Source organism: Agrobacterium sp. LY4 (assembly GCF_001526585.1).
In the GTDB taxonomy this organism is placed as follows: Bacteria; Pseudomonadota; Alphaproteobacteria; order Rhizobiales; family Rhizobiaceae; genus Agrobacterium; species Agrobacterium leguminum.
This window is the reverse complement of the sequence record NZ_ASYA01000023.1, coordinates 338647-396081: the sequence shown is the minus strand read 5'-3', so window position 1 is coordinate 396081 and position 57435 is coordinate 338647. Positions and strand designations below refer to the sequence as shown.

Sequence of the window (57435 nt, the reverse complement as noted above, 5' to 3'; positions counted from 1 at the left end):
TCCGTAGTAGCAGAAGACGATGCTGTACGTATCGCTCGCTTTCGCCACGAGAAACGCATTGTGAAAGCATTTGCCTGAGGTTGTCTTTATAGAATTGAATTCCAGAGGTATCGGCGAAATTTCCACGAGATCGGCTGGGTGAGGAAACTCGCGGAGCGGAAAATATTCGATAGCTTCGCCATCATAGTCGCTCTCTCGAACGACCAAGTATCTGTCTTTATTGAGCATATTATGTCCAGCAGTATGTGATGTCAGCGGTTAGCTATTACGGAAAGCTCTTAGCTAGATTTGCCGCGTTCGTATCGGAAATGGTGCAACTGGCACGCTGCTTGATCGGAGCAGAGTTCTGCGGGGGGGCGCCGATCACTATTTTGTCGGTGCTTCCGTTCTTCAGCCGGAGCACCTCGTAGCCATTGGCCTGGCCGAGCATATCGTAATCGTCACCGACCTTGCCGCCTAGCGCATCGATGATCTCCTGGTCAGAAGGATCGTCCGACAGCGTTACATGTCGTACAGCCCCGGTGGTGCTTACTATTTTCGCGATGATCGGCATGCAAACCCTCCTGGTTGCGCACCTGATATCCCACTACTCGTTGATTTTTTATTGATTTCGGCTTGTGCAATTTCCGCCCACAGCGAACGATATTGGTATCGATATGCGTTTTGGGAGAACGCGATGCCTGACAAGCCACTTAACTTCAATGTCTATGCCGGGATGGAGCTGCCATCCATTTCTCTTATTGATCGCGACGGCGAAGGTGACGCCCAAGCCTGGATCACCACGTCGGACGAGGTAACCAGAGCAAAGCTCGTCATCGCCACCCTGTTTGTGTGGTCTCGTATTTCTGGCGATTTATCCTTCCTCGATGATCGCAGCTACAAGTTAGGTCGTGATATCGTGTCCGATATTGCTTCAGAGCTCGCAGCTCGTCGGTCGTGATTGGGATGGGCACGCCGGCCTCCTGCAAGCTCAACGATTTCATTGATGATCTCCTCGGTGAGAGGCCGAATGCGTGTCGTCACGAACCCTAACATGCGTCGTCGCCTGTCGGATGATGTTCGTCCTTAACGAGCGGGCCGACGGCAGGCAGGAGGTCGCGCCAAACCTGCGGTGGGACCGGCAGCCGGTAGCACCGGCACGCGGTGAGCACGATCGGCCAATGGCCGAAACGGACCGCGGACAGAGCGTCGTAGTGCGGGTTGTTGACCGCCTCCTCGAGGACGAAATCGAGTGCGTCCTGTGAACCCGCGGTGACCGGAACGCCGATCAGCACGGCACCGTGATCGTCCCGGCCGAGGTAGAGGTTATCCTCGCTGTCGTCGTCCGGAAGCCAGGTCTGAAACGTGCAATGGGCGAGCGATTCGATCTTGAACTCGGCCAATTCGTCGAACACATCCTGTCTGCCCCGCGCAGCTGCCCATTGTGCAAGCATCGGGTATAGGACACTTCCCTCGGTCGAACTTTGACGGTATTCCTCGCTGCGTTCGGACGGATGATCGACAAGATCCCAATAGGAGCGACTGATCACCGGATAACGCCCATGCACGTTGAACGCGAAGATGCTGCGGCTCACCAGCTCTTCGGTCCATTGATCGATCGCGCCATGCGTGGCGGGGCGGCAGGCTAGAAGCGTGAAGGCAAGACCAATGTCGATCGCCTGCCAATCGCCGATCGGTGACAGCAATGCGCGATTGTTGCTGATTATCTGGATGAGTTGCATGCAAAGTCCGTCGATCCGCGCCAGCGTCGCGTTGTTGACCTTGGCGAGCATTGCCGGGAGCGTTCGGACATACTCCTCGTTGAGCACGACCGGACCTTTGGCTGGCGCGAGCTGCCACACCAGCCACAAGCCCCGCAGCGCCAAGCACCCGACAAGTTCGAACAGCTTCAGGTTTACATCGAGCGAGGCATGTGATCCGACTGCCGATGAAAGCGCGTGCCGGGCATTGGCATGTGGCAGGATCTTTTTCTCAAACAATTCGTCCCAGATTACGAAATGCAGCTCGAAGAGCTCGTTAATGACAAAGCCCGCTGCTTCAGCCGTTTTTCCCGAGCGTCCGATGTCGGCCTTGAGGAGATGCCAGACCTCAAGCTTGGCGCGTTCGCTGGCGCGATAGGGCGCCTCCACATTGTTTGCCTCGCGCGCCCAAACAAACATGATCCACAGGCAAATGTTGATCATCCGGGCCTGAGACAGCCGTGCCGCCGCGGTTGCGCCGGGTGTATCGGCCAACGCGCGCAGTAGTCGGCCGAAATGGTCGAGTGCGACATCGGGTTCCTCAACCATCGCGACACTCTTGCGCAAATGGCTTCGCAGTACGGGCGGCAGCAAGCCTTCGCGCAGGATACCGTCGAGGATGACGTCCGCTAATCGGTCGCCATTCCATTCTTCATAGCTGATGCGCTCGGTGGTGTTCCGGGTCATGTAGCCGGTCACTTCGGCTCGGACCTGCTCATCGATCGCGCCGCCGAACGTAAGGCAAATGGCGATCGGCAGCGCGGCATACTCGGGCGGAATACGGCTAGCGATGTAATGATCGAGAATTTCGTCGAGCGATGGCCTGAGACTTTGCGGCGAGGCCGTGTTCCACTCATTGCGGTCGAGGTCGCCAGATTTGACCGAGAACAGATGGACGCGGCGAACGCCATCACGTCCATTGCCGACTGCGGCGACGTCGACGCCATATTGGCGCGTTCCCCGCGCCGGACGTGAGTATATGGTAAACCCTAGCTCGGTAAGCAAATCGGGCAACACGGCGTCGAGTTCACCTCGTTCGCGCAAGGAAGCGAGATATTCACGAATGACAAGCTTCATGGTTCCGCGCCTCGCATGGCGCGGAATACCCGCAGTTTGTAGTCGAGATCGAACGGTTCGAGAATGTCGAGGTGCGGCGCCTCGATGCTGTGGCTGAAGCCGTGCAACTTGGTTTCGTTGCGCTGCTTCTTGCCGTCTGATCCTCCGAAGTAGCTGACGAGCGATTGCCATAAAGCATGACCGAACGGCTCACGAGTGACATGAAGACCGACTTTTGCTCTGCTTGCTTGTGTACCTGCCGCATCGACTCTTGCTGGCGGTGACCCTCGATAAGCCGCTCGCGTTCCGAGGGACGTAGCTCCTTGATCCGACCAGCCTTGCGCAGGCCTTCAATATAAGACTCGAGCCGAGTGAGCAGGTCTTTGATGATGGGCTGCACAGGATCGTTTTCATCTTTAGCGCGCTCGCCTAGCCAATCGGCCAATGCACCCGAGTAATTAATCAGCAAAGGGTCGAAGAGAAGCTCCACCAACACCTGGCGGCGATCCTCGGCGACGCCGGGAATGAGACCGAGCATCAACGAAGCAGCTGTTATCGGATGGATGAAAAGATAGCCGACCGCCCGGTGTGCGAGCACGATCTTATCGGCGTCCGTTCGCTTAAGGGTTATTGGATCGGCAGCAAGTATAATTGGCCCGTCGCCATGGTTATTGGCGACTAGCGATAGGGTCGCATGGCCAAGATTGTGATCTAGAGAAAGAAGCCAGTCGGCAATAACCTTCGCCAATCGATCGGGCGGAAGCGTGCGCAAAGAATAGGAAAAGCTGTCGAATACCTCGAGTGACGCCAGCTCCTCGTGCTTTGCTATCAAAGGCGAGACAAGAGCGAGGGCTTCATCGAGCCGGCCATACCTGATGAGCTTACCGCCAGCAGCATCGATATGATCGATGGTTGCACGACTACTAACCTCAACCTTGTGCATGACCGCTATCAAGCCGGCTAGAATATCTGGCGCGAGCTCTTCGCCGTGAAACATGAGTTCAAGCGAGAGCTGATGGATTGCCTGGTCGCCAACTCGCGGAATTGCAGCCTGGATTAACGAGACGGCTGACCCCTCCAGGTTTTGATGGGCACGTGCCAACTCGCAAATGGCGGTGAGGATATGACCAAGAGAGTTGTCGTCGGCAGCAGAGCTTGCCGCGACAAGCGCATTCGCGGCGCGGTCGCACATCTCCTTGCTCACGAGGGCTATGGTTCCGATGACTTTGGCCGCGGCCGAACGTGCCGGCGGGACCGTGCCTTGAAGATAGGCTATCGCTCTGGTGAGAGCGTCCTCACCGGCCTTCTCCGCCAGCGCCTGGAGGCCGAGGAAGATATAGGGCGCATCATCGGGGTCTTGCCCGTCGACTGCGGCAAGCGTTGTCTGCGCGCGATCGCCTTGCTCGGCCCATTTTCGAAAGGCGCCGTTTGGGCTGCCGGAGGCAAGGTCATCGCCAGCGCGTGCGACCAATGCCTTAACCGCGGTAAGCATCGCGGGCACCTCGGCCTGAAGGGCCGGAATGAGTTCGCAATAGACGTGCATGGCTACAAAGAAGTCATGTTGATTGATCGAAGAACTGGAAATCGTCCGCGCGGATTCAAGAACATCGATTGCACCCTTGTTGTGGAGCTTGATAAGCGTTGCTTCAAACGCCTTACCAACGTCACCGTCGTAATGACGCCTCATGCGCTCGACGAAGAGCTCTGGGAGCGTGCCGGCCGCGTGACGCTCGATGATTTCTTGCTCGTCTGTCATTGTCCCCCGTGTTGCGGACCGAAAACGCCGCCCCCTCAAGATAGCAAATGCGTAAACCTCTAACTTTGTATTCTCCATAGTCTTCTAAGGCGCGCTTTTTGAAAGAAGCGCGGCGTACAGTGACGTCGAAGATGCCCTGGCCGACATGCTATCGGCATGCCGATGACCTGGGATCATCAATTCCGCAGCGTTGTTCGGAGATAGCTTCACGATTATATTGATGTGAACATCACCGCAACTACGAGTCGGCCAAGTGGCGCCATTCAGATAGCGCCGCCAACATGGATCTGTGAAGCCGCATGCTTCTCAACGACCACTTCGGATGTCGGAGATGTCGGCCGATCGAGTTGGCTAGTCGTCTCCCCCGGCGGCCTCGCTGGCAGGCTTTTCGATCAGCTCAATAGCGACCGCGAGCCCGAACTGCTCAATGCGTTGTGCGGCAGCCTGGAGGCTAACCTTGCTGAAAAAGGGAAGGCCAACGGTTCCATCTGCATAGGGCTTCCGCATTACACCGTAAACGACCTTGAATTTACTTCGGTCGACGCGCTCCGTGCTTTTCGGTAGCTGCACTTCAAAGCCGTTTCCAAGACTCTTCACTTTTGATCGCAGCGTCTTGCGAAACTTCGCGTCGCTCACAAAGGCTTCCGCGCTGACCAGCCCTTGCATCCAGACATGACTGATTGGGCCGGAGGATTCTCCGTCCTTGAGGTGAATGAATTCGCCATTCTTGGAGAGAAAGTCGCATGGCTCAAGATTGCCGTATCGCACTCCTTGGGGATTGATTTTTTGTTGATCGAGCTTGAGCAATTCCGGGCGATTTGCCTCGATATCTGCAATCAGGTCCCGCTCGTTGGCGCACTCCGTCGCTCCAATGATCGCCACTTTTTCCAACGCGTCGAAATAGTCCTCAACTAGCTTCTTGAAGCGCTTCTCGACGACATACCAATCGCCTGCGAACAGCACATAGTGCTTTTCCTTGTCCCCGGCGCCGAGCGACGCCTCAAATACGAAGCAGTCGTAGACCCTCCATTTCTCACTGAATTCTTCCTCGCCATCCCCCTTGGCCTTGATGCGATGATTGGCCTTCACCTCGGAGAAGTCATCGTCGAAATCGCAGCGGTTCAGTTCTGTCACATAATCGTCAATCGAGAGGCTGTGAAACGTGGTGCCGTGTGAACCAAATCCGTTGTAATGGAGCTCGTTCCCTTCGGTATAGTTGACGATTTCCGGTGGTGACATGTGGAGCTGAGAGGCTTGCCCATCTCTCAGTTTCCCCAACGCCTCTTCAAGTTGCCCGTCGAGCAGCGCGATAATGTCTTTCTCATGCACGATCTGCATGTTGTCGACCCAGGCGAATTCTTTCTGGTAGTCGATCTTCTTGTACGCTTTGATTATGTCGGCACACTTTTGCCGGAGACCGTCTGCTTTAACCTCGCAGGTAATCGATAGACTACCTTTTCCCGCGACGAACCGAGCAAATTTCAAATCGGTCGGTGTACCGCCAGCAACCCGCGCTAAGTCGCGCAGCATGTCTACACCAAAGGCTTGCAGATCGCTGTCACGGCTTGCCTGTACACGCTTTTGAAATGTCACGGCGTCAGGCGTGGCAAGATCGAGACTGCGAAGCTGACCTCTGGGAACGCTATTGAGCGTCACCTTCAACCCGAACTGCCGCTCGAAAGCATCGTCGTTAAGGGCAATGTGGACATGCCCGAAACAGATGGCGGCAGTTCGATCTCCGATTGGCAGGAAGACCACCGCTCCCGCACCACTTGCAAAAATGTCTGTTGGCAGGTCCGCACTCTGCGGACTGAGAAACTCTACCCACGATGGCGGGTTGGAGTAAATCTGGCCAATGAAAAGTGATGCGCCTTCAACGCCGTTCCAAGGTCGCTGCTCAAGCGCTCGGTCGCTTCCTTGAGAAAAAGTGGGTGAGAATGCGTCGCCAATAGTTCGGCCTTCACGTAGTAAACGAACGTTCAGCGTGCGTAGACGCGTCTTTTCTCCAGCCATTTTAGCTCCCCCCGGCACATCATTATCAGAATCCCAAAATTACCTCCAGATCGGACACCCGACATCAGCGAAGCAGGCACGGGAACCGTTCAGGCTCCCTGCTCATGTATGTCGGTCGAGCCTCGCTCGGCCGGTGCGGCGATATTGAGCAGGTTAAGTGATGATGAACAAGAAGGCACGCGTCTATGACCACTTAAGTCGCGGGACTTGCGCTAATAGTCGACGCTTGACGCCTTCTTCGCGTGCCAGAACCGAATGCCGCCATCATCCACCCTCAAGGCAACGATGACGAGTTTGGCACCGGAAGTTTCGTCGTAGGATGTTGACGAGCGGTACTTCCAAAGTGTGATCGTCGAGACCAGACGACGGTTCAAGTCCGACAACGTCGCCTCTAGCCACGCTGGCGTTGCCCATAGGATCTCGCCTCCGGACTGATGGCGATATTTGTGCTGGTCAGGGTTCGGCTCCCACTTTCCCCAGACCTGGCTCTCCAGAGCGAGGCTGCCACTGGCGTCGTGCCACTCGCCGACTATGGGCCCTTCGGTCAAAGACAGCTGCTTCGTTAGATCTATTCCCAGTCGCGGCCTTGACGCCGCTCCGTGAGCGGCGAGTTCATCGCCTTGATCGATGCCAAGACGATAATGTTCTGGTGCCCAAACTAATGGCTCGAATGGGCTCGCCTGCCGATAGTTCCGATCATAGTACCCGCCGTCCCAAAACTCCGGCAGCCAGAAGTCGTGGCTGGGCTTTTTGGAGAAAGACGTGCACCGTTGAACTGCTCCTTTCCGCTCCGACAGTGCGGAGGTGATATTCACTGAAACGCCGTCCGGCGATGTCCACCTGCCATAGAGCGGGATAACGTCGGCGGGATCGCGGTCGATGATGTTGAGCTTTTTTAGCACAACGTCCGGAGCTTGAAGCGACTCCTTCTGCTTCTCGCGTGGTCCGAGAAGTTTCTCAAACGCCCGTTGCGGGGTGCCGTCCTTGCGATCAGACAGCCAAGACCCGTCATCGAAGGTGATGTCGTAGCGGTCACGCCACTCGCGCCACTTATCACTTTCGTCATCATATGTTCTCGCTACGACGGGGTGGGAAGCGAACAGTTTGGTGGCCGCGCTAAACAGTGCGTGCTTTTGAACATGCTCTCTGAAGTACTCGTGCTGGTCATTGCGATCACGGCGGTAACGATCATGGCCGGGGAAATAGCTCATGTCCTTTGCCTCGGGCCATCGCGCCACAATCTCGCTCGCAAGAAGGTCCGCTACCGTCCCATGAGGCAAGCCAAAGAGACGCGCCAAGTCATCGAGCTCGGATTTGTTGAATTCATAGTCAAAGGAAAAACCGGATGTGGCCTCCGCGGGCGCCGGCCACTCATCTGTCTTCACCGTGCCGTTCGGAGGCGTGTCGATTTGCGCACGCAAGATCGCAAGCGCTTTGTCAGGACGCCCCCCATTACCGATATTCTCGAGGCAGCGTGCGATATGCACCTTGTGCATCACATGGACATCAGCCCGTTGGGCGAGCGCCAGCAGTTTGGGGCGCAAGAATGCGAGAGTGCTGCCGTGCCTTTTTGCGGCCCGGGCGACACCGATGAGAAGCCACTCCTGTGAGTTTTGGAAGGGCAGCGACCTGTCAGTCGTAGCGAGCGCCGGCACCTCGCGAACGTCGAACTGATCGAGCAGCAATTCCAGCTCCTCATGCAAACCCAGCTCGACAGCGGTAGAGAGAGAGCGTGCCACCGACCACCTGACATACGCGTCGTCATCGCCCAAGAGATGCCAGAGAATGTCGGCCAAGAAACCAGGTTCTTGCCGTGCGGCCGCGAACTCGGCTCGATACGGGCCTTCACCGATCTCATCCGCGAAACGCGAGGCCGTGCCGGAAAGGAGTCGCTCGAAGGCTTCGAGTGCGGCAGCACCGGACGCAATGTCACAGAGCGAGATTGCCAGCTGGAGCCATTCATCTCCATCAAGCTCTATCTCGTCGATCGCAACCTTTTTCAGTATCTGCTCGAGCACGAAGCGCTTGTCGCCGCATAGTTCCGAAAGCTGTTGGAGGCGCCGGGCCATATTGGAATAACGATCGTCAAAAAGCTGGGCTCCTTTGTGCGCGAATAGTGAGACGATCAGCTCCTTCGAATGTGAGCGCAAGTGGGCGGCTTCACTCGCCCATACCGCAATGCACTCAATTGTTAGGTCGATAGCTCGGTCAAACTCGAACTCAGTTGCCTCGCAAATGGCGAACAGGAACTGCAGCCTTTTGCCGTAGGGGCACGCGTTTCGCACGCCTGCCACGAACTGAAGACGAGCTCCGAATGGAAGGCGCTTGTCCTCATCGATCATCCTGATCGCCTCGTCTATCGAAGCGGCCGATGTAGGATCGCAGCGCTGGACAAGCGCCGCGATGGTTTCGTCGACCTGTTCTTTGGTCGGTCGCGCCGGCGTATGAGCGAGGAATTGGCTTGAAGAGCGATTGCGGTCGTTGAATTCGTCCTGCTTCTGCTTAGCAAATGCCCTCGCTTGTTCGATCGCGGTCTTTTCCTCTTCGGTAAGCGTCCCTGGATAGCTATCTCCAGCCTTTAGGAGACTTTCCCATAGCGTTGGCCAAGCGCCGTCCATATGCTCGGCGCGCAGTTTTCCAAGGATCACATTCATGATGGCCTTACGGTCGGCAGGGTCGCAAACGCTTAAAAGGTCGGAGATGCCTTCACCGACCTGCCAATCCCACCAGCCGTGGTCCTTGCACAATGTGAGGAGCAGCGCGGCTCGCACTGGCGAGAGCTTCCCCATTTTCGCTAAGTAGCAAACCAGCTGGGGTAAGCCATAGGAAAGCTCAACTACATCCTGGTCCTTCCATCGCACGAGTTTTGCGATGGCTGCAAAGCCAATTGAGTTCGCCGCCGAACGCCCGAACAATGTCCAGCCAAACTTCCTCGGTTCGTAGTGAGCGATTGCTTGGCAAAGGTTCATGAGGCGCTGCGCGGCCACGGGAGATAGTTCGCCGCCGGGCTGAACGACGCCATAGTGTAGCAGAGAGTAAATTTGCTGGAGGTCCTCGCCGCCCATCTGGTCGAGCTGTGAGAGACCCTGGCGGTAGTACTCGCGTGCCTCGTCGACGCTCATAGCGACCAGAGTTGCGGCGAGATCGGCGTATCCTTCGCCGCGAGAGCCAATGTTCTCATCTTTTCGGATTTGTTCCGAGACGTGGCGCGCAAACTCTCCAGCAAGGCTGTGCAAAGGTGGCCTGCGAGCTAGATGGGCCAAGACCCTGAGCTTCTGATAGGGCGCGAACCGGCCCGTAGAAACAAGATCGACCACGGCGCGAGCCTGTTCCGACGTAACATCGGCTGCGCAGGAGAAAAGCAATTCCACGCACGCGAGGCCCAGTGTTCGCGATTGCAAATCTACTGCGGTCTCTGATCGCCAATGCACGCTGCTGCGGGTCGTCGATTGCCAGATGGAAATGAACGCATCCATGGTGGCGACACTGACCGGCTGCTTTGAAAGGATCGCCTCTTGAATGGGCTGCATCAACGTCAACGCGAGTTCGATGGCATCAACGATCTCGTTGCGCTCAACAGAGTTGTATCGAGCCTTTTCCTTGGGGGACTTTCGCTTCTTGACGCCTCGCACCGGTGCGGTGCTGACGGTCTGCTCCGCGATGAACTTGGCCAGCTCTTTCTTATCGCTGATGGCCTTGGCGCGCTTCGTAATCTTCAGTTCTCTGGGAAGGAGATCGTGATAAGCGAGCGGCTTTCCGGCAGACCAGGCGCGCACGCAAGCACAAATGAGAGGCTGCCAGACCGTCGGATGCCCATAGCGCTCGCTGTAGTCGTAGCCTGAGGGCCGCATCTCTGGGACATTGCGCATCAGCGAGGCCGCTACCGACCGTGAGCCCATTAGCAGCACGGTGAGCGCAGCTTGGGTGATGTCTCCGGCGATGCTTCTATCCTCTCGGAACGAATAGTCCTCACGATCTTCCTGATCATCTGGCGCCGAGAAGGCCTTGAGTGACGCCGAGAGTGACTTGGCTTGCGCCCGAGTGATGTATTGGGGCCGAGTCAGCAAGCAGATCTTCAGCGCGGCGGACTTGCACTGATCGCCTGCGGCGAACTCTACGAACTCAGCAAGCGCGTCATCGCCGGTCGTCAACCTCAGCTGATCGAGCAGCGTGATAAGAGCATCGCTCGCGGCAAGTGAGAAACGAGCAGTCCAGCGGGTGAGATTGTGGTCGACGTTCTCAAGGTCGCCATGCAAGACGCCGGCGAACAACACTGCTGCAAAGTCGGCTGTCTCAGGCCCGGCACGGTCATGAGGCGGGTCTTCCCCGGGAAGCTGCGAATGCCAGTTGATCCACCGAATCGTACTTTCGCGCTGAATCATTGCTTCTTCAGCATCGCCCGCAAAGCTGTACGATATGGTGAGGCGCGCACTTCGCGCTCCCCGCCACCCCGACCTATCTGCGAATAGTCGGCGCTGCGCATCGGGGTCACCCAGTGTCACCGCTAGAGCAGGCGAGCGGCGAATGTACTCATCGCCACGCATGTTGGCGGTCGCCACTTGCGCAAGGCGCATCGTGAGGTTGAGGACACGGTCGAAGTCGCCTGCCGCCACGGCAAGGCGGAAGGCTGCTCGCAGGCGCGCGAGCGATAAACGTCGCCGGCCGAACTCCGACTGCACAACAGAGGGAAAGCTGGAGGAGTCCGCCAGAGCGAAGGCGCGATCACTGTCATTGATAACGACGAGGAAGTGGGGTAGCGCCTCGGCGGCATAGGACGATGATGCCTGGCTCGCCAACAGTCTGTCGGCGATCACTCTTTGTGCGTCTACTTCGCTTGAGTAGGTCTCGCGGACATATGTCTCAGTAGGCTCGTCGCGGAATATGGCTCCATGAGGTGTGAGTTCTAGCATGGGGGCCAAGTCCGATGCGGCGGTATACACCTGAGATGCCGGCCAGCCCAAAGCACTCGCCAGATCGTCAAGGGGAATGGGCGGCGGCAGAAGCGAGAGCGCCACAAAGAACTCGCGAACCTCGTTCTCGGCCCAACCCGCGATGTGAAGGTCGTTGACGATCTTCGCGCACCGCTGGGCGATAATCTCCTTGACCGTGATCGGAGTGGACGGCGCCGTGCCGGCGACGTTTATGTCCCAGGTGGTCAGCAAGTAGTCGAGCACGCGGGCGTTTCGGCCCGACCGGGAGAGTGCAGTTGCAAACTCTACCTCGGAGATCGTTGGCCTTCTCGCCTCCAAAAACTGACGCGCTTCGGGCTCGGTGAACGGCCCCAGTTCGAAGGGCTTGACCCTCGCGCGGGCGATGACGGTGTCTTTGCGGTGCGTGCGGGCCGTGAGCATCAACTTCACTCCATCAATCGGCTCGTGATCGAGCATCGACAAGAGCAGTTTGGGAAACGCGTCCTCACGGCGATAGTCGGCCTCCAGCTGGGCATTGTCGGCAGCATCAATGATGATAAGTAGTCCGCGCTTCTTCGACTGGGTGACGATGGCAGTGGCGGCTTGGCTAAACCTCTTTCGAGCAGCTTTCAGAATCCGGCGGTTGTCATTCTCCGACGGAAGAAGGAGATCGCAGAGCCCTCTAGATGCGAGCTCGTTGACGATCTGGACGATGCCGACGCTCGGCAGATGGCGAGAGTGCTCTTCAGACCGGTAGGCGCCTCCGCCAAAGCAATCAAAGACGACGACCTCGAACTCGTTGCTCAGGCGCGCGGCGAGGCTCTGCACAAAGACGGTCTTCCCCACCCCTCCTTCGGCATGCACGAAGATTGGCATGGATAGCTGCGCGACCCTTGCGCCGACGATGTCGAGCTCTGTCCGTTCGACTACCGCCCCAACATCAATGAATCGCGTGTCTGCGGGGAACAAATCTTCTGGCTCGCAATCAAGCGCGTCGAGAACATCCTCACGCCTGATCAGGTTCTTTCCTTGACCACTGGGACCTGCCTTCTTCAGGACGAGATCCTGCAAGTCGTGCAGACGCAGTTTGGCCTGAGAGTCCGCACCCGCCGACCAATCCGTTAGCGTTCGGCGGAGCGCGTTGCTTTGCCCCTGGAGGTTCTTCTCGGCGGCACGAAACTCTATGCGTGAGAATAGGCGCTTCGGATCGGGAACACCGCTCTTCGCACAGATTGCAGTCAGGTAGCTTACCTGCCGACCGGCGCCGCGGCTTGTCGCAGGAACGCCGCTCTGAAGAGCGGCAAGTGCCTCCCATAGATCGGGTCCAAACGAGGCGTTTGTCACAAAGATAAAGGCAGTTTTGGCATCGACCTCTGCGGCCGTGAAATCCTTCTCATAGCCGACGATTGTCGCGCAGAATTTCTCAATTGTTTTTCGGAGAAAGGAGGCGGTCACCTCATCGGGGCGCAGTTTGTATTTGAACTGCACCGTTTCAAGCCGATCGCTCGCGGCGAAGTTGTCGCCATTGCCGTAATACAGCACGAGGTCCGCGACCTCCTCGGCCTTGTCGCCGGGCTTCGCGGTCTCGGTCGAGGAAAGACCCTCGACGGCTATCGCGAAGAGGTTGTCCTTGGGGAATACGAGCTGAAGGGCCCTTCGTGCGGCCCAACGCTCGTGAAAAGTGTGGCCCGCCCGCGACGCTCGAACGGTATCTATTTCGTCGCTGTGATCAACTGTCGGCATGAACCACTACTGCTTGAACCAAAATACCTTAGACGCATTATAAATCATGAATGATAAGCCTGCCGGGGGTGACTGCAACAGCATAGAGAAAACAGCACACATTTATCGGTCTTCGCATCAACCCGTGGCGTATTCTTATGGAAATCATTCGACCGAAAGCGATTCGAACTTTTCTGCCGCCGAACGTCGCCGTTTCTACGCTATTCTGCGCACGCCTCAGCCTCTGCCGGATGCAAGGGCGTACGATCGGTGGCCATAGCGTCTTGTGGGCGGTATTCGGCGGAATTTGGCGCACCCGACAGGATTCGAACCTGTGACCTTTGGAATCGGAATCCAACACTCTATCCAGCTGAGCTACGGGTGCAGCGGTCACGCTTGAATCGCGTGCAGCGGTTGGTTCATACCCCAGCTTTGTTTTCGCATCAATGTCTAAAAATCAGAGATTTGCGAAACGCTGTCTGTTTTTGGGCGAGGTGGGGCGCGGGGCCTGTTTTGGGGTGGTCGCGGGTCTTTCAGCGGTGGCGGGGCGATGCGTCGTTTGACGTATTGTCTTTTTGCCGCAATAGGGTTTCCCTTATAAGTAGTATGTTATTGCCGGGTCTGGCCGCTGTTTTGCCGCTTTCACGAAGAGACGGTCGGATAAGGGCAACGCCTTTCAAATGCGGCGCGGGACGCGATTTTATCCCCTCAAAATTGGCGGGTAAATAGTCATACTTTTTTCGTTCGCCGGGTGGCGATCCGGAGTCCGGGTTTGCTTTGCCGGCGATTAACTGTCAAATTATTATACAATATTAGTATCATCTACATTTATTTGGGATACAGTTTCGTGACGTTGTCGGTTATGATTTCGACAAGGTAAAGGAACGAATCAGGCGGGGGATCGGATGGCTTTGCGATTGGCACACAGCAACGGGCCGCGGACGGAAAAGGCCGAAAGCGGCAGCGCGGAAGCGGCGCATATCACGGCTATCGACTATGGGTTGCTGACGACTGCGATCAGCTATCATTTGCGACACTCGCAACTTGCCGTGGCAAACGGTTTTGCCGATGTGCTGGCGGAGCAGGGATTGCGGCCGGCCGATTTTTCCGTTCTCGTCATCGTCGGCGGCAATCCGGGTCTCAAGCAGAGCGATGTGGCGGAAGCGCTCGGCATACAGCGTGCCAATTTCGTCGCCATCGTCGACAGCATGGAAGAGAAGGGACTGCTCGTTCGCCGCAAATCGGAAGAGGACAGACGCGTTCATTTCCTCGACATGACGGAGGAGGGCAGCAGCCTTCTCGACCGGCTTTCCAACACCTGGCGGGATCGTGAGGAAAAGCTGATCGACAGGATCGGCGGCAAGAAGGCCCGCGATCAGCTTCTGGCGCTGCTCGGACGCCTGCGCGACTGATCTCCGGCGAGAGCGGGGCAATCCAGGCTTGGGTCGCCGCGGGGTGCTGCCTGTGACGCAGATGTTCCGTCTTGCCATTGCCTTCGGCACCGGCGACGGTCTTCCTGCGCTGGTCTTTCACGCCAGCCTGATCGGCAGCGGGGCTGAATTGCGTTGCAATTTTCCTGTGAAACCGCCAAGACGCATAAGCATCTTCACGCCTTTGGGCGTGGAACCGCAATCATGCGATCGACTGGAAAGGCCCGGGACGGGAACGCCATGCTGAATATCGATACGAGTCATCCGCTTTATCGTCCCCTGTGGGTCCGGTTGCTCATCGTCGGCTTTTGCGCCGCATGGGCCGTCATCGAATTCGTCAATCGCGAGTTTTTCTGGGGAACCATCGTTGCCGGCATCGGGGCTTATGCGGCCTATGAATTGCTGCTGAAGTTCAAACCCGCAAGCGATGCTCCCAAAAGCGGAAATGGCGCGGATGAGCCTGCCGCCGAAAGCGCGCCCACCGACAAGAACGATGCGGGCTGAAGCGCCTCCTGTCTTTCGTTTCATGTATTTTGCGAGATAAGGCTGTCCAGCACTTTTACCGGAAATGCTCCCGCGTCCGCAGCATCCGTATCGCCTGGTCGATCAGGAGATTGGCCGCCGTCATGCGTAGCGTCGCATTGTGCCGGAACTGCGGTTTCACCCGGTCGGGATGATTGAGGCGGGCAAAGGCGCGGCGCTTTTCCGCAAGCGTTGCGGCCGTGTCGGTGTCGTGGATCGCCAGTTCCGCCGAAACATCGGCAAGCGAGGTCTTTTCGAGATGGGCCGGCATGGGTTCCGGTTCGGGCTCCCGCTCCGGTTCCGGTTCCGGCGGTGGCGCGGGGTCGGCCAGGAAGGCGAGATAGGCATCGAGATTGCCGTTCGCGGGCGGCGGCGTTTCAATATGTGTATCGATAACGAAGCCCGAGCTGAAACCGGCAATGCGGTGACCGGCGGGCGGTGGCGGCTCCGCGCCTTCCTCTTCCGTTTCTTTTTCGTGTTTCAGCCTGTCGACGACCGACTGGAAGACGGATTGTCCGAAGAGCATGCGGCTTTTCCCTCGCCGGTCTGACTATCCGGCCTTTATGGATCATCAAGGTGGTGTCTGGCTTGCCGCCGTCACGGGCCGGTCAGCTTGCGGCTTTCATCCAGAACCAGATCGTAGAGCAGGCGGGCGCTGGGCGGCAAAACACGGCCCTTGGTGGTGATGATGCTGTATGGCTTTACGACGAGCTCGAAATCCGTCGGCAATATCCGGGTTCGGCCGATATCGGCCTGCTGGCCAGCAACGAATTCGGCCATGTCCTGCGCGATCGGGGCGATGGCATCCGTGTTGCAGACGAGTGCAAGGGTGAGCACCACGGATGGCGTGTTGATGACGTTGCGCGGCATGGCGACGCCGTGGGTGAGGAAGACATCCTCCATGGTTCTGCGTAAAAGCGCGCCGGGCGGCTGGAAGACCCAGTCGTAACCGGAGAGATCCTGCAGGGTCACGGGCTCGCCGCGAAGCAGCGGGTGGCCTTCGCGCACCACAAGACAGGCGCGCTCTATGCCGATTTCATGGATGGAAAAGAGGCCGGGATCGAAATCGTCCGGTATCCGGCCGATGATGAAATCGTGCCGGGCCGCCAGCAGTTCGCGGGCCAGCACGTTGCTGCTTTCCACCTGCACGTTGATTTCGATGCCGGGATAGGTGTCCATGGCGCGCCTTATGGCGGGAACCACGAGGCTGATCGCCGGCGCGGTGACGGCGCCGATATAGACCGAGCCGCCGCTGCCGGATTTCATCTGGTTCAGCTCGCGGCTCGCCTCGCGCAGTTCCAGCAATATGGTGCGTGCCCGCCGCGCCAGCGCCTCGCCGAATTTCGTCAGCACCACGCCGCGCGAGGCCCGCTGACAAAGGGGTGATTTGACGATCGCCTCCATTTCCGAGAGCATGCGCGAGGCTGCGGGCTGCGTCATGTTCATGGCGGCGGCGGCCGCGCTGACCTGCCCGTGCTCCTCGATCATGACCAGCATGCGCAGGTGGCTCATCTTCAATCCGGCCCGCAGCAAAGGGTTGTCCTCAAAGACGAAAAGGGCATCCGTTGTTTGCGCCTGCTCATACACTTTTTGGTTGTTCATCCGTGGTTTTATACCCCTCATCGGTTTTTGTATCGATTTAATATATCATAATTGATATATGGAAACTGATTTATTCTATTTGACAGTTATATGGATTCAGAACAATTTGCGGAATGCCGGGGAGGAGCGGCAGCTGTTCCATTTCGCAATTGCGAAATCGGAGTGAGCGCAATGCGGCTTCTTCCTCTGACGGCATGAATTTCATGGTGCACCGCAGCATGCGGGCTCCAGAGAAGGGCTCAAGGGAGAGAGTTAATGAAGTCCATTATTTCGCTGATGGCAGCTTGTGCCATCGGTGCTGCTTCTTTCGCAGTGCCGGCTTTCGCACAGGACAAGGGTTCCGTTGGTATCGCCATGCCGACCAAGTCGTCCGCACGCTGGATCGACGACGGCAACAACATCGTGAAGCAGCTTCAGGAAGCCGGTTACACGACCGACCTGCAATATGCCGATGACGATATTCCGAACCAGCTTTCCCAGATCGAAAACATGGTCACCAAGGGCGTCAAGGTCCTCGTGATCGCATCGATCGACGGCACGACGCTGTCGGACGTCCTGAAGCAGGCCGGCGAGCAGGGCATCAAGGTCATCGCTTATGACCGCCTGATCCGCAACAGCGGCGACGTCAGCTACTACGCCACCTTCGACAACTTCCAGGTTGGCGTTCTGCAGGCGACTTCGATCGTCGACAAGCTCGGCCTGAAGGATGGCAAGGGCCCGTTCAACATCGAGCTCTTTGGCGGCTCCCCGGACGACAACAACGCCTTCTTCTTCTATGACGGCGCGATGTCGGTTCTCCAGCCTTACATCGACAGCGGCAAGCTCGTCGTGAAGTCCGGCCAGACCGGCATGGACAAGGTCGGTACGCTGCGTTGGGACCCGGCAACGGCCCAGGCCCGCATGGACAACCTGCTGTCGGCTTATTACACCGACGCCAAGGTTGACGCCGTTCTGTCGCCTTACGACGGTCTCTCCATCGGCATCATCTCCTCGCTGAAGGGCGTTGGTTATGGCACGAAGGACCAGCCGCTGCCGGTCGTTTCCGGTCAGGACGCTGAAGTTCCTTCCGTCAAGTCGATCATTGCCGGCGAACAGTATTCCACCATCTTCAAGGACACCCGCGAACTCGCCAAGGTGACCGTGAACATGGTCAACGCCGTTCTGCAGGGCAAGGAACCTGAGGTAAACGACACCAAGACCTATGAAAATGGCGTCAAGGTCGTTCCGTCCTACCTGCTGAAGCCGGTTGCAGTAACCAAGGAGAACTACAAGCAGGTTCTCGTCGATGGCGGTTACTACAAGGAAGACCAGCTGAAATAAGCTCGACACACATGCGGGGATGACTTGGCGTCATCCCCGTTTTTCCATAAAAATAAAAACGCCGGAATTAATCGGGCGCTGGATTGCGATATGGCCAATACCATTCTCGAAATGCGGAACATCACCAAGACGTTTCCGGGCGTGAAAGCGCTTGAGAACGTCAACCTCAAGGTTAAAGAGGGTGAGATCCACGCACTCGTCGGTGAGAACGGCGCGGGGAAGTCGACCTTGATGAAGGTCCTTTCCGGTGTTTACCCCGCCGGCACCTATGAGGGCGAAATCCACTATGAGGGCGCAGTGCGGAATTTTCGCGCCATCAACGACAGTGAAGATATTGGTATCATCATCATTCACCAGGAGCTGGCGCTCGTGCCGCTCCTGTCGATTGCGGAAAACATCTTCCTTGGCAACGAGGTCGCTTCGAGCGGCGTCATCAGCTGGCAGCAGACCTTCAACCGTACCCGCGAACTTTTAAAGAAGGTGGGCCTGAAGGAATCGCCGGAGACGCTTATCACCGATATCGGTGTGGGCAAGCAGCAGCTGGTCGAAATCGCCAAGGCGCTGTCGAAGAGCGTGAAGCTGCTCATCCTCGATGAGCCGACGGCTTCGCTCAACGAAAGCGATTCCGAGGCGCTCTTGAACCTGCTGATGGAATTCCGCAAGCAGGGCATGACCTCGATCATCATCACCCACAAGCTGAACGAAGTGCGCAAGGTGGCCGACCAGATCACCGTTTTGCGCGACGGCATGACGGTGAAGACGCTCGACTGTCATCAGGAAGAAATCAGCGAGGATGTCATCATCCGCAACATGGTGGGGCGCGATCTCGAGGATCGTTATCCGCCGCGCGACGTGCCGATCGGCGAGACCATTCTCGAAGTGAAGAACTGGAACGCCTATCACCAGCAGCACCGCGACCGCCAGGTTCTGCACGATATCAACGTTACCGTGCGCAAGGGCGAAGTCGTCGGCATTGCCGGTCTGATGGGTGCCGGGCGCACCGAATTCGCCATGAGCGTGTTCGGCAAGTCCTATGGCCACAAGATCAGCGGCGAAGTGCTGATCGACGGCAAGCCGGTCGATGTCAGCACCGTGCGCAAGGCCATCGATGCGGGTCTCGCCTATGTCACGGAAGACCGCAAGCATCTCGGTCTCGTGCTCAACGACAACATTCTGCACAATACCACGCTTGCCAATCTGGCCGGCGTGTCGAGTGCCAGCATCATCGACGACATCAAGGAAATGAAGGTGGCGAGCGATTTTCGCACGCGCCTGCGCATCCGCTCGTCGGGGATTTTTCAGGAAACGGTCAATCTTTCGGGCGGCAACCAGCAGAAGGTCGTGCTCTCCAAGTGGCTGTTCTCCAATCCTGACGTGCTGATCCTCGATGAACCGACCCGCGGTATCGATGTCGGCGCGAAATACGAAATCTACACCATCATCAACCAGCTCGCTGCCGACGGCAAAGGCGTTCTGATGATCTCATCGGAAATGCCCGAACTGCTCGGCAATTGCGACCGCATCTACGTCATGAACGAAGGCCGCATCGTCGCTGAATTGCCGAAGGGAGAGGCGAGCCAGGAAAGCATCATGCGCGCTATCATGCGCTCAGGGGAGAAGAACTCATGAGTTCGGCAAACACCACAAACGAAGAAAGTAACGTCGTCTCGGTCGGGTCGTATATTCGCGCCAATATCCGCGAATACGGCATGCTGATCGCGCTCGTCGCCATCATGGTTTTCTTCCAGTTCTACACCGGCGGCATCCTGTTCCGTCCTGTGAACCTGACCAACCTCATCCTGCAGAACTCGTTCATCGTCATCATGGCGCTGGGCATGCTGCTCGTCATCGTGGCCGGGCACATCGACCTGTCGGTCGGCTCCATCGTCGCCTTTGTCGGCGCGATAGCGGCGATATTGACCGTGCAATGGGGCATGAACCCGTTCCTTGCGGCGCTGATTTGTCTCGTCATCGGCGGCATCATCGGTGCTGCACAGGGTTACTGGATCGCTTACCACCGCATTCCGTCGTTCATCGTGACGCTGGCGGGCATGCTGGTGTTCCGCGGCCTGACGCTGTTCGTGCTCGGCGGCAAGAACATCGGTCCGTTCCCGACCGATTTCCAGATCATCAGCACCGGCTTCCTGCCCGATATCGGCGGCATTGAAGGTCTCAACACCACGTCCATGATCCTGACGGTACTGATTACGGTCGTGCTGTTCTATCTCGCATGGCGCCGTCGCGTCGTGAACGTGAAGCACGGTATCGATGTCGAGCCTTTCGGTTTCTTCATCGCCCAGAACCTGCTGATCTCGGCCGCGATCCTGTTCCTCGGCTACCAGCTTTCCACCTATCGCGGCCTGCCCAACGTGCTGATCGTGATGCTTGTTCTCGTTGCGCTCTACAGCTTCGTGACGCGTCGCACGACCATCGGCCGTCGCATCTACGCGATGGGCGGCAATGAAAAGGCGACCAAGCTTTCCGGTATCAACACCGAGCGCCTGAGCTTCCTCACCTTCGTCAACATGGGTGTGCTGGCCGGCCTTGCCGGCATGATCATCGCGACACGCCTCAACTCGGCGACGCCGAAGGCGGGCGTGGGCTTCGAGCTTGACGTCATCGCGGCCTGCTTCATCGGCGGCGCTTCGGCATCCGGCGGCGTTGGCAAGATCACCGGTGCGGTCATCGGCGCCTTCATCATGGGCGTCATGAACAACGGCATGTCGATCGTCGGCCTCGGCATCGACTTCCAGCAGATGGTCAAGGGCCTCGTGCTGCTCGCCGCCGTGTTCTTCGACGTCTACAACAAGAACAAGGGCTGATTGCCCAACCAAATCGCAAGTCAAAAAAGTGGCCGGTTTCCGGCCACTTTCATAAGATGCAGGCGTTATGCGCCGCTTGGAAGAGACAAGGCGCGTTGCGCCGGAGGAAGGAAATCCCGTGCTTATTTCACAGATCAAGGATGCCAGTGGCAAGATCACCGTAGCGGTTCGCGAAGAGGGCGGGCAGGCGCACGCCGTCAAGGGTGCGGCGTCGGTTTATGCGCTCGCCATGGAAGCCGCCAATGGCGGCAAGAGCCTTGCCGATGTCATTTCCGCCCATGGTCTCGGCGATGCCATCGATCTCGAAAAGGCCTATGCCGAAGGCCGTTTCCTGCCGCCGATCACCCATCCCGATCCGGCGCATCTGCATCTGACCGGCACGGGCCTTACCCATCTGGGTTCCGCCGCAACCCGCGACAGCATGCACAAGAAGACCACGGAAGCCGCCGAAGAAAGCCTGACGGACTCCATGAAGATGTTCCGCATGGGTCTCGAAAACGGCAAGCCCAAGGCTGGCGAAAAGGGCGTTCAGCCCGAATGGTTCTACAAGGGCAACGGCCATGTGGCGGCAGCACCGGGCGCGGCTCTCACCTCTCCGTCCTTCGCGCTCGATGGCGGCGAAGAGCCGGAAATGGCCGGCATCTACGTGATCTCCGACAAGGGTGAGGCGGTGCGTATCGGCTTTGCCGTCTCGAACGAGTTTTCCGATCACGTCACCGAGCGGATCAACTATCTCTATCTCGCCCATTCCAAGCTGCGCCCGGCAAGCTTCGGTCCGGAAATCCGCGTCGGCGCCCCGCCGTCCGATATTCGCGGCACCTCGCGCATCCGTCGTGGCGACAAGGTCATCTTCGAAAAGCCGTTCGTTTCGGGTGAGGACAACATGTCCCACACCTTTGCGAACCTCGAATATCACCACTTCAAATACGGCCTGTTCCGCGCGCCCGGCGACGTGCATGTGCACATGTTCGGCACCGCGACGCTCTCCTTCGCCGAAGGCATCAAGCCCGAAGCGGGCGACGTTTTCGAGATCGAAGCCGCCGGTTTTGGCCTGCCGCTGAAGAACGCGCTGGCCGTTGATGCGGAAGAAGAGATCACCGTTCGGCAGATCTGATCTGCGTACTGCGCGTAAAAAATGGTCGGGGGTGGGGCATCCCTCCCTCGACGTCATCCTCGGGCTTTTCCCGAGGATCTGCGACCGATTGATTTTACGCGACGTGGATAGATCCTTGGGACAAGCCAGAGGACGACGCCAGATGATAGCTCTTTCATCCCATTGCCCCTCTGTGCGTCAGGCAATTTTCAGGCGCTCGCCTTACTCAATCCCCCACAGTTTGCCTTCCCCAACCTCCACCGAATTACCCGCCGGATCGCGGATATAGACGGAATAGCTGTCATTCGGCCAGCGGTGATAGTGCTCGACGGGAATTCCGAGCGCTTCGAAGCGCGCCTTCCAGCCGTCCACCTCCGACTTGTCCTTGGCGTAAAAGCAGAAATGACCTTGCCCCACCGCGCCGTGGCGGGGGATCGGGTTGTCGGGGTCGGCCCGGCGGGATTGCTCGGGGTCGAAAATCAGCAGCATCTGCTGCCCGCATCGGAAGAAGATGAATTGCCCCGGCAGCCTGCGCACCACTTCCAGCCCGAAGACATCCCGGTAAAAGGCTTCGGCGGCGTCGAGATCGTCGGCGTAGAGCGCGGTTTCCATAATGGCGGCTGGCGGTCGCATGGTTCCTCCCGGCGGTTCAGGGGTTTCCGGCGGCGGATCGCGGAAACCTATTTGCCTGTTGTGTAGGTCAGCACCGTCAGGTCGTATTTGCCGACGCCACGTTCCAGAACGGTCCAGCCGCAGTTGACATAATAGGCTTCGAGACCCCGCTGGCAGCAGAGATAGCTGGTCTCGTGGCCAAGTTCGGCCGCCCTTTGCGTCGCGGCCTGCATCAAGGCTCGCGACACGCCCGAGCGCCGGCGGTCTTCTTCCACCCACAGGGCTGCGACCCAGGGCAGATATTGCGGACGCTCTTCCAGATCGCAATGGATGAGGAATGCGGAGCCGACATAATCGTCGCCGTCATGGGCGACGAAGCCGGTGGGCAGCGCATGGGGGTTGGTCATGTCCTTCAGGTGCTCGGCGACGTCACCCACCTGAAGGCCGCTATCCTGCCACCATGCCGTCCAGACCCGTTCGGCGATGACGGGGCCATGCGACTGGCAGTCGCGATAGTCGGAAATGCTGTACAAGGCCGTCTCCCGGCCGGCTTTCGTCCCGCAGGCTGAAGCCGGATCATGCTTTCAAATCGATGCGGGGATTAAACCGGGTGGGACGGGGTTTCGCAACCGTCAAGTTGGCGCGCCGGTTCAGGGTTTCGTTGCCGTCACATGCAGCCATGCGGTCGGGAGCTGGTCGTAACCGCTGCCCTGCCTTGCCTCGATCTCCACCGCCGCCCAGTCAAACCGTCCGTAAACGTCTTCCAGCCAAGGCTTCGAAGGGTAATTGTAATAACGGCCGAACATGTCCCGGCCTTCCGCTTCTCCCGCCTTGAAGCTGGCATAAAAAACGCCGCCCTTCCTCAGCGCCGTGTGGATGCGGCCGATAATGCCCGGCAGGGCAGGGCGAGGCACATGCAGCAGGCAGGCATTGGCCCAGACGCCGTCATATCGCGCACTCTCATCGATATCCTCGAACAGCAATGCCCGGACGCGAATGCCGAGCCGGGCTTGCGCCGCTTTGGCGATTTCAGGCGTTCCGTCGGTGGGTTGGACATCGTAACCGGCGGCCAGCATGAATTCGCTGTCCTGCCCGCCGCCGCATCCCAGTTCGAGAATGCTTGCACCCTTTTGCAGCCGCGCCAGGAATGTTTCCAGATGGGGGCGATCCGCCGCCTGCCCGCGCGAGGTATAGGCCGCGGCGTTACCCGTATAAAAGCCGATTGTGTCGTCGTCCCTGCCGGCCATCGTCTCAGCTTTGCGACTGGCTCTGGCCCTGCGATTGCTGCACGGTGACCGACACATTCAGGGTCTCACCGGCGGGGCCGATACGCATGCCCGATATCGGCGCGCAATCGCGGTAGCAGAGGCCCGATGCGATGCGCACATAGCGGTCGTCGGGGCAGATATTGTTGGCGGCGTCGAAACCCACCCAGCCAAGTCCCTGAAGATGCACTTCGGCCCAGGCATGGGTGGCCGTCTGTTCCTCCACCTCTTCCATCATCAGATAACCGGAAACGTAACGGGCCGGCAGGCCCATCAGCCGGGCAGCGGAAATCAGGATATGGGCGTGGTCCTGGCAGACGCCCTTGCCCGCTTCCAGCGCCGTTTCCGCCGTGGTTTCGATATCGGTCGCGCCGGGCACATACTCCACCTTGCGGTGAATATTTTCCATGAGGTCGTGCAGGCGGGCCAGCTCGCTGTCGCCGGCGCTCACCTTCACCAGTTCGCGCACGAGCTTTCCCGGTTTGGTGCGCGGCGTCTCGCGCAGGAAAAGCCACAGCGGCGCATTGCCGATGTGGTAACCGAACACGCCGGCCTTGTCCTCGGTGTTCACGGTGCCGCTCGCCACCACCTTCACCCGCTGCTGCGGGCCTTCCGTTTCCACCAGCGCAACGCGGTTGCCGAAATGGTCGTCATAGGTCACTTCGACGGTGGCGCCATCGACCGAGACATCCCAGTTCTCCACCGTCTGGCCCGGGCCGGTCTGTGGCGTCAGGCGCAGCCGCTGCAACGCATAGGGCATCGGCTCGTCATAGACATATTCCGTCGTATGGGTGATTTTCAGACGCATAAGCTGTCCCCGTCCACGCGCTTATTGATAGAAGCGGTAGCCTTCCGTGATTTCCTGTCCCAACTGTCCGTTGCGGTTGACAAATCTCTCCAGAAATTCGTGCAAGCCTTCATCCATCACCCGGCTGATGGTGGTCGCGCGCAGGCTGTCGCGAATGCTCTCGGCCGTGTCGTGCGCCTTGTGCCTCTCGCCGTAATCCTCGGCGATGTAATTGAGGTTGCTGGCGATCTTTTCGTAGCAATAGGCGAGCGAGCGCGGCATGCGGCCATTGAGAATGAGAAAGTCGGCAATGTTGGAGGGCTTGTATTCCGCATCGTAGACCCAGCCATAGGAGCGGTGCGCCGAGACCGAACGCAGGATGGATTCCCACTGCGCATTGTCGAGCGAGGAGCCGACATGGGCCACCGCCGGCAGCAGCACGTAATATTTCACGTCCAGAATGCGGGCGGTGTTATCGGCGCGCTCGATGAAGGTGCCGATGCGGGAGAAATTATAGAGATCGTTGCGCAGCATCGAACCGTGGAAGGCGCCGCGCACCAGACCGGCGCGATGCTTGATGACATCGATGGTCTGCGGCAGTTCGGCATGATTGAGCTTGCGGCCGAGGATGTTTTTCAGCTCGATCCAGAATTCGTTGGTGGCTTCCCATGTCTCGCGCGTCAGCGCCGTGCGGACCATGCGGGCATTGTTGCGGCCTGCCTCGATGCACGACATGACGCTGGACGGGTTTGCCTTGTCCCGCAGGAGGTAATCGATCGCATTGGCTGCCGTTACCTTCTCGCGCGTTTCGAGAAAGGCTTCATGAACGCCCGCACTTTGCAACACGCCGTCCCAGTCCTCATCGCCGCTGCCGCTGCGCGTCAATGAAACGCGCAGGCCCGCATCGATCAGCCGGGCGATGTTTTCAGCGCGCTCGATGTACCGGAACATCCAGTAGAGCCCGTTTGCCGTTCTGCCCAGCATGGCTTAATCCTCCAGTACCCAGGTATCCTTGGTGCCGCCGCCCTGGCTGGAATTGACCACCAGCGAGCCCTTTTTCAGCGCCACGCGGGTCAGGCCGCCGGGAATGATCTGCACCTTGTCCGAGACGAGCACATAGGGGCGCAGATCGACATGGCGCGGCGCGATGCCGTTCTTCACCATGATCGGCACGGTGGACAGCGACAGCGTCGGCTGCGCGATGTAATTGGCGGGACGGGCTTTGAGCTTTTCCGCAAACAGCGCCCGTTCGCGTTTCGTCGCCGTGGGGCCGACCAGCATGCCGTAACCGCCCGAACCGTGAACTTCCTTGACGACGAGGTCGGCGAGGTTGTCCAGCACGTATTTCAGGCTGTCCGGCTCCGAACAGCGCCAGGTCGGCACGTTTTCCAGAAGCGGCTTGCGGCCGGTATAGAACTCGACGATTTCGGGCATGTAGGAATAGATCGCCTTGTCGTCGGAAATGCCGGTGCCCGGGGCATTGGCGATGGTGATGTTGCCGGCGCGGTAGACATCCATGATGCCGGGAACGCCAAGCGCCGAATCCGGCCGGAAGGTCAGCGGGTCGAGGAAGTCGTCATCGACGCGACGGTAAAGCACGTCGATCGCTTCATAACCGCGGGTGGTGCGCATCTTGACCTTGCCGTCCATGACGCGCAGGTCGGAGCCTTCCACCAGCTCCACGCCCATCATGTCGGCGAGGAAGGAATGTTCGTAATAGGCGGAATTGTAGATGCCGGGCGTCAGCACCGCGACGCGCGGCTTGCCGGAACAGCCGGGCGGTGCGAGCGAAGCGAGCGACTGGCGCAGCAGATAGGGGTAGTCCTCCACCCGCCGCACCCGGTTCTCATGGAAGAGTTCCGGGAACATCTGCATCATCGTCTCGCGGTTTTCCAGCATGTAGCTGACACCGGAAGGCGTGCGGGCATTGTCTTCCAGAACGTAGAACTGGTCTTCGCCAGTGCGGACGATATCCGTGCCGACAATATGGGTGTAGACGCCGCCGGGCGGAGTGAAGCCGATCATTTCCGGCAGGAAGGCTTCGTTTTTCTCGATGATTTCGCGGGGAATGCGGCCGGCGCGGATGATTTCCTGCTTATGGTAGATATCGTCGAGGAAAGCATTGAGGGCGAGGACGCGCTGTTCGATGCCCTGGGCTAGTTTGCGCCACTCCCGTCCGGAGATGATGCGCGGGATGATATCGAAGGGGATCAGTTTTTCTGAACTGTCGGCGTGGCCGTAGACTGCGAAAGTAATACCGGTTTTTCGAAAGATGTTTTCCGCGTCTTTTGATTTCTGGATCAGGTGCGCCCTGTCCTGTCGGCTGTACCACTCGTTATAGTTTTCATATGGGCTTCGCGGCGTGTCGTCCGCATTTATCATTTCGTCAAATGCCAACTTCGATGTCCCCTTTTTTGCCATATGAATACAACGCCAAATGCAATGCAAGAACTATGCGGAGCTCCTTGCGAAGATTTTTCACCACTCTAGAGTTTTAAAAAAGAAGCGTTTTTTCGGTTTCAGCCTATAAATGCGGCATTGGCAAATTGGTTGCGCGCGGATGAGGCGCGTATTGGGGTGACGGTGCTGTGTGCGCCGTGGGCGAATGCATAAATTTTAGTCGGTCGCTTTCGGTTGATGAATATCGGGCGTCGCATCAGAAAATCTGAAAGATGCGATCACGAAAACGCCTTTGACCTTTCGTCGGGATGCGGATACCGCCTTGCTGAATGCCCGGTTCGATCTTTCGCCGGTTTGCGTGAAGCCGCAGAAATATCAATTCGCCGCCTTTCCCGCACCGTGTCCGGTTACGGGCATCGTGCGGCACAGGGGATGTTCCCATGTCGCTCGACCGTCTGGCTCCGGCCATCTTCGTCTTTCTCTGGTCGACCGGCTGGGTCACCGCCAAATATGCGGTCTATTATACCGGACCGCTGACCTTTCTCTGTCTGCGCTATCTGTTGGCGGGGGCGCTGCTGTGGGCGATCTGCCGCTTTTCCTCCATCCAGTGGCCTGAGCGGCGTGCCGATCTCTTCCGGGCGATCCTGTCCGGCGTTTTCCTGCACGGCCTTTATCTCGGCATGATCTGGTGGGCGATAGGGCAGGGCGTGCCGGCAGCGATCGGCGGCATCATCGCCGGTCTGCAGCCGCTGATGACGGCGGTGGCCGCCCGTTACATGATCGGCGAAAGGATCTCGCCCTTGCAGCGCGCCGGCCTGCTCATCGGCTTTGCCGGCATCGCCATTGCCGTGCTGCCGAAGGTCATGGCCACCGGTGCTGTCGGCCTGTCGGTGCCGCTTTACGCCGTGGCGGTGAATGTGCTGGGCATGACTTCGGTTACCTATGGCACGCTCTACCAGAAGAAATACGTCCATGGCGGAAACATCATGGCGGTGGCCACGCTGCAATATGTCGGTGCGCTGCTGGTCACCGTGCCCTTCGCGCTTCTGCTGGAGGATGGGCATGTGGACTGGAGCCTCGGCCTTGCCGCCACGCTCGCCTGGTCGGTGGGTGCGATCTCCATCGGCGCCGTGGCGTTGCTTCTTTATTTGATCCGGCGCGGGCAGGTCTCGCGGGCCGCCTCGCTGATCTATCTCGTGCCGCCGCTTGCGGCGGTGGAAGCAGCACTGCTTTTCGGCGAAACGCTGACACCCGCCATGATTGCCGGCACCGTTCTGGCGGTGACGGGGGTTTATCTCGCCAATCGCAGACCTGCCGCAGCGGTTGTCGCACGTTAGAGCGTTTTCGTTTTTCTTCGAGTAGCGAAAGCGCTTTAACTCTTTATTTTACCGCATTTTCGGACGAAAAACCGGGCTCCACTTTTCCTGGAAATGCTCTAATTACTACAACCTCATATTAGGGGTTTGTTAACCATAAAATTATACCTCTCGTTAATCCAAAGATTTGGCGGGGGTTACATGTCTATTTCACGTCGTGGTGTTCTGTTCGGATTGCCGCTGTTTCTGGCCGGCTGCGCGAATACCGGCATCGGCCAGCAGAGGCTGAATTATGCGGCAAAGCCGGAGGAGAAATTCCCGCTTCCCGCCATGCATCTCGACAAGGTCAAGCCGGAACTGCGCCGGCAGGAAGTCACCTACGATACCAGGCACCCGGTCGGAACGGTTGTGGTGGATACGCCGGCGCGGCGGCTTTATTACGTTATGGGCGATGGTCGCGCCATGCGTTACGGCGTCGGTGTCGGCCGGCAGGGTCTTGCGCTGAAGGGCGATGCCTATATCGGCCGCAAGGCGGAATGGCCGTCCTGGACGCCGACCGCGAACATGATGCGCCGCGATCCGCGCAATCTGAAATTCGCCGGCGGTATGGCGGGCGGCCCGAACAATCCGCTCGGCGCGCGTGCCCTTTATCTTTATCGCGGCGGTAACGACACCATGTTCCGTCTGCACGGCACCAACCAGCCGCAATCCATCGGCCACGCCATGTCGAGCGGCTGCATCCGCATGCTGAACCACGACATCATCGATCTTTACAGCCGCGTGCCGGTCGGTTCGAAGGTCGTCGTCTTGCAGGCGTGAGGAAGAGGCGGATTTTTCCGCCTTTGCCACGCCAGAAAATGCCTGTATCCTTGAGTTGATTTTTTCGGCAGACGGTCAATTTTATGCTTGAAAATCAACCATGTGTAGAATGCCTCCCTTTCTGTATTTAAGGGAGTTCTGCTATATCGGAAACGTGATTTCCGGTGTTCGAGACGTGTATCCATAAAGGGTTAAATGCACTGTATCGAGCGCGGCACCACTTCAACGGGGACACATGAACATGGCAACTTTCGACTCTCTCTCCCGCTATCGCCCGCAGGCACTCGGGGCGCTGCGCATCATGACGGCGCTGCTTTTCATGGCGCATGGAACGCAGAAGCTGTTCGGCTTTCCGGCATCGCAGATGGAAGGCTCGCTGCCGACCCTGATGCTTGTAGCCGCACTGCTGGAATTCGTCGGCGGCATTCTCGTGCTGATCGGCCTGTTCACGCGACCCGTCGCTTTCATCCTGTCCGGCCAGATGGCGGTCGCCTATTTCATGGCGCATGCGCCGAGCAATTTCTTCCCGGCCCTGAACGGTGGCGACGCCGCCATCCTGTTCTGCTTCATCTTCCTCTATCTGTTCGTTGCCGGTCCGGGCGCCTTCTCGGTGGATGAACGCCGGGCCTGATTGCCGACCCGTCATCGATCTCTTTTGCAGAAGCTCCGCATGGTCATGCCGTGCGGAGCTTTTTTTAGAGAATGATTGAAACTTCGGCCGTGGCCGAAGCATAGATGCTTGTTTTCGGGTTAAGAACGGGTCATCCTGAACGCAGTTGGAAAATCGATCCGTGACCTCCCAGAACCCCATCGCCCGCGAATTGCTGTTTCTCGCCCTGTTGTCCACGCTGTGGGCCGCATCCTATACTTTCATCAAGATCGGGGTGGAGACGATACCGCCGATCACCTTCATCGCATCGAGAACCCTGATTGCCGGTCTGCTGCTCTACGCAGTTATCCGCCTACGCGGGCTGCGCCTGCCCACGGATTTGGCGACGTGGCGGCTGTTCTTCATTCAGGCCTGCATCAACAGCGTTCTGCCCTTCACGCTGATCGCCTGGGCAGAACAAAGCATCGATGCCGGTCTTGCCGTCATTCTCAATGCAACGACGCCGATCTTCACCTTTCTTCTCACCGCGCTTGTGATCCGGCATGAGCCGGTCAGCGGGCGCAAGCTGTTCGGCACCATTGCCGGCATGACGGGCGTGTGCCTCATCATCGGCGTCGAAGCGCTGAGCGGCGCGGGCGAGGCGATATGGAGCCAGCTGGCCGTGCTGACGGCGGCTTTCTCCTATGCCTGCGCGGCCATTTTCAGTAAAAATTTCAAAGGGCTCGATCCGATCATGCCGGCCGCCGGCTCGCTTATCTGCGGCGCTGTTTTCCTGTTGCCCGTCAGCCTGATCGTCGACCGGCCCTGGACATTGTCGCCTTCGGCGGCCTCACTGACGGCGCTCCTGTGCCTCAGCGTCTTTTCGACCGCGCTCGCCTTCATGATCTATTTCCGGCTGATGCAGACGCTGGGCTCCGTCGGCACCACCTCGCAGGCCTATCTCAGGGTGCCGGTCGGCGTCGCCATCGGCATGGCGTTTCTGGGGGAAATGCCGACACCCGCCATGTGGGTGGGGCTCGTCTGCGTTATTGCCGGCGTTCTGGCCATGACCCTGCCGTCACGGCGTCGTCCGGTCGCACAGGGTAGCTGAAGGCAAAGAAAAGCCCGCTACCGGGCGGCCTCTGCATGCACTCCCTCATTCCTGTGCTTGTCACAGGAATCCAGTCGACGCGCGTCTGCGCGACGGGAAGAGTCCTTTCAGCCCAAGGACTTGGGCTGGCTGGATCCCTGTGACAAGCACAGGGATGAGGAGGAAGCGTAGTGGCAATCTCCTATAGACACCAGGTCGAGACCGGACTTCTCCGCCTTACAAACGAAAAAGCCGGGCGAAAGCCCGGCTTAACGATTAACGTCTCTTAGCGGTTACGGCCGCGATGGCCGTTGCCGGAAGCGCGCTTTTCCTGGCCGTTGCCGCCGGCAGGGGCGTGGCGGTTGGCGCCGCTGCCGCCGGGCTTGCGGGCCGGGCGACGGTGCTTGCGCGGGCCGGCCGGGCGGCCTGCGTCGCCTTCAGCCTGCTTGACGCGCTTGAAGTCGGAGGTGACTTCCAGATCGTTGTCCGCGTCGCGCGGAGCATGGTGGCGCGACGGGCGGGATTCGCCGTTGTGACGGCCGCCTTCGCGGGGACCACGCTGATGGCCGCCATTGTTGTTGCGGCCGCCGCGGTTGTTGTTGGGGCGCGTCGGGCTGGCAAGACCGGCCGGACGTTCGCCGGAGGCGACCGGAATATCGATCTTCATCAGCTTTTCGATGTCGTGCAGCAGGCGGGTTTCGTCCGGGGCGCAAAACGCAATGGCGATGCCGTCGCGACCGGCACGGGCGGTACGGCCGATGCGGTGAACATAGGCGTCGGGCACTTCCGGCAGGTCATAGTTGAAGACATGCGTTACGGCCGGAATGTCGATGCCGCGAGCAGCGACGTCGGTTGCCACCAGCACCTTGATCTCGCCATCCTTGAAACCCTTGAGAGCGCGCTCGCGCTGGCCCTGGCTCTTGTTGCCGTGGATGGAGGCGACCTTGAAGCCGATATGTTCGAGATGCTTGTAAAGCTTCTCGGCGCCGTGCTTGGTGCGCAGGAACACGATGGCGCGGCCATCCGGGTTTTCGTTGAGCGACTTCTTCAGAAGCTCGGTCTTGTCGTTCTTGCCGGCGACGAAGTGAACATATTGCTCCACCTTGTCGGCTGCCTTGCCGGGCGGGGTCACTTCCACCTTGAGCGGATCGGTCAGGTAGCTGTGGGCCAGATCGGCGATCGCCTTCGGCATGGTGGCCGAGAAGAGCAGCGTCTGGCGCTTGGCCGGCACCATCTTCGAAATCTTGCGCAGATCGTGGATGAAGCCGAGGTCGAGCATCTGGTCCGCTTCATCGAGCACCAGATAGGTGACCTTGGAGAGCGAGATGGCGTTGCGGGCGATGAGGTCCAGCAGGCGGCCGGGGGTCGCCACCAGAATGTCCGTGCCCTTTTCGAGCTGGAGCTGCTGCTTGTTGATCGACGCGCCGCCAACCACCTGGTTGATGCGCAGCGGCGTCTTCTTCACGAAAGAGCGCAGGTTCTCGCCGATCTGGTTCACCAGCTCGCGGGTGGGGGCGAGGATGAGGGTGCGGCAGGTGCGGTTTGCCGGGCGGTCCGCCTGCTTCATCAGCATTTCGATGATGGGCAGGCCGAAAGCGGCGGTCTTGCCGGTGCCGGTCTGTGCGAGGCCGATCAGGTCACGGCCTTCGAGCAGCAGCGGAATGGCCTTTGCTTGAATGGGAGTAGGGGTCGTATAGCCAAGCTGGGTAACGCTGGCCACGATCTTTTCGGAGAGGCCGAGTTCGCTAAAACTGGTCAATATAATGCCTTTCGGGGCGCCAAAAACCAGTCGTCCGGAACAGGGCTGCTGTCCGGCGGTTTCGGCGTCAAGAACCCCGCGTGAATTGGGAACTTGTGGGTTGGAATAACTTTCTGCGCATCAGTGCGGCACATGCCGTCTTCTGTATTCTCTGCGCTTTTCCTTCATGCGGGCCAGATTCCTTTTTAAGGACGTCTTCCGGTCATACGCTGCAGCTCACGCGGCTGCCGAAGGTGAAAGCTTGAGGGCCATGTGGGCGTTTTGTGCGTCAAAGTCAAGCGATAGTTTTGTAGCGCCGCCGCCGGAGGGTGCATGGCAGCCATGCGTACCGGTAGCCGGCGATTGCCGGGACGGCGCGGGTGCCAGCGAAGAATTATGGTTAAAAAAGGGTAACGGCACCCTCGGATACATAGCAAAGATCGATTTTCTCACATAACGTTTTTTATGATGGCGTCCGGAAATATTTGATTCGACAGGAATGGACTGCAAGGTGTGGAGTATCGATTGACCGAAGGCTGCGGGTTGCTGGAAAAGGCTTGCAGGGCCGTGGCCGCCCTGGACCTGCCCGCGTGCATCAAGGACAGCGAACTTCGCTATATCGCGGTCAATTCCGCCTATGCCCGGATCATGGGGCGTCCGTCCGGGGCATTCAAAGGACACACCAGCCTTTCCCTTTCCGCCGATATTCGCGATGCCGAGCGTGAGGACAGGGAGCGCCGTTCGCTGGTTTTCGCCACGGATGAGATGATTGCCTGCCATGGTGGGGGCGCGTCCGGGCCATACACGCTTCGCTGCGAACGTTTCACCGGTGACGACGGCAATCTGTTCCTGTTCGAAGCGTTCGAGGACATGCCGTCCGCCACCGTGGAGGTTTTTCCGCAAGCCGACAGCGCTTCGGAGCTGCTGTTCGGCAGCGGCGTGATCGATCTCGTCGATGCGGGTATCGTGATTTATGACCGCGAAAACCGGCTGGTCTACTGCAATACCCGCTTCAGGGAATTCTACAGCGCGCTCGGTGTCGACCTGAAGGCCGGCGTCCCGCTCGAGACGCTGATGAGGGCGATTTATTTTTCGAGCGGCTACCGCGATGCGAAGGACGGCGATCCGGCGTTCGAAGGGTGGATGCAGGAGCAGCTACGGGATTTTTCCCTGCCCTATCTCGAAAGGGTGGAGCAGTTTGCCGATGGCCGCTGGGTGCGCATGGTCAACAAGCGGCTGGAAAACGGCATGCTGGTGGGGCTGCGGGTGGATGTCACCGAGTTCAAGGCGCATGAGACGCTTCTGAGCACGCAGATCCGCGAGACCTGGCTTCTGCGCGCCGCGCTTGAGCAATTGCCGGTCGGTGTCTTCCTCAGGGATCAGGACAGGCGGCTGACCTTTGCCAATGCGGCCTATGAGAAATTTCTGGGCGGCAGCCTTGCCGACCATATCGGCAAGACCGAATGCGAGATGTTTCCGGAGGAAGGCCCGCAGTTCCAGCGGGAAAACGAGCATATTCTGCGAACCGGGGAAGCCATTGAAAAGACCGGAAGCGTTCCGCTTTCGGATGGCGGCGCCATTCCCGTCATCACAAGGCTCGGCCGGGTCGCGACGCCGGACGACGACTATTATCTGGTGGGCTCGGTCACCGATGCCAGCCTGCTGCAGGACCGGGAAAAGGCGCTGATCGCCGCGCAGGCCGAGGCTGAGGCGCTGCACCGCCAGCTCGAAGCGGTTCTCCATGCCCTGCCGGTGGGCGTGCTGCTGCTCAGCGCCGATCTCGTCATCGAATATGTCAATCCGTTCTTTTATGAGGTCTGGGGCGAGATCGGCGGCGAGAAGTCGCTTGTCGGCAAAAGTTATCGCGAATTCATGGAGATGAATTTCGACAGCGGCCTTTATGACTATGGCGACAGGCCTTTCGATGAGGTCTATGGCGAGCGGGTGCAGCGGCTTCTGAAGGAGGAGGTCTTTGCGCCCCGCGAGGTGCGCAGCAAAAGCGGCAAGGTCACGGTCATTTCGAAAACCCGGCTCGAAGGCGGGAAAATCCTCAGCACCTATGCCGACGTCACCGATGTGCGCATGCGCGATGTTGAGATCAGCAAGGCGAAGGCCGAACTGGAGCGGGTCGGCGAATATATGCAGGGCGCCACGCGCGCCATGGCGCAGGGGCTGGTGCTGGTCGAGCAGGGCACGATCATCATGTCCAACGAGGCGATGGCGCGCATGTTCGACGTGCCGCCGCATCTTCTGGAAAAGGGCTGCAACTGGTCGGGTTTCTTCGCCCATTGCGCCGGGCGCGGCGATTTCGGCACGGCCGGGGAGGCTGCGGAGACGCTGCGCGCCTGGAGGGAGAACATCGCCGCCAACCGGCCGTTTTCCTGGCTCATCCATGTCGCCGGCAAAAGCTGGCTCAATCTGGAGGCTACCAACAGTTCCGGCAATTACTGGCTCATCATCGTCACCGATGTGACCGAGATGAAGCTGCGTGAAGAGGAATTGCAGCGACTTTTGTCACGCGCGGAAGCGGCGGATCGGGCTAAATCGGAATTCCTCGCCAATATGAGCCATGAAATCCGCACGCCGATGAACGGCGTTCTCGGCATGGCGGAGCTTCTGGCCAAGTCCAATCTCGATACGCGCCAGAAGACCTTCACCGATATCATCGTCAAATCCGGCAATGCGCTTCTGACGATCATCAACGACATTCTCGATTTCTCGAAGATCGAGGCCGGGCAGATGAGGCTGCGCAGCGTGCCCTTCGATCCGGCGGAGGCGGTCGAGGATGTGGTGTCGCTGCTGTCCTCGGCGGCGCTTGAAAAGGACATAGAGCTGATCGTCCGGATCGATGCTTCTGTCTTCGGCAAGGTCATCGGCGATGCCGGCCGCTTTCGGCAGATCGTCACCAATATCGTTGGAAACGCCGTCAAGTTCACCGAAATGGGGCATGTGCTGGTCGAGCTTTCGGCACGTTCGGCGGAAGCCTCTGAGGCCATCCTGTCGCTGCGCGTCGAAGACAGCGGCATCGGCATTCCGGCCGACAAGCTTGAAACCATCTTCGACAAGTTCAGCCAGGTCGACGGCTCCGCCACGCGCCGGCACGAGGGTACGGGGCTGGGGCTGGCAATCACGTCGGTCTCGTCGGCCTGTTCGACGGCGCGATCAAGGTCGTCAGCGATGTCGGCAGGGGATCGACCTTCGAGGTCAATATTCCGTTTCAGGTGACCGAGAGACAGCGCGACCTCCCGCTTCTTTCCGTGGCGATCGACGATATTCGCGTGCTCGTCATCGACGATAACGACGTCAATCGCCGCATCCTGACGGAGCAGTTGCGCAGTTGGGGCATAGACGGCCACGCGGTGGAAGACGGGCCTTCCGGCATCGCCGTGCTTGAGGAGGCGGCGTCGCTCGGTTTTTCCATCGACGCCATCGTTCTCGATTATCATATGCCTGTCATGAACGGGCTGGATGTGGTGGAGCGGATCCGGGCGGATGCGCGCTTTGACGACATCGCCATTGTTTTCCTGACCTCCATGGATGTCGTCGGCGACGAGACGCTGTTCACCGATCTCAATGTGCAGGCGCATCTGATGAAGCCGGCGCGGGCGCGGCTCCTGCGCTCCACGCTGTTCGATGTGGTGCGGGATGTGCGGCTGAAACGCGCCCGGCAAGCGCTGGTCCCGCGTGAAACAGGTCGCGGTGATGGCGCCGTCCGGCCGGAAAAAGGCTCCGCCGAAAGAAAGCAGCGCGATGCCGCATCGACGGCGGTGCCGGCGCGGCATCGGCCGAGCCTTGTCGATGTGCTGGTGGCCGAGGACAATGATGTCAATCAGATTGTCTTCACCCAGATATTGCAGCAGGCGGGTCTGCGCTTTCTGATCGTCGGCAATGGCAAGAAAGCCGTGCAGGCATGGCAGGAGAACAATCCCGCCATCATCCTGATGGATGTCTCGATGCCGGTCATGAACGGACATCAGGCGACGCAGGCCATCCGCGCCGCGGAACAGACCGCCGCCGACGGCCGGCATGTGCCGATCATCGGCGTAACCGCCCATACGCAGGAGGCGGATCGGGAACTATGCCTGGAGGCGGGCATGGATGATTATCTGTCGAAGCCCATCAGCCCGGAAACGCTCGAAGACAAGATCGCGCAATGGCTGGGCGAAAACATGCCGCGCCGCGACGTGCCGGGCGTGTGAATATCCGCCGCGACTGCGGGTTTCCGAATTGCTTCAGCCGGAGCGCTATCTTCCATGACGCATTTTCAGACGCAAAAACGCTTCACGCTTTTGCTGAAAATGCTTTGGCCCCGCAGAGCATTTCCCGCTTTCCGGCAAAACCTTTCCGGCGCTCCAGCTCAAAACCGGCGGCGATGAGGTTGCGGCGAACGAAGCCGGCGGCGGCATAGGTGGCGAATGTGCCGCCCGGCGCCGTCTTTGCGAAAAGCGCCTGCATGATTTCCAGCGACCACATGTCCGGATTGCGCGCGGGTGCGAAGCCATCGAGAAACCAGGCGTCGAAACTTTCCTCGCTTGCGGAAATGCCGGCGAGCGCCTCGCCGCAAACCACTGTCAGCTGCGTTTCGTCATCGAGCTGGATTTCGACCCGTCCTTTCGGCTCGGCGGGCCAGAGGGCGGTGAGCGCCTTGCGTTCGGCATCCACTTCCGGCCAGCGGGAAAGCGCCCGGTCGATTTCCTCCGCCTTCATCGGGTAGAGTTCGAAGGAGATGAAGTGCAGCCTGGAGCGGCCGTTGCGCATCTCTTTCCACTGACGCCATGTCTCGCAGAGGTTAAGTCCGGTGCCGAAGCCCAGTTCGCCGATGCGGAAGGCGCCCTCCCGTTCGAGCCAACGTTCTGGCAGGCCGTTTCCGGAGAGGAAGACATGGCCGCATTCCAGCCGGCCGTCCGTCTGGCAATAAAAATGGTCGTCAAAGGCCAGTGAATAGGGCATATCCCCGTCACGCCAGTCGAGCGCGGCGGGGACTTCCCCGGCCGGTGAACCGGCCGCTGCGCCGGTCTCTGTGATATTTTCGTTGGAATGTTTCATGGCTAAAGCCGATAATCCCGCTTTCGAACAGGGTCAATCTCCAAGATTGCCGGCCTCCGTGCCGCTTCTCATCGTCGGCGGCGGTATCATGGGGCTATGGGCCGCTGTCAAGGCGGAACGGCTCGGCATCGATACGTTGCTGGTGGAGGCGGATCGCCCCGGCGGCGGCGCCAGCGGCGGGCTGCTGGGCGCGTTGATGCCGCATATGCCGGACCGCTGGTCGGACAAGAAGCAGTTCCAGTTCGATGCCCTCGTTGCGCTGGAAAAAGAGATTGCCGGGCTGGAGGCGGAAACCGGGCTTTCCGCCGGCTACCGTCGCTCAGGCCGTATCATTCCGCTGCCGAAGCCGCATCTGCGCGCCATTGCCGAACGGCACGAACGGGATGCGCTGGAGAACTGGGTGTCGGGCGAGCGCCGGTTCCATTGGCATGTCGGCGACAGGCCTTCGGTCGCTGGCTGGGTGGATGATGCGGCGGGTGAGGCGGGTTTCGTGTTCGATACGCTGGCGGCGCGGGTCTCGCCACGCGCGATGATCGCCCTTCTTTCGGCTTTTCTCGGCAAGGCGCGGCATGTGCGGCTGGCGGAAGGTTGCCGCGTCATTTCGCTCGACGCGGTTGCCGGGCGGGCGGTGCTGTCGTCGGGCGATGAGGTTTCTTTTGGCCATGTCATCGTCGCCAACGGCCATAGTTCCTTCCCCCTGATCCGCGATGCCCTCGGCCTGGAGGCCGGTGTGACGCTGGGGCAGGCGGTGAAGGGGCAGGCAGCACTTCTCAATGCGGCAGCCGATCCGGCGATGCCGGTCGTGTTCCTGAATGGTCTTTATATCGTGCCGCATGAGGATGGCACAGTCGCGATCGGCAGTACCAGCGAAGATTGTTTTTCCGATCCCTTCAGTACCGATGAAAAGCTTGAAAAACTGCTTGCCGATGCGTCTGCCGTTGTTCCCTCGCTTGCCGGCGCGCCGGTGCTGGAACGCTGGGCCGGGCTGCGCCCGAAGGCGGTGGGGAGGGACCCGATGGTGGGCAGGATCCCCGGCCATCCGAAGCTCGTTGCGCTGACCGGCGGCTTCAAGGTCAGCTTCGGGCTTGCGCATTTTCTTGCCGATGCGGCGCTGCAGACCGTGTGCGGTCACACGCCTGTCATCCCCTCGGGCTTTCACCTTCAACAACACGTGAGTATTGCCGTCGCGGACTTTAGAAAGTTCTGATCAGGTCGTCCACGTCGTTAATCTGTCACGCAAATCACTTATCTGCTGGCCTGCAACGAGGCCGGTTTGTCCGCTTTTGCGGCGAGGTGACAGCGCATGCGATACGCCATTCATTTCACGCCTTCCCCCAATGACCCCCTGACGCAGGCGGCCGCCGCGTGGTTGGGGCGCGATGCCTATTCCGGTCAGGCGGTGGAGCCGCCGGGCATGATCGATCTCGGCATGCAGGAGATTTCCTACCATACGGCGCTGCCGCGCCGTTACGGTTTCCATGGCACGATCAAGGCTCCCTTCCGTCTTGCGGAGGGCCATTCCGAGGCCGCGCTTCTGCGCGACCTGATGTATTTTTCCGGCAGGCAGGAGCCCTTCACACTGCCGCAACTGGTGGTAGCAAGGCAGGAGAATGTCTTCAGCCTCGTTCCCGAGCGCCCCTGCGAAGTGCTGCATTTCTTTGCCGCCCGGGTGGTGCAGGAATTCGACCGTTACCGGGCGCCGCTCTCCGACGCGGAAATCGAGCGCGCGGATCCGGACCGGCTTTCGGCCTCGCAGCTCACCAATCTGCATCGCTGGGGCAGCCCGCACGTGATGGATGAGTTCCGGTTCCAGATGTCGCTGACGGGCGGTGTGGAAGCTTCCAGCAGCCAGAGGATAGAGCGGGCCGTGCGCAAGGTTTTCGAGCCGCTGCTCACCCGGTCCCTGCAGTTTTCCAGCCTTGCGCTTTTCATCGAGGATGAACCGGGCGCGCCTTTCCGGGTACACTCGCTTCACCCCATGGGTCGCGTTTCCGCCCGAAAGATCGCCTGAAGAGCACGTCGGAGTAATCGTATACAAAAAAGCATCGGAATGTCGGCAAGATTGATCTCGACATTCCGGATGCGGATGCTACCGTTCGGATATCGCATATCTGAAGCGTGTGTTGCGCCCCTTCCGGGTCATCGCGCTTCGGAGGTCTGTTTTATGTCTCCCGAAATCGGTTTCCGCCTTGGGAGAGATGTTCTGGGTGGCTGAATGATTTCCGAAAATTACTCCCGCAATCTGGTGGGCTATGGCCGCAATGTTCCCGATCCGAAATGGCCGGGCGGCGCGCGCATCGCCGTGCAATTCGTCATCAATTACGAGGAGGGCGGCGAGAGCTGCATTCTCGACAATGACAAGGCGTCGGAATCGCTGCTGTCGGAAATCGTCGGCGCCCAGCCCTGGCCCGGCCAGCGCAACCTGAACATGGAATCGATTTATGAATATGGCTCGCGCGCCGGTTTCTGGCGGTTGTGGCGCATGTTCACCGGTCTCGGCGTTACCACCACCGTTTATGGCGTGACCGCCGCCATGGCCCGTAACCCGGAAGCCGTTGCGGCGATGAAGGAAGCGGGATGGGAAATCGCCAGCCATGGTTATCGCTGGCTGGAATATAAGGATTTTTCCGAAGAGGAAGAGCGCAAGCACATAGTCGAAGCCGTGCGTCTGCACACGGAGGTTACCGGCGAGCGTCCTTACGGCATGTATCAGGGCAAGCCTTCGGACAATACGCTGCGCCTTGTCATGGAAGAGGGCGGTTTCCTCTATTCGTCGGATTCTTATGCCGACGATCTGCCCTATTGGGTGAAGGGCGTAGGCGACGCGCCTTTCCTGATTATTCCCTATACGCTCGAAACCAACGATATGCGTTTCGCCACGCCGCAGGGCTTCAATTCCGGCGACCAGTTCTTCACCTATCTGAAGGACGCTTTCGATGTGCTTTATCAGGAGGGTGTCGAGGGCGCGCCGAAGATGATGAGCGTCGGCCTGCATTGCCGCCTTGTCGGCCGTCCCGGCCGCGCGGCAGCACTTCGCCGTTTCATCGAATATGTGCTCGGCCACGAGAAAGTGTGGATCCCGCAGCGCATCGAGATTGCCCGTCACTGGCATGAACATCATAAGCCGGAGGTGCTTTGATGGTGACGCGTGAGGACTTTGTCACCCGTTTCGGCAGCGTGTTCGAACATTCGCCCTTCATCGCCGAACGGGCCTATGACGCCGGAGGAGCCGGCCTGGAACTGACGGCGAAGGCGGTTCACGCCGCGCTTAGCGCGCAGTTTCGCGCCGCTTCCGAGGCGGAAAGGGTCGGCGTATTGCGGGCGCATCCCGATCTTGCCGGCAAGCTGGCGATTGCGGGCGAGTTGACGGCCGACAGCCGTAACGAACAGGCCGGTGCGGGGCTGGACCGTCTTACCCCGGAAGAGCACGCCCGTTTTACCGAATTGAACGGCGCCTATACCGAAAAATTCGGCTTTCCCTTCATCATCGCGGTCAAGGGGCTGAACAGGCACGATATTCTAGCTGCCTTCGAGACGCGCATCGGCAACGGTGCAGCCGAAGAATTTGAGACGGCGACGGCGCAGGTGGAGAAGATCGCCTGGCTTCGCCTTTCCTCGATGCTGCCGGAAGGCTGAATTGGCGAGCGGTGGCCGTTCTGCTAGAATCGCGCCGTCTGGAGATGAAGATCATGAGACCTTCCGAGGTGCTGGAAAAGAACAGGGAAGCGATCCGCGAAGCGACGAAACGCTTCAACGCGGCGAACCCGCGCGTGTTCGGCTCCGTCGCCCGCGGCGAGGACCGGCCGGACAGCGATCTCGACATTCTGGTGGATGCGCTGCCGGGCACGACATTGTTCGATCTCGGTGGTTTGCTGGAGGAATTGAAGGCGCTGCTTGGTGTGGAGGTTGACGTCGTCACCTCAGGCGGCCTGCATTCGGATATACGGGCGCGCGTTCTGAAGGAAGCCAAAGCGGTATGAGTACGGATCGGCTTCTGCTCTATCTAAAGGAGATGGATGTTGCCGCCTCCAGAATACAGGATTTCATTCAGGATATGGATGAGGCCGCTTTTTCTTCCGACACGCGGACGCAGATGGCGGTCATGATGGGGCTTGCCCTGATTGGCGAGGCGGTCGCCAAGCTGGACAAGCACTACCCCGCATTTTTACAGCAGCACCCGGAGATCCCCTGGATCAAGATGAAGGGAATGCGCAATCTGATCGTGCATGATTATTTCCGGGCGGAGCTTTCGGTCGTCTGGAAAACGATAACGCAGAGCATTCCGGATCTGCAGGCGCGTCTCTCCCTCCTCCGAAACTGGCATGCCCAAGGTGAATGACATTTGACTGATTTTCTCGACATAAAACCTCTCACCAAAGAGGCGTTCGCATCCTTCGGCGATGTGATCGAAACGACACCCTCTTCCATGCGGCATATCAATGGCGGCCAGACCGAGCGGCACCATGCGCTCGCAGCACCGGAAGCGGCGGGTGAGGGGGCGCGTGTCATCCTCAATATTTTCCGCGGGCAGCCGCGCGCCTTTCCGCATGAAATCGAGATGATGGAGCGGCATCCGCTCGGCAGCCAGAGTTTTTCGCCGCTTTCCGGCCGACCCTTCCTCGTGGTCGTCGCCGATGATGATGGCGGCCGGCCCGGCCGGCCGCGGGTATTTCTGGCGCGGGGCGATCAGGGCGTGAATTACCGCCGCAATGTCTGGCATTATCCGCTGATGCCGTTGCAGGCGGTTTCGGATTTTCTGGTTGCCGACCGCGATGGACCGGGTAACAATCTGGAAGAGTATTTTTTCGATGAGCCCTATATGATCGCGGAGCCCAAGCCATGACCGGTTTGACCACCCATGTCCTCGATGCCGCTCAGGGCACGCCCGCAGAAGGGCTGACGATCGAGCTCTACCGGCTCTCCGGCGATCGCCGCGAGAAGCTGAAGACGGTGCAGACCAATAGCGACGGCCGTGTGGATGGCGGGCCTCTGCTCGCCGGAGAGAGTTTCAAGGTGGGTCAATACGAGCTGGTTTTCCATGCCGGCGATTATCTGCGCGGCAAGGGTGTGGCGCTGCCGGAGCCGGCCTTTCTCGATATTATCCCGATCCGTTTCGGCATTGCCGATGAGAGCGGCCATTACCATGTGCCGCTTCTGCTTTCGCCCTATAGTTACTCCACCTATCGAGGAAGCTGATTGCCATGATCTTTGCCGCCATTGCCGATATTCACGGAAACTGCGCCGCGCTCGAAGCCGTGCTGGAGGATATCGCGAGGCTTGGCATCAAGGACATCGTCAATCTCGGCGATTGTTTCAGCGGCCCGCTGGAAGCGGGGTTTACCGGCGACGTACTTGTTAGCAACTGGATTCCCAGCATTCGCGGCAATCATGACCGGGAACTGATCGACCGTGCCCCGGAGGAGATGGGAAGCTGGGAAAGGCCGGCACATGCGCAGCTGAGCGCCGCCCATCTGGACTGGCTGCAAACCCTGCCATTCAGCATGGTGTTCAAGGATGTCGCCTATTGCTGCCATGGCTCGCCGCGTGACGATCTGGAATATTGGCTGGAAACGCTGTCGCCGGAAGGCGTTCTGAAATTGCGGCCGCTGGCCGAAATCGAAGCCATGGCGGAGGGCATCACCCAGCCGCTGATGCTGTGTGGCCATACCCATATTCCCCGCACCGTGCAGCTTTCCGACGGCCGGCTGATCGTCAATCCCGGCAGCGTCGGCTGCCCCGGCTGGAAGGACGACACGCCTTTCGACCATCACGTCGAGGCCGGCCATCCGCTTGCCACCTATGCCGTGCTGGAAGAGGCCGGGCGCGGCTGGCAGGTCTATTTCCGCAACATCCGTTACGACAATATGGCAATGGCCGAGATGGCGAAGGTCAACGGCATGCCTCGTCTCTCCGATGCGCTGGCGGGCGGTTGGCTTGGCAAACGGGCTTGAATTGCCTAGGGAGTTGTACTATTTGTTGTACAACTTTCATTGGGGTTCATCCATGCGTACCGTTATGTTTTCAAAAGCACGCGAATCCCTTGCATCGCTTCTGGATGAAGTGTCGCAGGACCGGGTGACTGTGGAAATCGTGCGCCGCGACAAGCCGTCCGCCGTTCTTATCGATAAGGACGAGTATGAAGGCTTGATGGAAACCTTGCATCTCTGCTCGTCGCCGGAGAATTTCGCCAGACTTAGAAAGTCGATGTCCGATGTGGACGCCGGTACTTTCGAAAGCCATGATCTTATCGACTGATTTTTCAAACCCATCGCGCATGAGTGCGAGCTTCCATCAGGAGAAACTCTCTTGCAGCAAAAGGGCGCGATTGCTCTCGGCTGGAGCCATCAGGGCTGGGAAGACTATCTTCACTGGCAGCAATATGATCGCAAGATGCTCGAACGCATCAATGAACTCATCAAGGATTGTCGACGGCATCCATTTGAAGGGATCGGAAAACCTGAGCCACTGCGTTTTCAGTTGAAGGGCCTATGGTCACGCAGGATTTCGCAGGAGCATCGGCTTGTCTACGAGTTGCGCGGCGAAGCGGAAAAGACGGTTCTGATCATTCACCAGTGCCGTTTCCACTATTGATCCTCACCCCTCGCTGGTCATCACCACGCAGGAATAAGATTGCGCCTTCAGTTCCTTGCAGGCGGAAACCGCCGAAGACTGGTCTTCGAAGCCGGTGAAACGGGCGCGGTAGAGGGTTGCCGATCCGCTTTGCACGGCTTCGGTATAGGGAGCGATCCCGGCATAATTTCCGGCGATGTTGGACCGGGCATTGGCGAGCAGCGAGCGGGCGGCGGCTTCGCTGTCGGTGGCGGCGATCTGCACTTCCCAGCGGCTTCTCTGGCCGGCGGAGACGGCAGCGGGGGCCGGCCGCGGGATGGCCGAAACCTGCATCATGTCGGCCATCTGGTTATTCGCCGTGGCGATCTGCATGGCGACCGGATCCTGGCGGCGTTCGGCGAACATCGGCAATGGTACAGAGGCGGGGGGTACTGAGGCGGCGGGCGCGGCTGCGGGCGTCACAGCAAAGGTGCGGCTGACATTGGCGCTGGCGACGAGCTGTTCGGTGTTGCGGCTTCTCGATGCCTGCGGCACGGCCTTGTCGAGAAGGGCGGCCATCTGCGCATCGCGGCTGCGCGCGGTCTTGCCGCCCAGCACGACGCCGACGACGCGGCGACCATTGTGATTGACGGCGCTGACGAGGTTGAAACCGGAAGCATTGGTATAACCGGTCTTGATGCCGTCCATGCCCTGATAGCGATACATCAGATTGTTATGACCGCGGACGCGTTTTCCCCGGAAGCTGAAGGATTCCATGGCGAAGAGGCCGTATTCCTTGGGAAAGTCGCGCTGCAGCGCCAGGCCGAGTTTCGCCATGTCGCGCGCCGTCGTCACCTGCGATTTGCTGGGCAGGCCGGAAGCGTTGCGGAACACCGTTTTCGTCATGCCGAGCTGGCGGGCCTTGCGGGTCATCATCTCGGCGAACCTTGCCTCGGAGCCGCCGAGATGATCGCCCATGCCTTCCGCCATGTCGTTGGCGGATTTGACGATCATGCCGTAGACCGCCTCGCGCACGGTGAAGGTCTGCCCCTGGCGCACATAAAGCTTCGAGGGGATAACGGCTGCACCGTTCTTGGACATCTTTATCTTCTGGTCCCAGCGAAGCCGGCCGGAATGCAGCGCCTCGAAGGTCATGTAAAGCGTCATCATCTTGGTGAGCGAGGCCGGGTGGTTCAGCACATCGGCATTGCGCGCGGCCAGAACCTTGCCGGTATTGGCGTCCATGATGAAGTGGGCGTAGCCGGCCTGTGCAGGCGACGCCTGCAATGAGAGGATCGCGCAAAAGAAGGCGAGTGCGAAGACCCATGCGCCCGCCATTCCCCGTTTGATCGTTCCCGACATAATTCACCCCTTTTGTTCGGCCGCCGCGATGAGCGAAGTTTTACTGACACTTTCCGGCAACAAAACCGCTAAAACTTTAGAGATCGCTTTCATGCTTAATTAAGTATGAATTTCAAGCTGGCGGCAGCCCTCACAATTTCCTTGCAAAGAAACCAACCGTCCGGTATGTTCCGAAACATGAAAAATGCACATGAACGGAAAAAGCAGCCTGAGATCGTTCGCCGCAGTCTTCTCGATTGCGCGGCGAAACTCGCTGCCGAGCAGGGTGTTGCAGCACTTTCCGTGCAGGCGGTGGCGGATGCCGCCGGGGTGACGAAGGGCGGGTTGTTTCATCATTTCGCCTCCAAGCAGGCTTTGCTGGAGGCGGTGATGGCGGACCTTCTTTCGGCGCTGGACGCGGAAATCGACGTGTTCATCTCACAGGATTGTGAAGCTTACGGATGCTTCACGAGGGCCTATGTGAACGCGGTTTTCGCCGATCGCGACCGGGAATCGGGCAGGCAATGGGCGGCGTTATCGGTGTCGATGGTCGGTGAACCGTCGCTCAGGCGCATGTGGACCAGCTGGTTCGAAGGACGTCTCATCCGTCATAAGGAAACGGATGAGGGGGTGGTATTGGAACTCGTAAGGCTTGCGGCTGACGGCATCTGGTTTGCCGATCTTCTGGCCGATGACGGCAGGGCAGGTGGCGACAGGGCGGCTCTCAGAGCCCGGATGATCGCGCAGACGAAAAAGGAAATGGAACAATGAACGCGGCTATCTTCACCTACGGGGCGCTCGTCGCGGCCATTGTCTGCGAGGTCATCGCCACTTCGTTCCTGCAGCAGTCGCAGCAGTTCACCCGGCTGTTGCCGACGGTGCTGATGGCGCTGTTTTACGGTGCGGCCTTTTATCTGCTGTCGTTCACGCTACGGGCGCTGCCGGTCGGCGTGGCCTATGCGATCTGGAGCGGGCTTGGCATCGTGCTGATTTCCGGCATCGGTTATTTCGTGTTCCGCCAGGCGCTGGATATCGCCGCTGTTGTCGGCCTCGGGTTTATCGTGACGGGGGTGGTGATCGTGAATGTATTTTCGAAGACGGTGGGGCATTGATAGGGCCTCTCCACCTCATTCCTGTGCCTGTCACAGGAATCCAGCCGGCGCGCGCCTGCGCGACGGAAGGAGTTCTTGCAGCCCAAGGACTTGGGCTGGCTGGATCCCTGTGACAAGCACAGGGATGAGGGAGGCAGCGTACGGGACTTTCTGAGACGCCGGCTCTGAGGCATCACCTCACCTGCTACAGCGTCACCATGAAGCCAGAACGCTGCGGTCCACATCCGTAATCAGCCGCTTGCCGCAAAGCGCCATGCTGACATCCATCTCCTTGCGGATGATCTCCAGCGCCGTCGTCACGCCCTGTTTGCCATCGGCACCGAGGCCATAGAGGAAGGGGCGGCCGATATAGGTGCCTTTGGCGCCGAGCGCCACGGCTTTCAGCACGTCCTGACCGGAGCGGATGCCGCCATCCATATGCACCTCGACCCTGTCGCCGACGGCATCGACGATCTTCGGCAGCATGGCGATCGAGGAGTGCGCGCCGTCGAGCTGGCGGCCGCCATGGTTGGAGACGATGATGGCGTCGGCGCCGGTATCGAGCGAGGCGCGTGCATCTTCCTCGTCAAGGATGCCCTTGAGGATAAGCTTGCCGCCCCAGCGTTCCTTGATCCATTCGACATCCTTCCACGACAGGCGCGGATCGAACTGCTCCGCCGTCCAGGAGGAGAGTGAGGAGAGGTCGGAGACATTTTTGGCGTGGCCGACGATATTGCCGAAGCTGCGGCGCTTGGTGCTGGCCATGTCCATGCACCATTTCGGCCGGGTCGCCATCTGCCAGATATGTTTCGGGGTGAATTTCGGCGGTGCGGAGAGGCCGTTGCGCAAATCCTTGTGGCGCTGGCCGAGAATTTGCAGGTCGAGCGTCAGCACCAGCGCCGAGCAGCCGGCGGCCTTCGCCCGGTCGATGAGATTGTTGACGAAGTCCCGGTCCTTCATCACGTAAAGCTGGAACCAGAAGGGTTTCGAGGTGACGGAAGCGACATCTTCGATCGAGCAGATGCTCATGGTGGAAAGCGTGAAAGGCACGCCGAATTCTTCGGCTGCTTTGGCGGCAAGCATTTCGCCATCGGCGTGTTGCATGCCGGTCAGTCCGGTGGGGGAGAGGGCTACCGGCATCGAAACCTTCTCGCCGACCATTTCGGTGGCAAGCGACCGATCGGTCATATCCACCAGCACGCGCTGACGCAGCTTTATCTTGGAAAAATCATCCTCATTGGCGCGGTAGGTGCTTTCCGTCCATGCGCCGCTATCGGCATAGTCGAAAAACATTTTTGGCACGCGGCGCTGAGCCTGTTGCTTCAGGTCCGCTATGGTCAGGATTTTGCCCATGGATAAAGCCTTCACATTTGAATGATGGCTTCACATAACATGAATGGGACGGCTGCGACATTAAAATCGACGGGGGTGATCACCAGAAAGCCCGCAAAAACAGCTCGGCACCCAATAAAAGCAGGCAGATGAGAAACCAGCGCCGGAATGTTGCCGGGCTGACGATGTTACGGATCTTCTGGCCGAGCCACATGCCGAGAAGCGCGGGCAGCACGGCGAGTGCGGAAAGCGATAGATGCTCGACGCGGAAGGCACCTTGCGAGGCAAGGCCGGCGGCAAGCGCAACGGTCGAAACGGTGAAGGAAAGGCCGAGCGCTTGCACGAGATCGTCGCGGTTGAAACCGAGCGACTGGATATAGGGCACGGCGGGCACGACGAAAATTCCGGTGCCGCCGGTCAGCAGGCCGGTTGTCAGCCCTATGGCCGGTGAGAGGCTGGATTCCAGCCGCGCCGGAACGGAGAGGGGTTTGGCGAAGAGGCTGTAGGCCGCATAAGCAGCAAGGCATAATCCGAGAGCCGAGGTGGTCCAGACGCCGGTGCCTGCCGTCATCAGCCGGATGCCGATGAGAGTGCCGGCGGCGATGGCGATCATCATCGGCCACAGCCGCGCGACGATGGCCCTGAAATCCGGCCCGGCAAGCAATTGCCAGATATTGGTAACGAAGGAGGGCAGGATCAGCAGGCCGGCGGCAAGGACGGGAGGCATGAACAGGCCGAGCACGCCCATGGCGACGGTGGGCAGCCCCATGCCGGTCACGCCCTTGACGATGCCCGCGACGGTGAAGGTCGCGAAGACCATCAGCATGGTGGTTGTGTCCAGATCCGGCACGGTGCACTCCAGAGGTCATTTGCATTTCGGCCGGGATGGCGTCAGCTTGTCACTAGAAGCGAGCGGGTGCGGCACGGTTTCTTCTCCCCGCCGGGGAGAAGGTGGCCCGAAGGGTCGGATGAGGGGGCAACGTTGCCGCATATCTCTACCCTTGCCCCCTCATCCCGCTGCCGCGGACTTCTCCCCCTCGGGGAGAAGAAAGACGCGGCACCCGCTCACTCCAATATGTGACCGATATAAATGAGGCCGTAGCTTTATGTTTCGGCCGCAGCCGAACTATGCAAGCGTGCTCTTCATCGCCCTGCCGGCCACATAGGTTTCCACCACCGTGCGGTCGTCGCCCATGGTCAGCATCAGGAAGAGTTCTTCCGTCAGGCTGTTCACCACTTCCATCTTCAGCGCCATGGCGGGGGTGGAGGAGGCGTTGAGCACGGTGATGTCCGCGTCCGTGCCGGCCTCCAGCGTGCCGATGCGGTCGACCATGGAAAGGGCCTCAGCATTGCCGCGGGTCATCAGATACCAGCTTTCCAGCGGGTTGAGGCGCTCGCCCAGCAATTGCTGGATCTTGTAGGCCTCGTCCATGGTGCGCAGCATGGAGTAGCTCGATCCGCCGCCGATATCGGTCGCAACCGCGATGCGCACCGGCTTTTCGCGCCGCTGCAGCTTTTTCATCGGGAAGAGGCCGGAGCCGATGAAGAGGTTCGAGGTGGGGCAATGCACGGCCACCGCGCCGGTTTCCGACAGCACGTCCGCCTCGCGCTCGGAGAGGTGGATGGCGTGGCCGAGCAGGGTTTTGTTGCCCATCAGTCCGTAACGCACATAGATATCGGTATAGTCGGTCGCTTCCGGGTAGAGTTCGCAGGTATATTTGATCTCGTCGAGATTTTCCGAGAGATGCGTCTGGATGAAGAGATCGGGAAATTCCTGCGCCAGCGCCTGTGCGGCTTCCATCTGCTTCGGGGTGGAGGTGATGGCGAAGCGCGGCGTGATGGCGACGTGGTTGCGGCCCTTGCCGTGCCAGTCGGCGATGACCTGGCGCGTCTCGTCATAGGAGGTTTCCGGCGTGTCCAGCAGGCCCTGCGGGGCGTTGCGGTCCATCATCACCTTGCCGCCCACCATCAGCATGTTGCGCTTCATGGCCTCAGTAAAAAAGGCGTCGGCGGAGGTCTTGTGCACGGAGCAATAGGCGGCGGCCGTGGTGGTGCCGTGGCGCAGAAGCTCGTCGTAGAAATGCGTGGCGATGCGCTGGGCATGGGCGGTTTCGACGAAACGGCATTCTTCCGGGAAAGTATAGGTGTTCAGCCATTCCAGCAGATTGGCGGCGTAGGAGCCAATGACCTGCATCTGCGGGAAATGCAGGTGCATGTCTATCAGGCCCGGCACGATGAGATGCGGCCGGTGATCCTTTTCCTCGACGTCTTCGGGGGCTTGCTTGCGGATATCGGCGTATTCGCCAATGGCGGCGATCTTGCCGTCTTCGATCAGCAGGCCTCCGTCTTCGATATAAAGGTAGCTTTGCGTATCGTCGATTGCGAGCGGCGCGCGGCGGAAGCTCAGCAGGCGGCCACGCAGCAGAACCATGCTCATTCGGTCTTTCCTTCGGCTTTTCCTGCCCCGGAAACCGCGCTTTCATACCAGGCGGTCAGCAGCTTGCGCTCATCCGGGGTGATGGCGGTGATGTTGCCGGGAGGCATGGCATGGCTGCGGCCGGCTTGCAAATAGATTTCGCGGGCATGGGCGGCGATCTGTTCGTCGGTTTCGAGCTTTACCGATTTCGGCGTGAAGGGCACACCTTCCCACACAGGTTCGGCCGCATGGCACATGGAACAGCGGCCCTGAACCACATCGCGCGCCTTGGCGAAATGGGCGTCGCTGACGAATTGCTGCTGCATGGGGGAGAGGGTGGCGGCCTTCTGCTCCTCCTCGCCGGTCAGCACCTTCGGCACGGTGGAAAGCCACATGATGACGATGAAGATGAGGGCGGTCAGCAGCCAGGTCCATGTGGGTTTTCCCTTGCGGGCATGGGTGGTGTTGAACCAGTGGCGGATGGTGACGCCCATCAGGAAGACGAGTGCCGCGATGATCCAGTTAAACTGCGTGGCAAAGGCCAGCGGATAATGGTTCGACAGCATGAAGAAGATGACGGGCAGCGTCAGGTAGTTGTTGTGCAGCGAGCGCTGCTTGGCGATGCGGCCATATTTCGGGTCCGGCGTGCGCCCGGCGATCAGGTCGGCGACGACGATCTTCTGGTTGGGGATGATGATGAAGAACACATTCGCCGACATGATGGTGGCGGTGAAGGCACCGAGATGCAGGAAGGCGGCACGGCCGGTGAAGACCTGCGTATAACCCCATGCCATCGCCACCAGCGCGACATAGAGCACGATCATCAGGCCCCAGGTATTGTTGCCGAGCGGCGATTTGCAGAGGAAATCGTAAAACAGCCAGCCGATGGCAAGCGAAGCGAGCGACAGACAGATGGCCTGAAACTGGGTGAGCGCCAGCACGGAATGGTCGATGAGGAAGAGATCGGCGCCGCCATAATAAACGATGCAGAGCATGGCGAAACCGGAAAGCCAGGTGACGTAACTTTCCCATTTGAACCATGTCAGGTGCTCGGGCATCTGGGCAGGCGCAACCAGATATTTCTGGATGTGGTAAAAGCCGCCGCCATGCACCTGCCATTCCTCGCCATAGGCTCCCGGCGGCAGATGCGGCCGTTTGACCAGCCCGAGATCGAGCGCGATGAAATAAAAGGATGAGCCGATCCAGGCGATGGCGGTGATGACGTGGAGCCAGCGGACGGCAAAGGCCATCCATTCCCACGCAATGGCATATTCGTACATGCGGTTCCCCTGATCCTTGTGCAGCGCACCTTGCGAGAAATTTGACCGTTAGGAAAGGGAAAAGCAGAGGTCGGGGCGCGATTGTTCACAATCTGACGCCGTTGTGTCCGCAATCTCAATTGAGTTCGCCCGTGCAGGTGGGTTGGCCCGGTAAAGTTGCAGCCGCTCATTCCTGTCGCATAGTTTGTGCTTAGCTGGCTAACGCGACTCAGCTATTATCCTTTGTGCAGTCTGCCGATGTGCTAAAATATAAGGCTGCGGAGTCCTGCGGGGCGCCTTGCCGGAAATCCATTCCGGTTTTACGCCGATGCGCAGGGCTTCCATGACATGTTTCGCTGGCGGTTCTTCCGAAAGCGGGCGCTGCGAACCCTGGGTGGGGGCAGATCAGGGGGCAGGTATCGCAGTTCCCGGCGCCGTTGTGTCCGGGTGGGTGTTGATGTGAAATTTGAATAAAGGGACGCAATGATCTTCCGGCAGCCGCCGTTGTTTCAACGGAGACCATGCCGATGCGCCTTGTTCTGACGGTCCTCTTCTTATCTCTGGCGTTCAGCGCCACCGCGCTTGCCCATGAATCCCACAAGGGGTTCAAATATGAAAGCTATTGCTGCAATGGCGACGCCGAAACCGGCGACTGCCAGATGATTCCCACGCGCAGTGTTCGTGTCACGCCTGACGGTTACGAGGTCTCGCTCGCACCCGGCGATCACCGCATGGTCACCCGACGCCATGTCTTCAACTGGTCGCAGCGCGAGGCAAGACGATCCGAGGACGGCGAATATCATCTCTGCCTGTTTCCGGATGAGGACACGCCGCGCTGTTTTTATGCGCCGGACATGGGGTTTTGAGGCAGTTGCTGCGGCCGGCTTTCCTCGATCCGCTTCAATATCCAGTCGCGGAACAGCCTGATCTTGCGAATGTTCCTGCGGTTTTCGGGGTAGACCAGCCAATAGTTCTTGCCTTCGCTGCTAAGGTGCTCGAAGGGTTGATAAAGGCGGCCGAGCGCAATCTCATCGGCATAGAGTTCAGGGGTGAGCATGGCCACCCCCTGGCTGGCGATTGCTGCGGCGGCTTCGAAGGCCTGCACATTGAGGCGGCTGCGGGGATAACGGTCGAGGCCGGGATTTTCAACACCCACTTCCCGAAACCATTGGCTCCACCAGATATCGCCGGGATCGATGATGCGCAGGCGCAGCAGGTCTTCCGGTTTGTGCAATCCGCCGATGCTTTCGGCAAGGCCCGGATGCAGCATCGGCGTATAAACGCCGCGCAGCAATTGATGGTAGATCAGCCCTTTGCCATTATCTTTGCTCCAGCGAATGGCGACATCGCAGTCCGACTGGGAAAAATCGATCAAAGCGCTTGATGTGTCGAGCCGCACGGCAATCGAGGGATGTTCAAGCTGGAAGGCACCCAGATGCCGCGAAAGCCAGCGCGATGCGAAGGTAGCGGTGGAATGGATTGTCAGGGTCGCGTCGGACGTGTCACGCACATTGTCGACGGCCTCCCGCAGATTGTTGAAGGCTTCCGCGACTTTCGGCGCGAGTTTCTGCCCGGCCTCGGTCAGCGAGACCTGCCGCGCCTTTCTAATGAAGAGCGGCTCGCCGATATTCTCCTCCAGCAGTTTCACCTGATAGCTCACCGCCGTCTGGGTCATGCCCAGCTCTTCGCCGGCCTTGGTGAAGCTCAGATGCCTTGCGGCAGCTTCGAACACCCGCAGGGCGTTCAGGGGAAACTGGCGTGACATTTTCATGGATAAGTTCTCTTTATGCCAATTGCCGAAGGTTTCATTGGTTTTTCTCCGGAAAACAGAGCATTTTTAGCTCAATTCATCAACTGAGCTTCTGACATTTTTGAATGGAGACGAACATGCGCACAGCACTCTTGCGCGCGTGGTCCCGCCTGCGTGCGGGCCTGCGGACAGCGGAACGGTTTACTCTTGAAAGCCTCGCACCGGACAATCTGGCGGATGAAAGCCTGCCGGATGGGCTCAGGCGTGATCTTGGCCTTGAGGATGGCCGTGTCGATTTTCGCTGCGACGGGTTTCGGCAGCGGAAAATGCTTGCAACAACTCGGCTGCCACAAGGGCCGCTATGATCGCAGGCCGCTTGTCCCTGACGCTGTTGCCGCCGATGGGCAGGATGAGCTTTGCAAGGCGGGACGTGGGCTCTCCCTCCCGCTCCAGCCAATGGGCGAAGGTGGCGCGTTTGGTCTTCGAGCCGATCATGCCGACATAGGCGAGATCGTCGCGGGCGAGCGCTTCCTTCGCGATGAGGAAATCGAGCGCGTGATCGTGGGTGACGATGATGGCCGCCCCGTTTGCCGGGATTTTCGCGACGAGCGCTTCCGGCATGGGGGTGAGTACGGATGCGATATTCACTGGAAGATCGTGCAGTTCGTTTTCCCGCGTTTCCACCACTGTCAGCGTCAGGGGTAGGAGGGACAGGGCCTCGGCCAGTGCCTTGCCGACATGGCCCGCCCCGAAAATGAAGACGGCCGGCTGCTGTTCGGCCTCGCCCTTCACTCTCGCCTCCAGCGCCGCCGCGATTTCCGCCGTTATCAGCCGGAACCGGAGCAGGGTGCGGCCGCCGCAGCACTGGCCGATTTCCGGGCCAAGCGGAATATCCATGCGGTCTTCGGTAGAACCGCTCCGCAGCATCGCCCGGGCGTGGTCCATGGCCATATATTCGAACTGCCCGCCGCCAATGGTTTCCCACAGGCCGTCTTGTGAGACCAGCATGAAGGTTCCGGTCTCACGCGGGGAGGACCCTTTCACGGCCTCGATTTCCACGAGGATCGTGGCGGGGGAGCGGGTGAGGAACGAGGGCAGGGAGGTGTCAGGCATTGACGCTGGCCCCCTCATCCGGCCCTTCGGGCCACCTTCTCCCCGACGGGGAGAAGAAAGTTCCCGCAAGCTCCCCGCTGCTACCAAAAGCCTTTTGAATTGCCGCGACGGTGCGGCAGATTTCTTCTTCCCGCCGGGGAGAAGGTGGCCCGAAGGGCCGGATGAGGGGGCTTGGCCGCATGGATACTCCCCCTCACACCTTCTTCAGCCGTTCCACCGCCATCAGAACCCGCTCGGGCGTTGCCGGTGCATCGAGGCGCGGGCAGACCTTGTAGTCGGCGACGGAGGCGACGGCCATGGAGAGGGCTTCGAGAACTGAGATCGCCAGCATGAAGGGCGGTTCGCCCACGGCTTTTGAGCGGCCAATGGTGGGTTCGGCATTTTCCGCCCATTCCGCCAGCTTGACGTTAAAGCTCTTCGGCCGGTCGGAGGCGAGCGGGATCTTGTAGGTGGAGGGAGCGTGGGTGCGCAACCGCCCCTTGCCGTCCCACCATAATTCCTCGGTCGTCAGCCAGCCCATGCCCTGCACGAAGGCGCCTTCCACCTGGCCGATATCGATGGCCGGGTTCAGCGACTTGCCGACATCGTGGAGGATATCGGTGCGCTCCATCATATATTCGCCGGTCAGCGTGTCGATCGACACTTCCGAGCAGGCCGCGCCATAGGCGAAATAATAAAACGGCGTACCACGGCCGGCGGCGCGATCCCAGTGGATTTTCGGTGTCTTGTAAAAACCGGCGGCAGAAAGCTGCACGCGGGCGAAATAGGCCTTTTTGATGAAGTCGTTGAAGGCGATTTCCTCAAGGCCGATGCGCACCCGGTTCGGCAGGAAGACGACCTCTTCTTCCGGCACGTTCCAGTTCTCTGCTGCGAATTTGACCAGCCGCTCGCGAATCTGGCGGGCGGCGTCATAGGCCGCCATGCCGTTGAGGTCGGTGCCGGAGGAGGCGGCGGTGGCCGAGGTATTCGGTACCTTGCCCGTGGTCGTTGCGGTGATTTTCACCCGGCCGATATCTACCTGGAAGGCATCGGCCACCACCTGCGCCACCTTGGTATAAAGGCCCTGGCCCATTTCGGTGCCGCCATGGTTCAGGTGGATGGAGCCATCATTATAGATATGCACCAGTGCACCCGCCTGATTGAAGGCGGTCATGGTGAAGGAGATGCCGAATTTGACGGGCGTGAGCGCGATGCCCTTGCGGATGATCGGGCTCGTTTTGTTAAATTCGATGATCGCCTCGCGTCGCGCGCGATAGTCGCTGGAGGTTTCCAGCTCCTCGACGACACGGGCGATGATGTTGTCTTCGACTTCCTGATGATAGGGCGTCGTGGTGCGGCCGGAGCCGGTCTCGCCGTAGAAATTCAGCTTGCGGATATCGAGCGGGTCCTTGCCAACGGCATAGGCGATCTCCTCGATGAACCGTTCCGCCCCCAGCATGCCCTGCGGCCCGCCGAAACCGCGAAAGGCGGTGTTGGAGACGGTGTGGGTTTTCAGTGGCCGCGAGGTGAGATGCACATGCGGGTAGAAATAGCTGGAATCGGCATGGAACAGCGCGCGATCCGTGACCGGGCCGGACAGATCGGAGGAAAAACCGCAGCGGGCGGCATAGGTGGCGTCGACCGCGTGGATGCGGCCTTCTTCATCGAAGCCCAACTCGTAATCGACGCGGAAATCATGGCGCTTGCCGGTGGCGCTCATGTCCTCGTCGCGGTCGGGGCGGATTTTCACGGCCCGGTTCAGCTTCTTGGCGGCGATGGCGCAGAGGGCCGCGAACTGGTTGCCCTGCGTTTCCTTGCCGCCGAAACCGCCGCCCATGCGGCGCACCTGCACGGTGACGGCATTGGACGGCACCTGCAGCATATGGCTGACGATATGCTGGATTTCGCTCGGATGCTGGGTGGAGCTCCACAGCGTCACCTCATCATCCTCGCCCGGCACGGCCATGGCGATGTGGCTTTCGAGATAAAAGTGTTCCTGCCCGCCGATCCGCATGGTGCCGGTGAGACGGCGGGGCGCGACATCCATTTCCAGCTTGGCATCGCCGCGCTTCAGCGTCATCGGATCGATGACCAGCGCGCCGCCATTTTCAATCGCCGTGTCGATATCGGTGAAATGCGGCAGGTCCTTATAGGTGATCTTCGCCTTGCGGGCCGCCTTTCTGGCGATATCGCGGGTTTCGGCGAAAACCGCGAAGATCGGCTGGCCGTGGAATTCCACCTTGGTTTCGGCAAGCAGCGGCTCGTCGTGACGGCCGCCGGAAGAGATGTCGTTTTCGCCGGGCACGTCTTTGCCAACCATGACCCAGAGCACGCCGGGTGTTTTTTCCACTTCCGAGAGGTCCATCGAGACGATTTCGGCATGTGCCCGGTCGGCAAGGCCGAGAGCGCCGTGGATCAGTCCGGCGGGTTCGGGAATATCGTCGATATATTCGGCGCTGCCCGTCACATGCTTATGGGCGGAATCGTGCCGGAGCGAAGCGTGCATCGGGCCGTCGATTTCGGTCTTGGTCTTGTCGAAGCTTGTGGTGTCCATGGTTCAAGCCTCCTCCAGTGCAAAACGCACAAGTTCCTGCTTTTGCCCCGAAGTCTCGAGGAAAAACCGCGTCAGCAGGTTTTTAGCCGTCAGCTGCCTATATTCGGCAGTCGCGCGCCAGTCGGTCAGCGGGGTGAAATCCTCGTCCAGCACATCGCGCGCCGCATCGATCGTTTCTTGGCACCAGGGCTTGCCGAGAAGCGCCGCCTCCAGATGCGCGGCGCGTTTCGGCGTGCCGGCCATGCCGCCGAAGGCGATGCGGATGTCTTCGACCGCGCCGTCGGCATCGAGCGTCAGGTTGAAGGCGCCGCAGAGCGCGGAAATATCCTCGTCGCGGCGTTTGGAAATTTTGTAGACGGCATAGAGGCTTTCCGGTTTCCGGAACGGAATGAAGAGCTTTTCGA

At 59.5% G+C, this 57435-nt stretch carries 50 protein-coding genes, 1 tRNA gene and 1 pseudogene (2 of these 52 cut by a window edge); 26 read left to right on the top strand and 26 right to left on the bottom strand.

The features are described from left to right. Together L904_RS19535 and L904_RS19530 are read right to left on the bottom strand one after the other, a co-directional pair. On the bottom strand, nt 1–228 hold the beginning of the coding sequence (locus L904_RS19535; protein WP_020808922.1) for a hypothetical protein. It extends 237 nt beyond the left edge of the window; the window shows 228 of its 465 coding nt (coding positions 1–228); the start codon lies at nt 226–228; its stop codon lies beyond the left edge, outside the window. A gap of 37 nt (nt 229–265) precedes the next feature. Beyond that, on the bottom strand, nt 266–553 hold the full coding sequence (locus L904_RS19530) for a hypothetical protein (protein WP_020808921.1): 288 nt from the start codon (nt 551–553) through the stop codon (nt 266–268). A gap of 123 nt (nt 554–676) precedes the next feature. Here L904_RS19530 and L904_RS19525 point away from each other — a divergent pair, with 123 nt between their 5' ends. After that, nucleotides 677–940: a hypothetical protein gene (locus tag L904_RS19525; protein ID WP_020808920.1), complete on the top strand. Its 264-nt coding sequence runs from the start codon at nt 677–679 to the stop codon at nt 938–940. 88 nt (nt 941–1028) lie between these two features. Here the strand turns inward: L904_RS19525 and L904_RS19520 are convergent, their stop codons facing one another. The 5 genes from L904_RS19520 to L904_RS19500 form a co-directional block, all read right to left on the bottom strand. Beyond that, nucleotides 1029–2816 carry a hypothetical protein gene (locus tag L904_RS19520; RefSeq protein WP_020808919.1) on the bottom strand — a complete coding sequence of 596 codons (1788 nt, stop codon included), beginning with the start codon at nt 2814–2816 and terminating at the stop codon, nt 1029–1031. Then, nucleotides 2797–4551 carry a hypothetical protein gene (locus L904_RS19515; protein ID WP_157084219.1) on the bottom strand — a complete coding sequence of 585 codons (1755 nt, stop codon included), beginning with the start codon at nt 4549–4551 and terminating at the stop codon, nt 2797–2799. Before L904_RS19515 ends, L904_RS19520 begins: the two co-directional genes overlap by 20 nt. 351 nt (nt 4552–4902) lie before the next feature. Next, nucleotides 4903–6564: a TIGR04141 family sporadically distributed protein gene (locus tag L904_RS19510; RefSeq protein WP_031233432.1), complete on the bottom strand. Its 1662-nt coding sequence runs from the start codon at nt 6562–6564 to the stop codon at nt 4903–4905. A 212-nt stretch (nt 6565–6776) separates the two neighbouring features. Beyond that, a complete protein-coding gene (locus tag L904_RS19505; protein WP_020808916.1) occupies nt 6777–13217 on the bottom strand; it encodes an NACHT domain-containing protein in 6441 nt (2146 codons plus the stop codon). A gap of 287 nt (nt 13218–13504) precedes the next feature. Continuing rightward, nucleotides 13505–13581 (bottom strand) — tRNA-Arg (locus tag L904_RS19500). Nucleotides 13582–14101: 520 nt separating this feature from the next. On the opposite strand from L904_RS19500, the gene L904_RS19495 reads away from it, so the two are divergent. Both L904_RS19495 and L904_RS19485 read left to right on the top strand, forming a co-directional pair. Then, nucleotides 14102–14608: a MarR family winged helix-turn-helix transcriptional regulator gene (locus tag L904_RS19495; RefSeq protein ID WP_003520548.1), complete on the top strand. Its 507-nt coding sequence runs from the start codon at nt 14102–14104 to the stop codon at nt 14606–14608. Between the two features lie 258 nt (nt 14609–14866). Next, nucleotides 14867–15130 carry a hypothetical protein gene (locus L904_RS19485; RefSeq protein WP_020808914.1) on the top strand — a complete coding sequence of 88 codons (264 nt, stop codon included), beginning with the start codon at nt 14867–14869 and terminating at the stop codon, nt 15128–15130. Between the two features lie 55 nt (nt 15131–15185). Here the strand turns inward: L904_RS19485 and L904_RS19480 are convergent, their stop codons facing one another. After that, nucleotides 15186–15674 (bottom strand): hypothetical protein, encoded by a 489-nt coding sequence (locus L904_RS19480; protein ID WP_020808913.1) that lies wholly within the window; start codon nt 15672–15674, stop codon nt 15186–15188. A 71-nt stretch (nt 15675–15745) separates the two neighbouring features. Then, on the bottom strand, nt 15746–16750 hold the full coding sequence (locus tag L904_RS19475; protein ID WP_020808912.1) for a LysR family transcriptional regulator: 1005 nt from the start codon (nt 16748–16750) through the stop codon (nt 15746–15748). 255 nt (nt 16751–17005) lie between these two features. Between L904_RS19475 and chvE the strand changes: the two genes are divergently transcribed. From chvE to araD1, 4 genes are all read left to right on the top strand, one after another. Beyond that, complete coding sequence (chvE, locus tag L904_RS19470; RefSeq protein ID WP_003520542.1) at nt 17006–18070, top strand: sugar ABC transporter substrate-binding protein ChvE; 1065 nt, start codon at nt 17006–17008, stop codon at nt 18068–18070. Nucleotides 18071–18160: 90 nt separating this feature from the next. Continuing rightward, nucleotides 18161–19699: a sugar ABC transporter ATP-binding protein GguA gene (gene gguA / locus L904_RS19465; protein WP_003520541.1), complete on the top strand. Its 1539-nt coding sequence runs from the start codon at nt 18161–18163 to the stop codon at nt 19697–19699. Continuing rightward, nucleotides 19696–20892, top strand: coding sequence for a sugar ABC transporter permease GguB (gene gguB, locus L904_RS19460; RefSeq protein ID WP_020810904.1), 1197 nt, complete (start codon nt 19696–19698; stop codon nt 20890–20892). Before gguA ends, gguB begins: the two co-directional genes overlap by 4 nt. A 118-nt stretch (nt 20893–21010) precedes the next feature. After that, nucleotides 21011–22006, top strand: coding sequence for a 2-keto-3-deoxy-L-arabinonate dehydratase AraD1 (gene araD1, locus L904_RS19455; RefSeq protein WP_031234013.1), 996 nt, complete (start codon nt 21011–21013; stop codon nt 22004–22006). A 201-nt stretch (nt 22007–22207) separates the two neighbouring features. Here the strand turns inward: araD1 and L904_RS19450 are convergent, their stop codons facing one another. From L904_RS19450 to L904_RS19425, 6 genes are all read right to left on the bottom strand, one after another. Further along, nucleotides 22208–22618 carry a VOC family protein gene (locus L904_RS19450; protein WP_020810906.1) on the bottom strand — a complete coding sequence of 137 codons (411 nt, stop codon included), beginning with the start codon at nt 22616–22618 and terminating at the stop codon, nt 22208–22210. A gap of 47 nt (nt 22619–22665) precedes the next feature. After that, on the bottom strand, nt 22666–23130 hold the full coding sequence (locus tag L904_RS19445) for a GNAT family N-acetyltransferase (protein WP_020810907.1): 465 nt from the start codon (nt 23128–23130) through the stop codon (nt 22666–22668). A 117-nt stretch (nt 23131–23247) separates the two neighbouring features. Then, entirely contained in the window at nt 23248–23844 is a 597-nt protein-coding gene (locus L904_RS19440) for a bifunctional 2-polyprenyl-6-hydroxyphenol methylase/3-demethylubiquinol 3-O-methyltransferase UbiG (RefSeq protein ID WP_020810908.1), read from the bottom strand. A 4-nt stretch (nt 23845–23848) separates the two neighbouring features. Further along, complete coding sequence (locus L904_RS19435; RefSeq protein WP_003520534.1) at nt 23849–24670, bottom strand: transglutaminase family protein; 822 nt, start codon at nt 24668–24670, stop codon at nt 23849–23851. Between the two features lie 21 nt (nt 24671–24691). After that, nucleotides 24692–25633 (bottom strand): alpha-E domain-containing protein, encoded by a 942-nt coding sequence (locus L904_RS19430; protein ID WP_020810909.1) that lies wholly within the window; start codon nt 25631–25633, stop codon nt 24692–24694. 3 nt (nt 25634–25636) lie between these two features. Next, complete coding sequence (locus L904_RS19425; protein ID WP_174057193.1) at nt 25637–27046, bottom strand: circularly permuted type 2 ATP-grasp protein; 1410 nt, start codon at nt 27044–27046, stop codon at nt 25637–25639. Nucleotides 27047–27489: 443 nt separating this feature from the next. Between L904_RS19425 and L904_RS19420 the strand changes: the two genes are divergently transcribed. From L904_RS19420 to L904_RS19405, 4 genes are all read left to right on the top strand, one after another. Beyond that, nucleotides 27490–28386, top strand: coding sequence for a DMT family transporter (locus L904_RS19420; protein ID WP_020811451.1), 897 nt, complete (start codon nt 27490–27492; stop codon nt 28384–28386). A 180-nt stretch (nt 28387–28566) separates the two neighbouring features. Next, on the top strand, nt 28567–29184 hold the full coding sequence (locus L904_RS19415; RefSeq protein ID WP_020811452.1) for a L,D-transpeptidase: 618 nt from the start codon (nt 28567–28569) through the stop codon (nt 29182–29184). Between the two features lie 241 nt (nt 29185–29425). Then, a complete protein-coding gene (locus L904_RS19410; protein WP_031234117.1) occupies nt 29426–29815 on the top strand; it encodes a DoxX family protein in 390 nt (129 codons plus the stop codon). Nucleotides 29816–29975: 160 nt separating this feature from the next. Beyond that, the gene (locus tag L904_RS19405; protein ID WP_020811454.1) at nt 29976–30884 is read left to right on the top strand and encodes a DMT family transporter; all 909 of its coding nucleotides are present in this window, start codon (nt 29976–29978) and stop codon (nt 30882–30884) included. Between the two features lie 265 nt (nt 30885–31149). Here the strand turns inward: L904_RS19405 and L904_RS19400 are convergent, their stop codons facing one another. Further along, the gene (locus L904_RS19400) at nt 31150–32622 is read right to left on the bottom strand and encodes a DEAD/DEAH box helicase (RefSeq protein ID WP_035261393.1); all 1473 of its coding nucleotides are present in this window, start codon (nt 32620–32622) and stop codon (nt 31150–31152) included. Between the two features lie 504 nt (nt 32623–33126). On the opposite strand from L904_RS19400, the pseudogene L904_RS19395 reads away from it, so the two are divergent. Then, nucleotides 33127–36800: pseudogene (locus L904_RS19395) on the top strand (response regulator). Between the two features lie 82 nt (nt 36801–36882). Here the strand turns inward: L904_RS19395 and mnmD are convergent. Continuing rightward, nucleotides 36883–37647: a tRNA (5-methylaminomethyl-2-thiouridine)(34)-methyltransferase MnmD gene (mnmD, locus tag L904_RS19390; protein WP_035259721.1), complete on the bottom strand. Its 765-nt coding sequence runs from the start codon at nt 37645–37647 to the stop codon at nt 36883–36885. Here mnmD and L904_RS19385 point away from each other — a divergent pair. The 11 genes from L904_RS19385 (at nt 37646) to L904_RS19335 (ending at nt 44238) form a co-directional block, all read left to right on the top strand. After that, nucleotides 37646–38854 carry an FAD-binding oxidoreductase gene (locus L904_RS19385; protein ID WP_059762624.1) on the top strand — a complete coding sequence of 403 codons (1209 nt, stop codon included), beginning with the start codon at nt 37646–37648 and terminating at the stop codon, nt 38852–38854. The genes mnmD and L904_RS19385 overlap by 2 nt on opposite strands. A 96-nt stretch (nt 38855–38950) precedes the next feature. Continuing rightward, entirely contained in the window at nt 38951–39658 is a 708-nt protein-coding gene (locus L904_RS19380; protein WP_003524263.1) for a DUF1045 domain-containing protein, read from the top strand. A gap of 204 nt (nt 39659–39862) precedes the next feature. Next, nucleotides 39863–40786, top strand: coding sequence for an allantoinase PuuE (puuE, locus tag L904_RS19375; protein WP_035260919.1), 924 nt, complete (start codon nt 39863–39865; stop codon nt 40784–40786). Next, complete coding sequence (gene uraD, locus L904_RS19370) at nt 40786–41283, top strand: 2-oxo-4-hydroxy-4-carboxy-5-ureidoimidazoline decarboxylase (RefSeq protein ID WP_035260921.1); 498 nt, start codon at nt 40786–40788, stop codon at nt 41281–41283. The genes puuE and uraD overlap by 1 nt, the downstream gene beginning before the upstream one ends. A gap of 53 nt (nt 41284–41336) precedes the next feature. After that, complete coding sequence (locus L904_RS19365) at nt 41337–41627, top strand: nucleotidyltransferase family protein (RefSeq protein WP_035220685.1); 291 nt, start codon at nt 41337–41339, stop codon at nt 41625–41627. Beyond that, a complete protein-coding gene (locus tag L904_RS19360; RefSeq protein ID WP_035220083.1) occupies nt 41624–41986 on the top strand; it encodes a DUF86 domain-containing protein in 363 nt (120 codons plus the stop codon). Before L904_RS19365 ends, L904_RS19360 begins: the two co-directional genes overlap by 4 nt. A gap of 3 nt (nt 41987–41989) precedes the next feature. Then, nucleotides 41990–42490, top strand: a complete 501-nt coding sequence (locus tag L904_RS19355) for an ureidoglycolate lyase (RefSeq protein ID WP_035260923.1) — start codon at nt 41990–41992, stop codon at nt 42488–42490. Next, nucleotides 42487–42843, top strand: a complete 357-nt coding sequence (gene uraH, locus L904_RS19350; RefSeq protein ID WP_035260925.1) for a hydroxyisourate hydrolase — start codon at nt 42487–42489, stop codon at nt 42841–42843. The genes L904_RS19355 and uraH overlap by 4 nt, the downstream gene beginning before the upstream one ends. A gap of 5 nt (nt 42844–42848) precedes the next feature. Then, nucleotides 42849–43598 (top strand): metallophosphoesterase, encoded by a 750-nt coding sequence (locus L904_RS19345; RefSeq protein WP_035260927.1) that lies wholly within the window; start codon nt 42849–42851, stop codon nt 43596–43598. Nucleotides 43599–43650: 52 nt separating this feature from the next. Continuing rightward, on the top strand, nt 43651–43902 hold the full coding sequence (locus L904_RS19340) for a type II toxin-antitoxin system Phd/YefM family antitoxin (RefSeq protein WP_035260938.1): 252 nt from the start codon (nt 43651–43653) through the stop codon (nt 43900–43902). Between the two features lie 51 nt (nt 43903–43953). Next, nucleotides 43954–44238, top strand: coding sequence for a Txe/YoeB family addiction module toxin (locus tag L904_RS19335; protein WP_206696310.1), 285 nt, complete (start codon nt 43954–43956; stop codon nt 44236–44238). A 3-nt stretch (nt 44239–44241) separates the two neighbouring features. Here the strand turns inward: L904_RS19335 and L904_RS19330 are convergent, their stop codons facing one another. Next, nucleotides 44242–45534: a D-alanyl-D-alanine carboxypeptidase gene (locus L904_RS19330; protein ID WP_035260929.1), complete on the bottom strand. Its 1293-nt coding sequence runs from the start codon at nt 45532–45534 to the stop codon at nt 44242–44244. Between the two features lie 189 nt (nt 45535–45723). On the opposite strand from L904_RS19330, the gene L904_RS19325 reads away from it, so the two are divergent. Continuing rightward, on the top strand, nt 45724–46308 hold the full coding sequence (locus L904_RS19325) for a TetR/AcrR family transcriptional regulator (RefSeq protein ID WP_035260931.1): 585 nt from the start codon (nt 45724–45726) through the stop codon (nt 46306–46308). After that, entirely contained in the window at nt 46305–46649 is a 345-nt protein-coding gene (locus L904_RS19320; protein WP_003524247.1) for a multidrug efflux SMR transporter, read from the top strand. Before L904_RS19325 ends, L904_RS19320 begins: the two co-directional genes overlap by 4 nt. Before the next feature lie 192 nt (nt 46650–46841). Here L904_RS19320 and L904_RS19315 read toward each other — a convergent pair whose 3' ends face one another. The 4 genes from L904_RS19315 to puuD form a co-directional block, all read right to left on the bottom strand. Beyond that, nucleotides 46842–47981 (bottom strand): alpha-hydroxy acid oxidase, encoded by a 1140-nt coding sequence (locus L904_RS19315; protein WP_035260933.1) that lies wholly within the window; start codon nt 47979–47981, stop codon nt 46842–46844. Between the two features lie 79 nt (nt 47982–48060). Then, entirely contained in the window at nt 48061–48780 is a 720-nt protein-coding gene (locus tag L904_RS19310) for a sulfite exporter TauE/SafE family protein (RefSeq protein ID WP_080707242.1), read from the bottom strand. A 306-nt stretch (nt 48781–49086) separates the two neighbouring features. Next, nucleotides 49087–50397: a guanine deaminase gene (gene guaD, locus L904_RS19305; protein ID WP_035260080.1), complete on the bottom strand. Its 1311-nt coding sequence runs from the start codon at nt 50395–50397 to the stop codon at nt 49087–49089. After that, nucleotides 50394–51656 carry a urate hydroxylase PuuD gene (gene puuD / locus L904_RS19300; RefSeq protein ID WP_035260082.1) on the bottom strand — a complete coding sequence of 421 codons (1263 nt, stop codon included), beginning with the start codon at nt 51654–51656 and terminating at the stop codon, nt 50394–50396. Before puuD ends, guaD begins: the two co-directional genes overlap by 4 nt. Nucleotides 51657–52162: 506 nt before the next feature. Between puuD and L904_RS19295 the strand changes: the two genes are divergently transcribed. Beyond that, nucleotides 52163–52501 (top strand): hypothetical protein, encoded by a 339-nt coding sequence (locus L904_RS19295; protein ID WP_003524238.1) that lies wholly within the window; start codon nt 52163–52165, stop codon nt 52499–52501. Here the strand turns inward: L904_RS19295 and L904_RS19290 are convergent. The 4 genes from L904_RS19290 to xdhA form a co-directional block, all read right to left on the bottom strand. Further along, complete coding sequence (locus L904_RS19290; protein ID WP_020810938.1) at nt 52477–53406, bottom strand: LysR substrate-binding domain-containing protein; 930 nt, start codon at nt 53404–53406, stop codon at nt 52477–52479. The genes L904_RS19295 and L904_RS19290 overlap by 25 nt on opposite strands. Before the next feature lie 237 nt (nt 53407–53643). Then, nucleotides 53644–54498, bottom strand: coding sequence for a xanthine dehydrogenase accessory protein XdhC (gene xdhC / locus L904_RS19285; RefSeq protein WP_020810937.1), 855 nt, complete (start codon nt 54496–54498; stop codon nt 53644–53646). Between the two features lie 193 nt (nt 54499–54691). After that, the gene (gene xdhB / locus L904_RS19280; RefSeq protein ID WP_035261558.1) at nt 54692–57031 is read right to left on the bottom strand and encodes a xanthine dehydrogenase molybdopterin binding subunit; all 2340 of its coding nucleotides are present in this window, start codon (nt 57029–57031) and stop codon (nt 54692–54694) included. A gap of 3 nt (nt 57032–57034) precedes the next feature. Beyond that, nucleotides 57035–57435 carry the 3' end of a xanthine dehydrogenase small subunit gene (gene xdhA, locus L904_RS19275; RefSeq protein ID WP_031234020.1) on the bottom strand. 1069 nt of this gene lie beyond the right edge of the window, so the window shows 401 of its 1470 coding nt (coding positions 1070–1470); its start codon lies off the right edge, out of view — the gene reads right to left on this strand; it ends in the stop codon at nt 57035–57037.

What these genes read in the sequence shown, in the direction of transcription:
- L904_RS19530 (WP_020808921.1), bottom strand. Translation starts at nt 553, where the DNA reads ATGCCGATCATCGCGAAAATAGTAAGCACCACCGGGGCTGTACGACAT.
- L904_RS19525 (WP_020808920.1), top strand. Translation starts at nt 677, where the DNA reads ATGCCTGACAAGCCACTTAACTTCAATGTCTATGCCGGGATGGAGCTG.
- L904_RS19520 (WP_020808919.1), bottom strand. Translation starts at nt 2,816, where the DNA reads ATGAAGCTTGTCATTCGTGAATATCTCGCTTCCTTGCGCGAACGAGGT.
- L904_RS19515 (WP_157084219.1), bottom strand. Translation starts at nt 4,551, where the DNA reads ATGACAGACGAGCAAGAAATCATCGAGCGTCACGCGGCCGGCACGCTC.
- L904_RS19510 (WP_031233432.1), bottom strand. Translation starts at nt 6,564, where the DNA reads ATGGCTGGAGAAAAGACGCGTCTACGCACGCTGAACGTTCGTTTACTA.
- L904_RS19505 (WP_020808916.1), bottom strand. Translation starts at nt 13,217, where the DNA reads ATGCCGACAGTTGATCACAGCGACGAAATAGATACCGTTCGAGCGTCG.
- L904_RS19495 (WP_003520548.1), top strand. Translation starts at nt 14,102, where the DNA reads ATGGCTTTGCGATTGGCACACAGCAACGGGCCGCGGACGGAAAAGGCC.
- L904_RS19485 (WP_020808914.1), top strand. Translation starts at nt 14,867, where the DNA reads ATGCTGAATATCGATACGAGTCATCCGCTTTATCGTCCCCTGTGGGTC.
- L904_RS19480 (WP_020808913.1), bottom strand. Translation starts at nt 15,674, where the DNA reads ATGCTCTTCGGACAATCCGTCTTCCAGTCGGTCGTCGACAGGCTGAAA.
- L904_RS19475 (WP_020808912.1), bottom strand. Translation starts at nt 16,750, where the DNA reads ATGAACAACCAAAAAGTGTATGAGCAGGCGCAAACAACGGATGCCCTT.
- chvE (WP_003520542.1), top strand. Translation starts at nt 17,006, where the DNA reads ATGAAGTCCATTATTTCGCTGATGGCAGCTTGTGCCATCGGTGCTGCT.
- gguA (WP_003520541.1), top strand. Translation starts at nt 18,161, where the DNA reads ATGGCCAATACCATTCTCGAAATGCGGAACATCACCAAGACGTTTCCG.
- gguB (WP_020810904.1), top strand. Translation starts at nt 19,696, where the DNA reads ATGAGTTCGGCAAACACCACAAACGAAGAAAGTAACGTCGTCTCGGTC.
- L904_RS19450 (WP_020810906.1), bottom strand. Translation starts at nt 22,618, where the DNA reads ATGCGACCGCCAGCCGCCATTATGGAAACCGCGCTCTACGCCGACGAT.
- L904_RS19440 (WP_020810908.1), bottom strand. Translation starts at nt 23,844, where the DNA reads ATGGCCGGCAGGGACGACGACACAATCGGCTTTTATACGGGTAACGCC.
- L904_RS19435 (WP_003520534.1), bottom strand. Translation starts at nt 24,670, where the DNA reads ATGCGTCTGAAAATCACCCATACGACGGAATATGTCTATGACGAGCCG.
- L904_RS19430 (WP_020810909.1), bottom strand. Translation starts at nt 25,633, where the DNA reads ATGCTGGGCAGAACGGCAAACGGGCTCTACTGGATGTTCCGGTACATC.
- L904_RS19420 (WP_020811451.1), top strand. Translation starts at nt 27,490, where the DNA reads ATGTCGCTCGACCGTCTGGCTCCGGCCATCTTCGTCTTTCTCTGGTCG.
- L904_RS19415 (WP_020811452.1), top strand. Translation starts at nt 28,567, where the DNA reads ATGTCTATTTCACGTCGTGGTGTTCTGTTCGGATTGCCGCTGTTTCTG.
- L904_RS19410 (WP_031234117.1), top strand. Translation starts at nt 29,426, where the DNA reads ATGGCAACTTTCGACTCTCTCTCCCGCTATCGCCCGCAGGCACTCGGG.
- L904_RS19385 (WP_059762624.1), top strand. Translation starts at nt 37,646, where the DNA reads ATGGCTAAAGCCGATAATCCCGCTTTCGAACAGGGTCAATCTCCAAGA.
- mnmD (WP_035259721.1), bottom strand. Translation starts at nt 37,647, where the DNA reads ATGAAACATTCCAACGAAAATATCACAGAGACCGGCGCAGCGGCCGGT.
- L904_RS19380 (WP_003524263.1), top strand. Translation starts at nt 38,951, where the DNA reads ATGCGATACGCCATTCATTTCACGCCTTCCCCCAATGACCCCCTGACG.
- puuE (WP_035260919.1), top strand. Translation starts at nt 39,863, where the DNA reads ATGATTTCCGAAAATTACTCCCGCAATCTGGTGGGCTATGGCCGCAAT.
- uraD (WP_035260921.1), top strand. Translation starts at nt 40,786, where the DNA reads ATGGTGACGCGTGAGGACTTTGTCACCCGTTTCGGCAGCGTGTTCGAA.
- L904_RS19365 (WP_035220685.1), top strand. Translation starts at nt 41,337, where the DNA reads ATGAGACCTTCCGAGGTGCTGGAAAAGAACAGGGAAGCGATCCGCGAA.
- L904_RS19360 (WP_035220083.1), top strand. Translation starts at nt 41,624, where the DNA reads ATGAGTACGGATCGGCTTCTGCTCTATCTAAAGGAGATGGATGTTGCC.
- uraH (WP_035260925.1), top strand. Translation starts at nt 42,487, where the DNA reads ATGACCGGTTTGACCACCCATGTCCTCGATGCCGCTCAGGGCACGCCC.
- L904_RS19345 (WP_035260927.1), top strand. Translation starts at nt 42,849, where the DNA reads ATGATCTTTGCCGCCATTGCCGATATTCACGGAAACTGCGCCGCGCTC.
- L904_RS19340 (WP_035260938.1), top strand. Translation starts at nt 43,651, where the DNA reads ATGCGTACCGTTATGTTTTCAAAAGCACGCGAATCCCTTGCATCGCTT.
- L904_RS19330 (WP_035260929.1), bottom strand. Translation starts at nt 45,534, where the DNA reads ATGGCGGGCGCATGGGTCTTCGCACTCGCCTTCTTTTGCGCGATCCTC.
- L904_RS19325 (WP_035260931.1), top strand. Translation starts at nt 45,724, where the DNA reads ATGTTCCGAAACATGAAAAATGCACATGAACGGAAAAAGCAGCCTGAG.
- L904_RS19320 (WP_003524247.1), top strand. Translation starts at nt 46,305, where the DNA reads ATGAACGCGGCTATCTTCACCTACGGGGCGCTCGTCGCGGCCATTGTC.
- L904_RS19315 (WP_035260933.1), bottom strand. Translation starts at nt 47,981, where the DNA reads ATGGGCAAAATCCTGACCATAGCGGACCTGAAGCAACAGGCTCAGCGC.
- L904_RS19310 (WP_080707242.1), bottom strand. Translation starts at nt 48,780, where the DNA reads ATGGTCTTCGCGACCTTCACCGTCGCGGGCATCGTCAAGGGCGTGACC.
- guaD (WP_035260080.1), bottom strand. Translation starts at nt 50,397, where the DNA reads ATGAGCATGGTTCTGCTGCGTGGCCGCCTGCTGAGCTTCCGCCGCGCG.
- puuD (WP_035260082.1), bottom strand. Translation starts at nt 51,656, where the DNA reads ATGTACGAATATGCCATTGCGTGGGAATGGATGGCCTTTGCCGTCCGC.
- L904_RS19295 (WP_003524238.1), top strand. Translation starts at nt 52,163, where the DNA reads ATGCGCCTTGTTCTGACGGTCCTCTTCTTATCTCTGGCGTTCAGCGCC.
- L904_RS19290 (WP_020810938.1), bottom strand. Translation starts at nt 53,406, where the DNA reads ATGAAAATGTCACGCCAGTTTCCCCTGAACGCCCTGCGGGTGTTCGAA.
- xdhC (WP_020810937.1), bottom strand. Translation starts at nt 54,498, where the DNA reads ATGCCTGACACCTCCCTGCCCTCGTTCCTCACCCGCTCCCCCGCCACG.
- xdhB (WP_035261558.1), bottom strand. Translation starts at nt 57,031, where the DNA reads ATGGACACCACAAGCTTCGACAAGACCAAGACCGAAATCGACGGCCCG.